Origin of the sequence: Frateuria sp. (assembly GCF_035943815.1) — a bacterium.
Lineage (GTDB): Bacteria > Pseudomonadota > Gammaproteobacteria > Xanthomonadales > Rhodanobacteraceae > Frateuria_A.
Genome location: NZ_DASZBU010000017.1, coordinates 57,672 through 115,181, shown reverse-complemented (window position 1 = coordinate 115,181; position 57,510 = coordinate 57,672). Strand labels below are relative to the sequence as shown.

Below are 57,510 nucleotides of genomic sequence, written 5' to 3'. Positions count from 1 at the left end.
CCGCGTGAGCATATGGCCCGAGATGGCTCGCTCGACCTCGATCGCCACCGCCTCGTGCGTGGCGTCGTCGACGATCGTCAGGCACTTGATCACCCGCCCTTCGGCCGTGCGGTCGAAGACGAAGTCCATGGACCAGACCTCGTTGGCCGCCAAGGGCCGCAACAGCGGCTGACGCTCGCCCACCGGCACCTTCTTGCGCTTGCGCCGCCGCACCTGCAGCTTCGCTTCCTGGTACAACCGTTCGACGCGCTTGTAGTTCACGAGCAATCCTTCCTGCCTGAGCTTGAGGTAGATCATCCCGACGCCGTAGCGCTTGTGCCGGTGCGCCAGCGCCAGGATGCGCTCGCGCAGCTCGACGTTGCGGTCCGGGCGCGGCGCATAGCGCAAGGCGCTGGCACTCATGCGCATGACGGCCAGAGAGCGCCGCTCGCTTAAGCCCCGATCCATCATGTGCCGCACCAGCCCGCGACGGGCTGGCGCGGTCACCACTTTTTTCGCAGGGCGTCCTTGATGACCTCGTTCTCGAGGACCTGCTCGGCCAGGAGCTTTTTCAGCCGGCCGTTCTCCGTCTCCAGCTCCTTCAGGCGCTTGGCGTCGGGCACGCTCATGCCGCCGAATTTGCTGCGCCACAGGTAGTAGGAGGCTTCGCTGAAGCCGTGCTTGCGGCACAGGTCCTTCACCGCCATGCCAGCTTCCGCCTCACGCAGGAAGCCGATGATCTGCTCTTCGGAAAAGCGCTTCTTCACGTCCAATCTCCTTCGGATGGGGGATTGGACTCCAAACCAGTGTGCTACTCAAAGGTGGGGGGACGTCGCCGGTCTGCGCGATCAACGCGAAAGCTCAGGTCATAGTCTAGGGCAGCTTGCGCAGCATCTAAGTAGACCCTCTCCGTTGAAGCGAGACCGCACTGCAAGAGGAAAAGCGCCACACCGCTCGCACCGTAGGCGAAGCCGAGGGACGTGATGCCTTCGTAGGACCAAGAGATGCCATCAGAAGTTGGGACCGACGCACCTACCAACCGCTCGGCTAGACCCAGGGCTTCATCGAGATACGTGGAGATGCCGGTTTCACGATAGAACGTCAGAGCGGCCGTTCCGATTCCCGCCAGGCCAGTGGTGAAGCCGTGCGGTATCGAGGCGGACTTACACTCACGCAACGCAATATCCATGACTGCAGACGCTTGCTCCCCACGCCCCGCATCGAGGAGAAAGCAAGCTACTCCCGCCAGGCCGCTATAGAGGCCGGGGGGGCAGTTCCGCGAACCCGTGCGTGAGACAATCCAGTCTAGGGTCGTGTCGTCTACGCGACCACGTGCGTTCAACAGGAAATAGGCGGTGCCAGCCGCCCCAAACTTGATACTCACGGGATTAGTGGTCCAGACCTCTGGTGAAGCAGGCCACAATCGATCTGGACGCTCGGGGCTGGCACTTGCCTCTAAGTACTCGCAGAGCCCGTCGAGCACCTCCCGGTACCTTAGCTCACCTGCTTCGGGTGAAGACCTAAGTAGAGTGGGGAACGGTGTCTGGTGCCAATCGCCTATCTCCATCCGTAAAAAGGCGTCGATGGCGTCTTGGATAGTCCAGCGTTTCCCCTTATCCTGATCTGTCAATCCTCTTACGATCTTTTCGACGCCACGCGGGAACCCCAGGTCCGCCAAATTCATTCGCAGGCGAGCAAGGATTCCTTCGCGATTCAGGTCATAGCCGCTCGCACTGAATGTCAGTAGATCTAGGATCAGGACCCCAAAGGCGTAATAGTCATCTTCAAAGCATGGCTTTGCATCAGCCCGTTGATCTTTTGATGCGTAACCCGAAGTCCAGCCGTTGACCCAGGCGCGACCCGAGCCAATGTCGTGTGCGAACTCAAAGTCGATGAAGCGGATGTTGCCGTCCGGACTCGCGAGGACATTTGTCTTCGTCAAGTCCCTAATTACAACGTGGTGGGAATGTATGCTTTTTATCGCTTCCGCGATGGAGAGGACTATTTTCAGAATGACGCTAAAAGTATCGGACGCGGTCTGTTTATCTCTCGTAAAGTAGAAATTCATGGCGGCGCCCCAGAGGGTTTCATAACCCTCCAAGCGTTCCTGAACTAGAAACCAGTGCGAGTCTTCTTCAAAGCAATCGACCAACTTAGGTGTGATGCCTGTATCTGCCAGCTTGGCTAGGACCCTGGCCTCCGTAACCATGGCGAACCCAGGAGGCAAGTCATCCACTCCCGCTAATCCTCCAAGGCCATCCCTGTGCTCTCGCACCACCACCGGCTTGTCAAGCAGTTCATCGTGCCCGAAGTACGTCCCGCCTTCCCCAGTGAATTTTATGACGCTTGCTATCCGGTAACGCCCGTGGAGAAGAACCGAGTCTGGCGCTGGTGGTTCCTGAATGTCGTCATCGAAATCTATCGGCAGCTCGAGGGGGTTATAGGCGCCAGGTGCGCGGATGTCGTCGACCCACTCTCCATTTTCCAGGGGAAAGCCGCCAATCCTATGGCCATTGTGCTCAAGCCTATAGTCAAAGCCGTAAGCTCCGTAGCGATAAAACAAGCACCTGCTGCTCCGATAGTTCCTATCAGAGAGAATATACGGCCCATTAAATTCACGGGTAACAGCATATAGCCGCTCTAGCGCTGACCGGAATAAATTTTCATTCCTTGGATACACGGTAATAAACTTGCCAATTTGCGTCCTTGGCCAATTTTTGTTGTGGGTGAGCTCATGCATTCGCCGGTCGGTACAGAACTTGAATGGTAGCCCCATGTCAACCAAGATGGGAAACGTCGCAAGGAGCATTGCTATAGCGTCCTTGGGTATAACGGAAAGATGTATTTTCCATCCACTCGGAGAAGAAGACGTGTCCATTGGGGGCAACGCCTCTGTCCAGACGCCCTGATGCTTTAATAACCATGTACTCGGTACGATCTGTTCCGCGACATCAAGGTATTCCCTAGAGGGCGCCCGCTTGTCGAGCGTCTCGAACTGAAAAGGGTCCGCTAGGGTGTACATCAAATACGGGTTATCCTGCATGGGTCTCTCGTGATCCTTGAAAGGCCGATATAAAGGCGAAGGTGGCTACCACCTTCGCCCGAAGTTACTTAAGCGCCGGAAGCGCCCTGGCCTTCGCTCTTGCCACTCTGGTTCGAGTTGCAGCTCTGCCAGGACAGGCAGGAGGGAGCCAAACTCGGCGCCTTCGAGTCCATCGCCAGTTTCTGAAGGTTGAGAGCGTTACTCATATTTCAGTCTCCATACAGTTATCGTAGATCCCCGCGACTGTCATTCGTCGGGGCAGTTATTGCGCCCACCCTGGGCGCAAAGCGAAGACTTAAGTTAGGAGGCAGGTAGCTCGCCAGCGCGGCGATGTCGCAGGGCGAGAACAGATTGAACCGGCTGCCCAGTCGGAGCGTGGGGAAAGTAAACCTGTTCCCCATCTACGCGAAAGAACTCGGCGGACTCATGCATCTCGAATTCAACGATAAGGCGCTTGGCAATCTCGAGGACAAAGGCGTCGTCCATCTCTGGGCAAAGAAATATGTGCCGGCTATTGTTGTACATTAGTCCGGCACCCTTTGAGTCTTCCATGAAAGTCTGGATCTGAATCCAAGCTTGCTGGTCCTCCTCACAGACAACAGCTCGCCAATCGCGATAGGTGATTTTTGCTACAAGGCACTGGAGAGAGCTGATACTTTGCTTATCAAAGAAAACTCGCGCAGGGTGGGGGTGAGCACAATCAAGTGCATGCTCGATAAGCAGGTGGTCAAGGCCCGAGCGCAAGGAAATGTACGGAGATTCCGACATCTTTAAGATCCCTGGTCTGTGTGTGCCAAGCAGGCTTTCAATCTGTGCGCCGCCGATTGAAGCTCGAGGTTTTTCACTATTTCAAACAGCAGATCGAGAATGAACTCGTCGCTCATCTCTTGACATACGTCGGTTTGCGCGACCATGCCGCAGCATTCCGGAGAAATATCGCTAGATCGGACCTGCAAGACTGGCCGGTCGGGCCTTGGCCTCTCCTGTAGGGAAATGCTCCAGCCTCTATAAGAGACCCGAGAGAGAAGGCTATGAATTTCAGTGATTCTACGGTCGTGGACACCGTCAGCTGCGTCGTGGCGTGTGCACTGAAGCTTGTGATTTCGTATAACCCGCGCTAGGTCGTGTAGCGGGGATGTTGCGTCTTGCTTAAGGGAGTCTACGTTTTTTGGCAAAGTTTCCAAAGGATCCTTCTCCTTAGCTTCCATTCTATTGGTCGCGCGCCCACGCATGACGTTGGGCGGAGTAGTGCGCGTGTCAACTCAAGTTCAAGACGCTACGATCCGCGAACTCACTGGTCTGTAGGCCTTTTCCCGCAACCCAGTCGGTTTTTGGCTCATCATTGTGAATTTCGTGACCAAGGATTTCATTCCGCGAGCGCCGTTGGGCGCACAGCTTGATCTTGGGCGACTATTGGTTTATGCGCGCTCTTAGCCTTGCTGCGGGCGTAAGCTTCCCCGCTAGGTAGATATCTCGAAAGTAGAACTTTCTGGCATCGTTCCCTAGCCAGGTGGTTCCATGAAGATGTCGAAGTTCACCGAGACGCAGATCGTCTCGATCCTCAAGCAGGCGGACGCTGGCGTCCCGACCAAGGACATTTGCCGGCAGGCAGGCATCAGCGTGCCGACCTACTACCAGTGGATGCGCAAATACGGCGGCATGGAGGTGTCCGACCTCAAGCGCGTCAAGGAACTCGAGGCGGAAAATGCGCGGCTGAAGCGGATGTACGCCGAGCTGGCGCTGGACATTCGACCACAAGGACACGCAGACGGTGGTTGCGCTGATCCAGAATGCACGCAAGCTGCCCACCGAGCTGTAGCGGACGCTGACGTGGGATCGTGGCAAGGAGCTGGCCGACCCCCGTCGCTTTACGCTGGCCACCGACATCCAGGTCTACTTCTGCGATCCGCAGCATCCGTGGCAGCGCGGCACGAACGAAAACACCAACGGAAAGGCATCGACCTATCAGGCTATTCCCAGGCCAGGCTGGATGAAGTGGCTAGGCAGCTCAACGAACGACCACGCAAGACCTTGGGCTTTGAGATACCGATCGAGCGATATCGACAAGCTGTTGCATCGACCGGTTGAAACCGCCGGGTCGAGTGGAGGCTGACCGCCCTTCGGCGAGACCAGTGTCAACTCAGCGCCCGCGTCGACGAAGGCGTAGTAAGGCGCTGCAAGCTTTCAGCCAGAAGCCCGTCTTTTCGCCGGTGTTGCCGAGCTTGTCATGCGAGGTGACGACCACAAGGATTTCATCGCGAGTTCCTCTTTTGATCAAGTAATCGAGCGTACTACGCCGCCATCGACGCGAACCGCTGCGCCCGTGGTGGCAGAGGCCTGCTCGGAGGCGAGATAGACCGATAGGTTCGCCACTTCCTCGACCGTCGCCAGTCGCTTGATAAGCGACGAGGGTCGATGAGTCTGGATGAAGTCACGCTCGACCTCTTCCAGTGGCACGCCCTGCTCGGCGGCGATCTTGGTGAAGAAGTCGCCCACGCCTTCGGAACGCGTGGGGCCAGGCAGGATCGCATTCACCGTGACGCCGGTGCCGGCCAGCGTTTCGGCCAAGCCGCGGGACACGGCGAGCTGCGCCGTCTTGGTCAGGCCGTAATGCACCATCTCCGGCGGAATCTGCACGCCCGATTCGCTGGACACGAACTGGATGCGGCCCCAGCCACGCTTGGCCATGCCTTGTGCGTAGTGGCGCGACAGGCGCACGCCGCTCATCACGTTGACCTCGAAGAAGCGTTGCCAGTCTTCGTCGGGAATGTCGAAGAAGCCCTTGGGCTCGAAGATCCCCAAGTTGTTGATGAGGATGTCCGCGTCGGGCACCTGCTGAACAAGATGCGCCGCGCCTTCGGGCGTGGCCAGATCGCCGGCCACCCCGCTCAGTGCGGCGTCGGGCACCTGCGCCTTCACTTCGGCAATGGCCTGGTCGACGCGTGCCTGCGTGCGGCCGGTGATGACGACGCGGGCGCCGGTGCGAGCGAGACCGATGGCAATGGCGAGGCCGATGCCTGCGGTGGATCCTGTGACGACGGCTGTGCGGTGAGTCAGAACGATCTGCATGGAAATGTCTCGGTGGTCCACGCGGTGAAAGCGGCAATGGTGTTGATTTAGTAATGGCAGCGTTGGCTATCAAGGTCCGTCGGCACTACTCCAGCTACTTTGCGCTCGTCGGTGACGTATGGACCGAGGGACGCGGTAGAGGCGGCTTATGCACGTGTCAAATGTCGTGAGCAGCGCCGTGAGGTCTTGCAGGCATGGGCCGATTATCTGGCTCAGCTCGGGACCGACCACCTGGATGAATTTGTCCCCGTCGATAAGGGGCGGGCAGAAGGCCGCCGTCGCACCAACTAGAGGCTCGGCAGGCCAGAACGCCGCTGTTCAGTGTGCGGCGATGGCTTCGAGGGCTTCCAGCGTTTTCCGGATGTGCAGGTCCGGGCTCAGGCTGGAATACACGTAGGTGATCGTGCCGGAGGGCGCGATGACGTACGAGGTGCGATCCGACCAGCCCGGCCGGAGAAGTAGCGTGGCGTCGTACTCCTTCGCGATCCTGGCGCCCTTGTCGGCGGCTACGGGAAATTTGCCGCTGCAGTACTTGGTCTCGCGCGAGAACACCGCCAGCTGGTCGAGGTGGCCGGCGGTGACGCCGATCACCGTGGCGTGCAGCGCCTTGAATTTGTCGATCGCCTGCGAGAACAGGTGTGCCTCGATGTTGCAGCCGGCCGTATGCGGCGCGGGGAAGAAGTACAGCACCACCGGACCCTGCTTCAGCGCATCGGCGAGGTTGAAGGTGAACGGCTTGCCGTCGAGATAGGCAGGCGCGCTGAAATCCGGCGCGCGGGTATCCGGCTTGAGCGTGGCATGGGCGCTGGCCGCGACGGCGAGCAGGCCGGCCAGGGCGATCGTCTGGAACGGTTTCATGGCGACTTGGACTCCATTGCTGGCTTGGAAAGGACGCCGCACCGGTGCGGCGGGTGGGTGTCGACGGTTCGATCCTGACCGCCCGGTGCGATCCCGGGCGAGCAACGACAACATCCGTGCTACCGCCGCCATGCCAATACGATCGCCAGCAGCGAGAGCAGCAGCGCTGCCGCGCCGACCGCCAGCGCCCGACGGGCGAGGCGCGCGGCATCGTCGCGATCGCGCCGTGACGGCGCTTCCGCGTGCAAGTCGGGCGCCGGGGGGCGGTGCTGCAGCAGCGCGACCATGGACGCGACCTGCATATCGTCGAAGTCGTAGGGGTCGAACCGTCGATGGCCGAACGAAGCCAGCAGCCGCCTTACCTCGTCTGCCGCGGCCACGTACTTCATCGACCACCCGCTGAAGCTCGGCTGCTCGATGCGCACGCGCGAGAGCACCGTCAGATCGTCGTGGCGCGGGTCTTTGCGTAGCGTGTCGAGCAGGGCATCGATTGCCGCAGCCTCACCCTCGAGCACCTGGAAGAAATGCCCGTCGCCGTAGTACAGCGCACCAACTAGTCCGCGTGTGGGATTGTTGCGGCGCGACTGCATCAGGATGCGGCCGATCTGCGGCTCGATCACGGGTCCGCGGTCGGCGTTGGCGAAAGTGGCCTTGCTGATGTAGACAATACGTTGCCAGAGTGACATCGAAACCTCGGCGGCAGGCGGCTGCGTAACGAGCTCTCTACGCACGCTGCGGCGGTTTGGATGCAGGTGCCCGCGCGGGGCGCGGGGCCCCGGATGCGATGCGGGCAATCCGCAGGTCGGGCGGTGGCAGCCGCCCGCTTCTGGCCGGCTTGCGAGACTCCCGTCATGTAGTACCTGGCAGACGGGTTCTACATGGAAGAGGCTTCATCCCTCGCATGAGCAGGATCACCGCCTGGCTTAAGCCGATTGCCCGCTCGGCATGGACTCTTCGCGTTCTTCGCGAACGCCACGCGTAGCTCGCGGCGTTCGTTTGAGGGTTCAATCCCTCAGGGCTTGGTGATGATCTGGCGGTGCATCGGCGCGAGTTTGGCCAACAGCTTGTTCTGTGCACGAAACGGGATGTCGTGCTTGCTCATGGCCTTCTGCAAGTCCTCGACCAGCGCGTTGAAGTCGGCGCGATTGACGTCCATGCCACGGTGCACCGAGGCCATGTCCTTGCCGGTGTAGGTACATGGGCCGTCCAGGATCACGCAGAACTGGTCCACAAGCTCCGCCTTGATGTGCTCGCGGTCGGCATTCTGGAAGAAGGGCCGGGTCACCGGATCGGCCATCAGGTTGTCCATGAAATCGTTCATCAGCGCGACGAGGCCTGGCTTGCCGCCGAATTGTTCGAATACCGGCTTGAGTGCAGGATCACGCGGCGCGGCAGGGTAGGCGTCGCCACTGGCGCCGGAACCGGCGGGCTGCATGGTGGTTTGCGCCGAGGCGGTGGCGCCGGCGAGAAGGCCGACAGCAAACAGCAGGATGCAAGGCGGAGTCTTGTACATGGTCGGAATCCTCATGGCGTGATCGGGTCAGAAGCCCACCTGCACGGACGCATACAGGCCGTGCTGGTTGTCCTTGATGACGACGTTGCCGAGGTTGGCGTAGGCCACCGTCAGCGAGACGTGCTTGGTCGGCGCCCAGGCGACGAAGGCGTCGTACCAGTCCTCTTCCTTGGCGATGCCGAGGTTGTTCGGCTTCTGGCGGTATTCCGCGCCGATGGCCAAGTTGCGGCTGAGCAGGTAGGCGGCCGAGCCTTCGAATTCGGCCTGGTAACTGTTGTGCTTGTCACCGCCGAAGCCGAGGATGCCGATCTGGTTGGCCTTGGTGAGGCGCAGCGTGGCGTTCAGCAGCAGGCTTTGCGACAGGACCAGCTTGGTCGCGCTGATGTAGTAGTCGGTGCCATGGTCGCTCTTGGCGCCGATCGCATGCAGGATCGTGCCCTGGTTGTTGCTCTTGTATTGCGCGCCCGCCGCTACCTGCGGCACCCAGCTGTCCTGATCGAGCACGGCGTCGCCGATCAGCCGCACCTTCACGCCGATCACGTTCTGCCGGAACGTGAAGCCGCGGCCCAGGCCCAGCGCAGCGCCGACGTCTTCGGTGTCGAAACGCTGCTGCGCAACCGAAAACTCGACGCGGTTGTCGATGCCCACTATCGCGCCCGCATCGTCGAGGTGGTAGTCCTGCACGTTGACTCGGGTGTAGAACGCGTTGGCGCCGAACTGGCCCTGCGTTCCGTAGCTGCCGATCACCGCCCACGGGGTCAGGCCGCCGCCGGCGGAGCCCTCGATCTGCGACACGCCGCCGGTGAGCAGCAGCTTGCCGCTGATGTTGTCGGCCGGACCCGCGGCGTCGGCGGCTGCCGCCTGCAGCGAAACCAGTCCGCCCGCCAGCGCCAAGGCGCCGACCAGCAGCATTTTTTGCCTGCGAAATTCGTGCATTGCCGTGCTCTCCCTCTTCGGCGCACCGCTTGCGCCCTGCGGGCTATACGGAGCAAGTGCGCCGAAGGATGCAGGCAAGGTGTTTCCTCAAAGGCTGTGCACATGAGGTGCCCACGGCTCGGGAGGAAAAGCAGCTCGCACGAACGGTGGTCGCCAGAATCGATGTTCGGCCTGACCGAAATCAGCCACTAGGTGACGAGCAGGGTGGGTTGCCATCGCACTATTTCATGTAACGAGATCCCTCAAGACGCGCACGCGCCTGAAACAAGCACGCGGGGTGCATGCATCCATGTTCGACCCTGTCGCGTAAGGGAGAGAGTTCGTGCAACCCGCACATCACGCTGGACAGGAGAGATCACATGAAAACTGGCTATAAGCTATGCGCATTGAAGTTGGGTCTGTCGCTGGCACTCCTCGCCTGCGCCGTGCCTGCGATGGCCCAGATGTCGGGCGGCATGAGCCCGGCGGGCTCCGATGGGACCGTGATGGTGGGTGGGGCGGCCATGTACCCCTCGCGCAACATCGTCCAGAACGCCATTCACTCCAAGGACCACACCACCCTGGTTGCTGCGGTCAAGGCGGCCGGCCTGGTGCAGACGCTGGAAGGCCCCGGCCCGTTCACCGTATTCGCCCCCACCAACGAAGCGTTCGATGCACTTCCCGCCGGTACCGTGACCAACCTGCTCAAGCCGGGCAACAAAGCCGAGCTGGCGAAGATCCTCACCTACCACGTGGTATCGGGCCGCCTGGATGCCAAGGCGCTCGACGCGAGGATTGCGGCTGGTGGAGGTCAGGCCAAACTGAAAACCGTGGAAGGCGATTCGCTGACGGTGAAAGGCAGCGGCACGCATCTGACAGTCACGGACGACAAGGGCAACGTTGCGGACGTGACCATTCCCGACGTGTACCAGTCAAACGGCGTGATCATGGTGGTCAACAAGGTCCTGATGCCCTGAGGCTGGCTTTACGGGTTGCGGTCCCCCCTCGCCGCAGCTCCTTGTCCCGGCCGCTTCCGCGGCCGGGACCTTTTAGCGATGAGCGACGACGTGCGCAGTCTCCGCAAGGCCGGCATGCGCTTCAGGGATAGGCCATGTGCGCAACCTGGCGGGTGCTTCCGGTACAGCACTTTTTTTTCTGAGTGAAAATCACTGTAGACAGTGCACCATTCCCGAGAGAAACCCAACCGCCGATGGCGGTTTTTTTTGGCCACCACTAGATCAACGCTTGCAAAGCGCGGAGCGGCCGCCTACTTTTCCTTAACCATTCCCAGGGAGGGCTTGAAGTGATCAATATCGTGCTTGTGGACGATCACGAATTGGTGCGCACGGGTTTCCGGATGATCCTGCAGCAACAGCCGGACGTGTGCATAAAGGGAGAGGCGGGGACCGCGGAGGAAGGGCTCAGGCTGATCCGCACGCAGGCGCCCGACGTGGCGCTGGTCGATGTGCACATGCCGGGGATGAGCGGCATCGAACTCACCGAACGGGTGGTCCGCGCCAAGCTAAACACGCACATCATCATCATCACCGTGGTCGACGATGCGCGCTTTCCGAAGCGGCTGCTGGATGCCGGCGCGCTCGGTTACCTCACCAAGGGTTGTTCGGCCGACGAACTGCTGGTCGCCGTGCGGCAGGTCGCCGGCGGGCGGCGGTATCTCGCGCCCGCGGTGGCGCAGCAACTGGCGTTGGCCACGCTCGACGGCCACAGTGGCTCGCCTTTCGATGCCTTGTCCAGCCGCGAGCTGGAGGTCGCCATGATGCTGGTGCGGGGCAAGCCGCTGACGGTGATCGGCGACCAGTTGAGCCTGAGCCCGAAGACCGTTTCCACCTACAAGCAGCGCCTGATGGAGAAGCTGCAGGTGGAGCACGTGATCGGCCTGGCCCATCTCATGACGGTGCACGGCCTGCTGGATGCACCCAACCAGGTGGGTTGATCCGGTCTGACGCAACAAAAAAGCCGGACTCAGGTCCGGCTTTTTTTGCGTCTGCGCCCTTCCGCCAGGCGGGAGGGCGCGGTTGGGTCAGCTCTGGGCCGGATCTTTCGGCGGAGGCGTGTCCGTCGGCGAAGCGCCCTGCGCAGGTCCGGCATGCTGGGTGGAGGCGGAAGCGAGCAGATCGCCCTGCTTGGGGCTTGGCGCCGGCGTGTCGGCGTGCTCGGTCCGTGCCGGCTCGTCCGCTACCACGGCAGGCGCCTCGAGTTCCGCTTCCGTCGGCTGCGTATCAACAGCCGTTACATGGGCGTCGACGTGCGTGCCGGGCGTGGGCTCCATCGTGTCCGCAGCCTCGGACCCGGCTTCACCCGGAAGGGTTCGCGCAGGGATCGGCGGTAGCGGGGGCAGGTTGAAGGTGGCGACCGGGGCAGGCTGCGCCGTTTCCGGCAACTCGGATGCATCATCGGGCGTGGCCTGGCGTGCGCTGGCCTGGTTCTGGGCGACAGCCATGCCGCCTGCCGCGACGGCAGCCGGAATCACCGCTCCGGCGGGCGCGGGCGCCTCGTTCCGGCGCGTTGCATCGGTATCGTCCCCGTCCTCGCGATCCTCGTCCTCAAGCTCCTCCAGCGGACCGCCCGTGGCGTCCTGGACCGGCGTGCCGTCCTCATGGCGACGGCGGCGGCGACCGCCCCGACGACCGCGACGGCGCCGCGGCTGGCCGCCTTCGGCTTCGGGTTTGTTTTCCGGCGCGGCGGTCGCAGCCTCAGGCTGCGCCATGGCGATCACCTCGACTTCCTTGACCGGCTCGCTTGCCGGAACGGAAGCCGTGACCGGCTGCTCTGCCTGTGGCGGGCGCGGTGCGCGTTCCTGTTTGGCCTGCGACTGCTTGCGCGGCTCCTGGTTGTCGTTGCCTGCGGCCGGTGCGGGAGCGGGCTTGGGCTGGCGTGGCGCCTGCTCCTTGGCCTGCTGCTGGGGCTGGCGCGAGCCGGCGCCGGCTTCGTTGCCGCGCTGGCGCGGGTTGGCAGCCTTGCCCGCGCCGCCCTTTGGCTGCTGCTGGGCCTGAGCCTGGTCGCGGCGCCCGGTACGCTGGCCGCCCTGTGCTTGCTGCTGCGGCCGGTTGCGCTCGTCGCGGCGCCCCTGGCGGGAGGCCGGTTGCGCAGGCTGGCTGCGTTCGCTGGGTTGCGCCGGGGCCGGCGTGGCGCTGCCGCGGAACCAGCCGAGCAGGCGCGAGATCACGCCGCCCTGCGGCGCTGGGGCGCTGGCCGGGCGCGGGCGCTGTGCTGCAGGCGCGGGAGCAGGGGCAGGTGCCTCCTCGCGCACCGGCGCGGGCGTAGCGGGCACGATGCCGCTGACCGCGGGCTGCTCGGAGCTGCCCAGGGTCTGGCCCATCTTGGGGATCGGCGCGGTTTCCACGGCGGTCAGGCGCTCGTAGCTGGGCTTGCTGTGCTCGCCCATGTCCGCTTCGCGGATGCGCTGGATCTCGATGTGCGGGGTCTCGAGCCGGTCGTCGGCGACGATGACCACGTGCACCCTGTTGCGCAGCTCGATCTCGACCACGCTGGCGCGCTTCTCGTTGAGCATGAAGTTGGCCACCGCGGGCGGGGCCTGCACCAGCACCTGGCCGGTGTTGTCCTTCATGGCGTGCTCTTCGATCAGGCGCAGGGTCGAGAGCGCCAGTGATTCTATGCCGCGGATGTGGCCATGGCCCTCGCAGCGCGGACAGACGATCTGGGTGGCCTCGCCCAGGCTCGGGCGCAGGCGCTGGCGCGACATCTCCAGCAGGCCGAAGCGGCTGATGCGGCCGACCTGCACGCGCGCACGGTCGAACTTGAGCGCGTCCTTGAGCTTCTCCTCGACCTCGCGCTGGTGGCGCGGGCTGTCCATGTCGATGAAGTCGATGACGATCAGGCCGCCGGCGTCGCGGATGCGCAGCTGGCGGGCGATTTCGACCGCCGCCTCGCAGTTGGTGTTGAACGCGGTGTCCTCGATGTCCGAGCCCTTGGTGGCCTTGGAGGAGTTGATGTCGATCGCGGTCAGCGCCTCGGTCTGGTCGATCACGATCGAGCCGCCCGACGGGAGGCGCACCTGGCGGTCGAACGCGCTCTCGATCTGCGTCTCGATCTGGTAGCGCGAGAACAGCGGGGTGTCGTCCTTGTACAGCTTGAGCTTGCGCAGGGCGTTGGGCATCACCTGCTGCATGAACTCGCGCGCGTCGTTGTAGAGCGATTCCTCGTCGATGAGGATCTCGCCGATGTCGTTGCGCAGGTAGTCGCGCAGGGCACGGATGAAGAGCTTGGATTCCTGGTAGATCAGGAACGGCGCCCTCTGCTTGGCCGCGGCCTCGGAGATCGAGCGCCACAGGGTCAGCAGGTAGTCCAGGTCCCACTGCAGCTCTTCGGCGTCGCGGCCCATGCCGGCGGTGCGCACGATCAGGCCGACGTCGTCGGGGACGTTCAGGTGCTCCAGCGCTTCCTTCAGCGCCTGCCGGTCCTCGCCCTCGATCCGGCGCGAAACGCCGCCGGCCTTCGGGTTGTTCGGCATCAGCACCATGTAGCGGCCGGCCAGGCTGATGAAGGTGGTCAGCGCCGCGCCCTTGTTGCCGCGTTCTTCCTTCTCGACCTGGACGACCAGTTCCTGGCCTTCCTTGAGCAGCTCGCGGATGCTGGCCTTGTTGGGGTTGAGGCCGGGGGTGAAGTACTGGTCGGAGATTTCCTTCAGCGGGAGGAAACCGTGGCGCTCGGCGCCGTAGTCGACGAAGCACGCTTCCAGGGATTGCTCGACGCGAGTGATGCGGCCCTTGTAGATATTGGCTTTTTTCTGCTCGCGGGAGGGGATTTCGATATCAAGGTCGTACAGCGTCTGGCCATCGACGATGGCCACGCGCAACTCTTCACGCTGAGTTGCGTTGATCAACATGCGCTTCATTGTAGTTTTTCCTTCGGCCTGGCCGCGCGTCGCGTGCCACGGTGGCGCCTAACTCAGGCAGCCTGCCGGGATCGCGCCGCAGCGGGTGGCGGCAAATAAAACCGGCATCAATCTCCGACACCGGGGTGATTCGTGGCACGCGCTTTTGCCGGCTCGCCACCCCCTGGCGGCGGACAACGGCATCCCGAACCGTTACGATGAAAGGGAGTTTACGGCCGGCTGCCTGGGTGGCCACCGGCGCAATCCTCGCCGACGTCGCGGACGGGCATCCCACCACAATCGAATCCGATGGGGGGACACAAAGCGCCTGCCGAGTATCCTATTACCCCAGGTTTTTTTCAATGCAGACGGCAACTTCCCACGACGCACCTCATGGTGTGCGTCAAGTCGACATCGGCCCCGAGCGCGACGGCCAGCGGATCGACAATGCCCTGGCGACCCTGCTCAAGGGCGTGCCCAAGAGCATGATCTACCGGCTCCTGCGGACCGGACAGGTGCGCGTGAACGGCAAGCGCGCCAAGCCCGATACCCGTCTCAACGCCGGTGATCGGTTGCGGATCCCGCCTGTGCGAACGGGCGAACGCCCGGTCGAGCAGGGGCCTGCGCCGGACATGGTCGCCGCGGTCGCCGAGGCGGTGATCTTCGAGGACAAGCACTTCCTGGTCATCGACAAGCCGTCGGGCATTGCCAGCCATGGTGGTTCGGGAGTGAGCCACGGCGCGATCGAGTTGCTGCGCGCCGCCCGCCCGGACCAGCACCTGGAACTGGTGCACCGGCTCGACCGCGACACCAGCGGGGTGTTGGTGTTCGCCAAGACGCGCGCCGGACTGATCGGGCTGCAGGCCGCTATCCGGGCGGGCCAGGTGACCAAGCAATACCTCTGCCTGATGGTCGGCCACCCGCCCAAGGCGCGCTTCGATGTCAATGCGCCACTCCTCAAGTCCGTGCTTCAGGGCGGAGAAAGAATGGTAAGAGTGTCCGATAACGGCAAGCCATCGCTCACTTTTTTCCGCGAGATGGAGCAGTACACCGGTGCCCGTCTGATGCAGGCGACGCTGGGCACCGGACGGACCCACCAGATCCGCGTGCATGCGGCGCATATCGGCCACCCGCTGGCCGGGGACGCCAAATACGGCGATCGTGAAGCCAACAAGCGCTTCCGGGAGAAGGGCTTGCAGCGGCTGTTCCTGCATGCCGCGCACATGGGCTTTGAGCTGGAAGGGCGCGCCTACGGGTTTTCCGCGCCGCTTCCAGATGACTTGAAGAACTTTCTCGATGTTCTTGGCAACAAAGGAAAAAGTAAGCGTTAATCTAGCTCAGCAGGGCTTCCGTGCGCGCCGCGCAGATGAAGTCGTTGAGCGACAAGCCACCCACGTCATGGGTGGACCAAAGCACCTGGCAATGGCCGTAGCCGGCTTCGAGGTCCGGATGATGATCCTCGCGGTTGGCCATGAAGCCGACGGCGTTGATGAAGCCCAGCGTGTGGTGGAAATCCTTGAAACGGAAGTCCTTCACGATGGCGGCGCCAGCCTGGCTCAGCTGCCAGCCCGGCAATGTCGCCAGCAGCTCCTGTACCTGGGAAGGTGCCAGTGCGTGTTCCTTACCCTTGCGTGGTTGGCAATGCTGACTGGAAAGTTCGCTGAGGTTCATCGGGATTCGCGACGAGTGGAGGAACGGCAAAGGGTCGAAGCTGCGTCCGGAAAAGTCAAAGCCGGACTTTTCCGTGAAACGGGACTAAAATGGTGCTGTTTCGCCGGCCCCGTCCCCCTCCGGCGCTCGAGAGTTTCCTGATGATCGACATTTCCGACCGCGCGCAGGCGCATTTTCGCCGCCTGCTGGCCCAGCAGGGCGAAGGTCTGGGCATCCTGCTGCGGGTCACCGCGCCCGGTACGCCGGCGGCCGACTGCGAACTGGAGTTCTGTGAGCCACGCGAACTCGGCGGTGGCGAATGGCTGGTCGAATGCGATGGATTCGACTTCTATCTCGAAGGCGACAGTGCGCGGTGGCTGGACGGTGCCAGCATCGACTACGAGCCCAACCCCACCGGCGGTCAGCTCAATATCCGCGCGCCCAGGATCAAGGGCGAGATTCCCGGTGCCGACGCGGGCCTGGTAGAGCGGGTGCGCTACGTGATCGAAGCGGAGATCAATCCGCGCATCGCCTCGCACGGCGGCCGCGTGAGCCTGCTGGAAATCAGCGCCGAGGGCGTGGTCGTGCTGCAGTTCGGCGGTGGCTGCCACGGCTGCAGCATGGTCGATATGACGCTCAAGAATGGCGTGGAGAAGACCTTGCGCGAGCGCGTGCCGGAAATCACGGCGGTGCGTGACGCCACGGACCACAGCGGCGGGCGCAATCCTTATTACAAGGAGAAGGCAGGCAGCTCGGCGATAGGGTGATGCTTCTGCTCCTCTCCCCTCCGTGGAGAGGCCTGGCCTTGAGGCGCGGAGCAGTAGCAGCGAGCGGTGCTCTGCCTGACCGATACGGGTGAAAGAGCGGAGATGATGGTGAGCGTGGTCCCTCGCCCCAAGCTTCTCCCCGGGGGGAGAACGAAAAAAAAAGGCCCGCTGGTGCGGGCCTTTTGCTTTTACCAAATCGGGACGGGGCTTACTTGTCGCCCTGGATGTGCCCATTCAGCGTGCTCAGCTTGGTCGGCAGGCTGGAGAAGTAGGCGGCGACGTCCTCGATGTCCTGGTCGGACAGCGTGGCGACGAATCCCTTCATGATGGGGTTGTTGCGGCGGCCGTCCTTGTACTCGTGCAGCACCTGCTGCAGGTAGAGGTTGTACTGGCCGGCCAGACGCGGGTACTGCGGATCGACCGCGTTGCCGTCCGCGCCATGGCAGGCGAAGCAGGCCGCGGCCTTGGTCTTGCCATTGGCGGCATTGCCTTCGGCCAGCAGCGTGGTGGACGACAACGCCAGCACGGCGCCGAGGATAAGCAGGGTGAGCGCACGCTTCATGCAGGGATCCTTCGAGGCTTACTTGGCGAGGCTGGAAAGGTAGGCGGCGATATCGTCGATGTCCTGGTCGGACAGGCTCTGCGCCTGCGCCATCATCGTCGGGTGGGTGCGCTCGCCGCTCTTGTAGCCGTGCAGGGCATTGATGATGTACTGCTCGTTCTGTCCGGCGATCTTCGGCACCGGGTAATCCGGATAGGCGTTGGTGTAGCCCGCCACGCCGTGGCAACCGTTGCAGGTGTAGACCAGCTTGCGGCCATTGGCCTTGTCGCCTGCGGCGTGCGCGCTGCCGGTGGCGAGGAGCGCTGCGGCCACAGTCAGGCCGAGCAGTTGCAGTCGAATCATCGAGATCATTCCCACGCTTGGGTCGGTAGGGTGCAAAGTCGCGGAAGTATAGTGTCTGCGTTGCGCGACGGACAACTTGATGCACCGCCTTGATGGAAATCAGGGGCCTGGGCGTCAGCTTCGGTCCTGCCAGGAAGTTCTCAGAACAGGCTCTTGAAGATCTGGATGCCGGCCGCGTACTCGCCGATCGCCGTGCCGACGCTGACCAGGATGAAGTTGAGCAGGGTGCGCGCCACCCGGTTCTTCCACCAGCCGGTCCACCGGCCGATGTCGTCGCGCAGGGTCTCGAAGTCGGCCACGCGCGGGCGGCGTACCCATGCCTCGGCCATGGCGCTGATGCCGCCGGCGGGGATGCCGGGGCGGAAGGGCTTGATGGGTGCGGCGACGAAGGCGGCCACGATGCTCAGCGGATGCCCGCCCGCCACCAGCGCGCCCAGCGCGGCGAAGCCTCCGGTGAAGAGCACCCAGTTGCGCAGCGCCTGCGCGCCCAGCGCCGGGTTCCGATGGAAGGCATACCCGATCGCCGCGAACACCAGCAGCGCCAGGCCCAGCGCCAGCCACTTGGGCCACGATGCCTTCGGCGGCAACTGCGCAAGCTTCGCGACGCGCTCGGCGGGTGGTTCCCGCTGTTCGCGGAGGTGGTCGCACAGACCTTTGAGGTGCCCGGCGCCAATCACCACCAGCACGCGGCGCACCTTCGGCGCGGCCAGCGCCTGCTCCCTCAGGCGCGCGGCCATGAAGGCGTCGCGCTCGCCGATCAGGCTGTCGTAGAGCGGCGCGGAACTCTGCGCGAACTCGCCGAAGGCGCTCTCCAGCAGGTCGCCTCCCTTGAGCTTCTCGATTTCCTTCTCGTCCACCTGCTCGCGCTCGAACACGCTGGCGATCAGCCCGCCGAGCAGGCCGAAGCGCGACCAGAGGCCGACACTGCGCCAGACGCGCTTGAGCGTGGTGCCGACCTCGCGGTCGATCAGCCACAGCGGTAGCCCGGCGCGCTCGGCGCCATCCATGGCCGCCTTCATCTCCGCGCCCGGCTGGATGCCATATTGGGCGGCCAGGCGCTGCTGGAAGGAGGAGAGCACCAGGCTCGCCGCGACCATGCCGACCTTGCCCTGGCGGATCACCTGGAAGAGGTCCATCTGCTTGAAGGCGTCCGGATTGCGCATGCCCTCGGCGCGGCTATGGCAAAGCTCGACCGCGATCGCGTCGAAGCCCTCGTTCGCCACCAGCGTCTCGACCGCCGCCACGCTGGCGCGCGAGACATGTGCCGTGCCGAGCACCACGTACTCCACGCCGTCGCGGGTAACGTGTTGCAGTGGCTCGCCGAGCAGGGCGTCGGGCGAGCTGGCGTCGGTCTGGGAAAGGCTCATGCGGGTACCGGGTCGGGTGTGCCAATGCCCTAGATGCGGGCGTTCCGTCGGGGCTCAATCGCGATAGCGCTTGAGCAGATCGCCGTAGGCATCGATGCGTCGGTCGCGCAGGAACGGCCAGATCCGCCGCACGTGCTCGCTGCGCGAAAGGTCAATGTCGACCAGCAGCAGCTCGCGCCCGTCGGTGCCGGCCTTGGCCAGGAACTCGCCCTGCGGCCCGGCTACGAAACTGGTGCCCCAGAACTGGATGCCTGCACCCACTTCAGAGGGGTCGGCCTCGTAGCCGGTGCGATTGCAGGCAAGCAGCGGCAGTCCGTTGGCCACGGCGTGGCCGCGCTGCACGGTCACCCAGGCCTCGCGCTGGCGGTCCCTCTCGTCCTGCGCGTCACCGGGATCCCAGCCGATCGCGGTGGGGTAGAGCAGCAGCTGCGCGCCGGCCAGCGCCATCAGTCGCGCGGCCTCCGGATACCACTGGTCCCAGCACACCAGCACGCCCAGCCGGCCGACCGAGGTATCGATCGGCTCGAAGCCCAGGTCGCCCGGCGTGAAATAGAACTTCTCGTAGAAGGCCGGGTCGTCCGGGATGTGCATCTTGCGGTACTTGCCGGCGATGGCCGCGGAACGGTCGAACACCACCGCCGTGTTGTGGTACAGGCCGGCTGCGCGCTTCTCGAAGATCGAGGCGACCACGACCAGCCGAAATTCCTCGGCCAGCCTGCCGATGCGCTCGGTACCCGCGCCGGGAATCGTCTCGGCCAGGTCGAACTCGTCCACGCATTCGCGCTGGCAGAAATACGGCCCGTTGTGCAGCTCCTGCAGAAGCACCAGTTGCGCGCCGGCGGCAGCGGCCTCGCGCAGACCCGCCTCGATCGCATCGAGGTTCGCGTCACGGCTGCCGCGGTTGGTTTCCTGCAGCAGCGCCACCTTGAGTGTCTTGCCGGTCATGCCCGTCTCTTGATCACTTGCGAGGAAACGCAGTTTAGCGGAGCGCGACGGGGTGGTTGTCGGCAAAGCGTTGCAGCGTGGCGGGCATTCAGCCCAGCAGGCCGGCAGGCAACTGCATGGTGATGCAGTGCAGGCTGCCGTTCTGCCAGATCAGCGGGCGGCAGGGCACCTGCACCACCTCGCGGCCGGGATAGGCCGCGCCGATGATGCGCGCGGCGTCGGCGTCGGCCGCGTCGCCATAGGCCGGCACCAGCACCGCGCCGTTGACGACCAGGTAGTTCGCGTACGAGGCCGCCAGGCGGCGGCCCCGGTCGAGGATCGGCTGCGCCCAGGGCAGGGGCGAGAGCCGGTAGGGCTCGCCTTCCGTCGTACGCAGCGCCGCCAGTTCGGCGGCCATGCGCGCAAGCTCCTCGTGGTGCGGGTCGGCCGGATCGTCGCAGGCCTGGAACACGATGCGGTTGCCGGGCGCGAAGCGGGCGAGGGTGTCGATGTGCGCGTCGGTGTCGTCGCCCTCGAGGTAACCGTGGTCCAGCCACAACACGCGCCGGGCATGCAGGTTCTCGCGCAGGATCGCGTCCATCGCCTCGCGCGACTGCTCCGGATGGCGCTGGTGCAGGCAGCGCCAGGTGGTGAGTACCGTGCTGCCGCCGTCGCTCTCGATGCCGCCGCCTTCCAGCGCCCAGTCCACGCGCTCGTGCGCCGCCGGGCCGAACACGCCGGTGGCGACCAGGCCGGCGACCAGCGCATCGTCCTGCTCGGCGCCGAACTTGCCGCCCCAGCCGGTGAAGCGGAAGTCGGTGAGCTGGAAGCCCTGCGCCGAGACCAGCGTGATGGGTCCCGAATCGCGCAGCCAGGTATCGTCGTAGGGCAGTTCCGCGAAGCGGATGCGTTCGAGGTCCACGCCCGCGCCGCGCAGCCCGCGCTCGGCGTCGGCGCGTACGCGCTCGTCGGCGACGATCACGACCAGCGGCTGGAAGCGCACGACGGCGGCGGCGAGGGCGACGTAGGTGGTTTCCACCTCGGACAGGCGCTCGGCCCAGTCAGTACCCTCGTGCGGCCACGCGATCAGCACCGCGTCCTGCGGTTCCCATTCGGCAGGCAGTCGCAGGTCAGGGGAGGAAGTCATCGCGTTGCTCGTGTCGGACGGAAAGGCGGCGCAGTTTAGTCGAGCCAGGCCGGCTTGGGCATGACCAAAAAAAGATCCCCGCTTTCGCGGGGATCCCTTTGTCTGGCGCCGGGGGCGAGGGCTCTTACTGCGCGCTCGCCGGATCGTGATTGTTTCCCGCCGGCGTGTTGAGTACCGAATGGATCACGTGATCGTGCTCGAAGTACACGATGAAGTTGCTGTAGTCCCAGCGGTTGATCACCGGATGCTTCCTGGTGTCGCCGCCGCGCGGTTGCAGCTTGCGCTGCGGGGCGCCGTAGCGCTTCTCGACCTGGGCCATGGTCATGCCGCGGGTGGGCAGGTTCATGCCCTGTTCCTGCTGCACGCGCTTGATCAGCAGATTGTCGCCGGCATGTGCCAGCGCCGGCGCCCCCAACGCGATCGCGGCCAGCATCGCCAGGCCGCCAGTGAACTTGACCATGATCCCCTCTCCGCAAAGGTGCATTGCGGCGCCGTTGTAACAGATGTGCGGCAGACGCGCCACGACGCTCCGCGGCGACTGCGATGGGCTCGGCATTCCAAGCCCGGGTATCATGTCGGGTCGCCCGTAGACGTTCCCTCCGATGATCGCGTTCCGCCATTTCGCCCTGCGCCGCGGCAGCCGCCTGCTGCTGTCCGATATCGACCTGACCATCCAGAGCGGATGGCGCCTGGGCGTGATCGGTCGCAACGGCTGCGGCAAGTCCAGCCTGTTCGCCACGCTGCAGGGCAGGCTCGAATCGGATGCGGGCGAACTGGACTTGCCGGCGAAACTGCGCCTGGCCTCGGTGGCGCAGGAGACGCCGGCGCTGCCGGACGCCGCGATCGACTACGTGCTCGGCGGCGACGAGGAGGTCGCGTCCGCCCTGCGCGAGGAAGCCCACGCCCAGGCCCGCGGCGACAGCGAGGCGATGGCACGCGCGCACCATCGCATCGAGGAGCTGCACGGCTACGACGCCCGCGCCCGCGCCGGCCGCCTGCTGCATGGCCTTGGCTTCGCGCCGGAGACCCACGAGCGGGCGGTGCAGGCATTCTCCGGCGGCTGGCGCGTGCGCCTGAACCTGGCCCGCGCGCTGATGGCACCGTCCGACCTCCTGCTGCTCGATGAGCCCACCAACCACCTGGACCTCGACGCCGTGCTGTGGCTGGAGGAATGGCTGCGCCGCTACCAGGGCACCTTGCTGGTGATCTCGCACGATCGCGAGTTCCTCGATGCGGTGACCTCGCACACGCTGCACCTCCACGAGGGCAGGGCGCGGCTCTACACCGGCAACTACAGCGCATTCGAACGCCTGCGCGCCGAGCAGCTGCGCCAGCAGCAGATCGCGCACGAGCGCGAGCAGGCCGAGCGCGCGCACCTGCAGTCCTTCGTCGACCGCTTCAAGGCCAAAGCCAGCAAGGCCAAGCAGGCGCAGTCGCGGATGAAGCGGCTGGAGAAGCTGGCCGGGACCGAGGCGGTGAGGGCGGAACGGCCCTTCCGCTTCCAGTTCGCAGTGCCGGAGCGCTTGCCCGATTCCATGCTGCAGTTGGAAGAGGTGTCCGCCGGTTATGTACTTTCCCCTCTCCCCCCGGGCGAGGGTACGGCCGAAGCGGAAGACGGCGGCTCGCCTCGAGCCCTCACTCCAATCCGGCTCCCGGAGGGAGAGGGGCTGGTCATCCTGCAGGATGTCCGCTTCCGTCTCGAAGCGGGCGAACGCATCGGCCTGCTCGGCCCCAACGGCGCCGGCAAGTCCACCCTGGTCAAGACCCTGGTGGGCGAACTGCCGACACTGGCCGGCGAGCGCAAGGCGCACAAGGACCTGAAGATCGGCTACTTCGCCCAGCACACGGTCGAAAGCCTGCGCGAAGGCGCGAGCCCCTTCGACCACCTGCAGGAGAAGGCGCCGGGCGTGGCGGCGCAGGTGCTGCGCGACTTCCTCGGCGGCTGGAACTTCGCCGGCGACCGCGCCTTCGAATCGGTCGACGGTTTCTCCGGCGGCGAGCGCGCGCGCCTGGCGCTGGCGCTGATCGCCTGGGACAAGCCCAACCTGCTTCTGCTGGACGAGCCGACCAACCACCTGGACCTGGACATGCGCGAGGCGCTGGCCGACGCGCTGGCCGACTTCGACGGCGCGCTGGTGCTGGTCTCGCACGACCGCCACCTGCTCGGCCTGGTTTGCGACAGCTTCTGGCGCGTGGCCGACGGCGCGGTGGAATCGTTCGACGGCGACCTCGATGACTACGCCCGCTGGCTGCGCTCGCGCACCGCGGCGACCAGGAAGCCGAACGAGCCGGCCGCGCCGGCCGAATCCGCAGCCGACCGGCGCCGTGCCGCCGCCGCGCAGCGCGAGCAGGACAAGGCCGCCAAGGCGCGCGTGAAGAAGATCGAGGCCCGCGTCGCGGCGATCGATGCCGACCTCGCCGCGCTGGATGCGAAGCTCGCCGATCCGGCCACCTACAACGGCCCCACCGCAGAGCTGATGAAGCTCGGCCAGCGCCAGGCCGACCTTCGCCGCGAGAAGGAAAATCTCGAAGCGCAATGGCTGGAGCTCTACGAACAACTGGAGGCCGCCAGCGCATGAGCGCGCCGCTGCAGGTGTGGCTGCCCGCGCTGGCGCGCTTCGAGCCTGCGCACCCGCTGCGCCGCCTGCTGACGCGGGCCGATCGCCAGGCTGACGGTTCGCAGGGCTACCTCGCCGGGCTCGCGGCCTGGTTCGATGCCCCGCAGCCGCTGCCCGCCGGTGCGCTCACCCGCGAGGCGCTCGCCGGGGATGCGGGCGACGCATCCTGGCTGTGCGCCGACCCGGCCTGGATCGAGCCGGACATGAGTGGCGTGCGTCTGCTCGCCTGTGGTCGGATGGGACTGTCTCAGGAAGAGGCCCAGGCGATCGCCCAAGCCCTCGTGCCCTTGTTCGAAGAGCAGGACATGCACCTGCAACTGACCACACCCGGCCGCTGGCACCTGCGCCTGCCGCCGGGCATGGCCGTGCCGGAATTTCCTGCACCGGAACAGGCGCTGGGCGAGAACCTGCTGCAGCACCTGCCCCAAGGGCCGCAGGGCCGCCGCTGGCGCATCTTGCAGAACGACCTGCAAGTGGCGTTGCACCAGCATCCGCTGAATGCGCGGCGCCGCGCCGCCGGCCAGCCGCCGGTCAACAGCCTGTGGCTGTGGGGCGCGGGGGCGCTACCTGCCCATGTGCGCACGCAGTTGCAGGGCGTGGTGAGCGACGATCCGCTGCTGCGTGCGCTGGCGGCGCGCGCCGGCGTTGGCCTGCGTTCGCATGCGGAAGACGCCTGGGGTCTGCCGCCCGGCTGGCTGCTCGACCTGCAGGACCTGCCTGCCGCGCAGATCGCCGGGACCTGGTGGCCGCGCATCGACGCGCTTGCCCGCCGGCACGTGCTCGGGCTGGACTTCGCCAGCGGCGAGCGCTGGCAGCATCGCCCGGGGCATCGTTGGCGCTTCTGGCGCAGGGCAGAGGCATGAGGACACCCTTGCTGCGCCGGCGCGCGCCGCAAGGCGCGCCGGAAGGCTGGAGCGATGCGGTGCACCCGGTACTGCGCCAGGTCTACGCCGCACGCGGCGTGCTGCACCCGGCGCAGGCCGAGCATCGCCTGCGCCACCTGCTCCCGCCGCGAGCGCTGGGTGGGCTGGAGCGCGCGGTCGCCTTGCTGACCGAAGCTATCGCCAATGACTGGTCCATCGTGGTCGCCGGCGACTACGACTGCGACGGCGCCACCGGCACCGCCTTGGCCATCCGCGGGCTGCGCCTGCTCGGCGCACGGCGGGTCGGCTACGCCATCCCCAACCGCTTCGTGCACGGTTATGGCTTGAGCCCCGCGCTGGTGGCCTCGCTGGAACCGACGCCACAACTCATCCTCACCGTGGACAACGGCGTGGCCAGTGTGGCCGGCGTGGCCGCCGCCAAGGCCCGCGGCATCCGCGTGATCGTCACCGACCATCACTTGCCGGGCGCGCAGTTGCCGGCCGCCGATGCGTTGGTCAACCCCAATGTGCTGGACGTGCGTGCCTGCGGGCACGGCGAGCCGGCGTGTGCGGCGTGCGCTGACGACGCGCGCATGAACCAGGCCTTCCCCAGCCGTGCGCTGGCGGGTGTGGGCGTGATGTTTTATCTGTTGCTGGCCGTGCGCGCGGGATTGCGCGGGCGGGGCGCATTCGACGGGTGCGTGGAGCCCGACCTCGGCCGGCTGCTCGACCTGGTCGCGCTCGGCACCGTCGCGGATCTGGTGCCACTGGACTTCAACAACCGCGTGCTGGTCGAGGCCGGGCTGCGGCGCATCCGCAGCGGCCAGGCCTGCGTTGGCATCAACGCCCTGGTGGAGGCCGGCAAGCGCAGCCTGTCGGGCATTTGCGCCAGCGACCTGGGCTACGCCGTCGGTCCGCGCCTGAACGCCGCCGGCCGGCTGGAGGACATGCGCCTGGGCGTCGAATGCCTGCTCACCGACGACCCGGTGCAGGCCCGCGCGCTCGCCGATCGGCTGAGCGCCATCAACCAGGAGCGGCGCGACCTGCAGGACGCCATGGTGGCCGAAGCCGAGGCGATGATCGGCACCCTCGGCCTGGACGGCATGGACCAGCGCACCGGCATCTCCTTGTACGAGCCCTCCTGGCATGCCGGCGTGGTCGGGCTGGTGGCCTCCAAGCTCAAGGAACGCCTGCACCGCCCGGTGATCGCCTTCGCTCCGGCCGATGAAGGTCGCCCCGAGGAGCTGCGCGGCTCCGCGCGCTCGATCGCCGGCTTCCACGTGCGCGATGCGCTGGCTGCCATCGACGCACGCATGCCCGGTCTCATCGAACGCTTCGGCGGCCATGCCATGGCCGCAGGCCTGAGCCTGAAGGCGCGTGACTATCCCCGCTTCGCCGAGGCGTTCGACGCCGTCGCCCGCGAATGGCTGGACGAGGAACGCCTGCAGGCGGTGCTCTATACCGACGGCGAGCTCCCACCGGGCAACTTCACCCTGGACCTCGCGCGCCAGCTGCGCGACGGTGGTCCCTGGGGACAGGGCTTTCCCGAGCCGCTGTTCGACAACCTGTTCGAATGCGCGCAATGGCGCGCGATGGGCGAGCGCCACTGGCGGCTGAGCCTGCGCGATCCGCGCGATGGCGGCCTGCACGAGGCGGTGATGTTCAACGTGGGCGCCCACGAGCCGCCGCCGCGCCTGCGCGCGGTGTTCGAGCTGTCGATCAATGACTGGCAGGGCCGCGAAAGCGCGCGCCTCTTGCTGCGACACATCGAACCCGCCTGACCGGCGCGGCCCGTCCGAACCCTTTCCCTGCGGAAGAGGGGCGACAGGCGGGTGGGGGTCCGGATGGGGGTGTGGCGTCCGACGTAGCGGAGCCTTCGTCCCACATCCGCCTCCGCGGCACAGGGGCCATAAGCCGATAGCGCCGGGGAGCTTTCACGCACCCAAGCTTGCATAGCCGTGCCTGCCGCGCTTGGATGGAGTTCCGACCACGTGGAGACACACCCCATGATCGAGCAGATGACCGACCTTCCCGCCGGCGCGCTGGGATTCACCGCGCGCGGCAAGGTGACCGCGGCCGACTACGAAAACGTGTTCGTGCCCGACGTGGAGGCCGCCTTCGCGCTCAATCGCAAGCTGCGGCTGCTCTATCACGTCGGCCACGAGTTCACCGGCTTCGAGCCGGGCGCGATGTGGGACGACACCAAGCTGGGCTTTCGCCACTGGAGCGGCTGGGATCGCATCGCGCTGGTGACCGACGTCAGCTGGCTGCGGCTGGTGGCGCGCACGATGGGCTTCACCGTGCCGGGCGAGTTTCGCCTGTACCGCAACGAGCAGTTGGTCGAGGCCAAGGCCTGGATCAGCGAGTCCTTCCGCGAGCATCACGCCTGAGCGCCCGTCGCACGCTTGCGCGCCCGCCGCAAAGCTGGTCCACTCGTCCCATGTCCACGCCGATCGCCCGCCCCGCTTTTTCCGCTGCGCCCAGCGCGGCGCGCGTGCGGCCGCGCGTGAACAATCGCCCGAACAATAACCGTCGCCTGCACAAGGGGGCCGGCGCGTAGCCGCACGTTCGAGCAACGACTACGCGACGAAGGCCCGCCACGTGCGGGCCTTCGTCGTTTCTGGGGCAACCAAACCACGAGGGAAACGACATCATGTGCGGCATCTTCGCCATGTTCGACCTGGCGCCGGGCGATGACCTGGGCGCGCTGCGCCGGCAGGCGCTGGAGCTTTCGCAACGCCAGCGCCACCGCGGGCCGGACTGGTCCGGCGTGTTCATCGATGCAGGAGCGATCCTGGTGCACGAGCGCTTGGCCATCGTCGACCCTGCCAGCGGCGCGCAGCCGCTGCGCTCGCGCGACGGCACCCTGGCGCTGGCGGTCAACGGCGAGATCTACAACCACGCCGAGCTGCGTCTGGGCAGCGGCTACGACTTCGCCACCGGTTCCGACTGCGAGGTCGTCAATGCGCTCTACCGCGAAGTCGGCGATCCGGGCGAATGGATGGCGCGCCTCAACGGCATCTTCGCCTTCGCGCTGTGGGACGGTGCCGCGCAACGCTACCTGGTCGCCCGAGACCCGCTGGGCGTGTGCCCGCTCTACTGGGGCCACGACACGGCCGGCCGGTTGTGCGTGGCCTCGGAGATGAAGGCGCTGGTGGGCGTGTGCCTCGATCTGGCGGCATTCCCGCCAGGTCACATCTACGACAGCGCCGATGGCGGGCTGCGCCCCTACTACCGGCGTCCCTGGCGCGACTACTCGGCGACGCAGGGCAGGGCGCCGGGCGATCTGCGCGCGGCGCTGGAACAGGCGGTACGACGCCAACTGATGACCGACGTGCCTTACGGCGTGCTGCTGTCCGGCGGGCTGGATTCCTCGCTGGTCGCCGCCTGCGTGGCGCGCTTCGCCCGCGAGCGCATCGAGGACGACGGCCGTAGCGAAGCCTGGTGGCCGCGCCTGCACTCCTTCGCGATCGGCATGGAAGGCTCGCCGGACCTGGCCGCCGCGCAGCTTGCCGCCGAGGCGCTGGGCACCGTGCACCACGGCTTCGTGTACACCTTCTGGGAGGGACTGGACGCGCTGCCGGAGGTGATCCGCCACATCGAGAGCTACGACGTCACCACCGTGCGCGCCTCCACGCCGATGTTCCTGCTGGCGCGGCGGATCAAGGCGATGGGCGTGAAGATGGTGCTCTCCGGCGAGGGTTCCGACGAGCTGTTCGGCGGTTACCTCTACTTCCACAAGGCGCCCTCGGCCGAGGCCTTCCACGAGGAGACCGTGCGCAAGCTCGACGCACTGCACGGCTACGACTGCCTGCGTGCGAACAAGATAAACATGCCGATCGGCGAACCCTTCTTCGCCGTCCGTCTCGGCATGCTCACCGACCGCTGCGGCGTGGCCTGGATGGTCACCTGCAACCGCGGAAGGCCGCCTCAGCCCAGGCCCATCCGCTGGCGGAACTTCTCCACCAGCGCGAGCAGTTCACGCGTGCCGTAGGGCTTGGCCAGATAAGCATCGTAGCCCGGGTGGCGGGGCAGGTGATCCTCGGCAATTGCAGTGGTGAGGATGACCGGCCGCGCATAGCCGGCCTCGCGCAGCGCCTGGATCATCTCCAGGCCGCTCAGGCGCGGCATCATGAAGTCGCTCACGATGAGCTCGGGCTGCTCCTGCATGGCTATGTCCAGGCCGTCGCGCCCATCGGAGGCGACGGTCACGTGGTAGCCGGCTTCCTCCAGCACCGTGGCCGCCACCAGCGCGACGTCGGGTTCGTCCTCGACCAGAAGCACGCGCAGCATGATCAGCCCGCTTTCCGGGGCAGGAGGATCTTCGCGTCTGGCCCGAAGACGATGCCGCTGTCGGTGATGTGGAACTCGTGCGTGCGCGGATCGAAGTCGCTGTCGCGCAGCTTGATCACCGACAGGTAGCGGCGGAGCGCCTGGTCGCGCCTGCCGGTGTTGAGCAGCAGCACGTTGTCGACCATGGCCGACAGCTCGTCGCTGGGCATCAGCGTTTCTTCCAGGCGCAGCTCCGGGATCTCCGAGGTGTACAGCGCGGTGGCGCCGAGCGCGGCCAGTTGCATGCTGAGCGCATTGATCACGTAGGGCATGCGGCGGGGGATCACCAGGCTGTCGCGGATCGCCACCAGGCCGTCGACGAACACGCGCTTGACCTGGCGTGCCCGCGCCCGGCGCACGATGTCGTGCACCAGCTCGTCGACGACGTTGTCCGCCGGCGGCAGCCACACCAGTTCCAGCGTGCCGGACTCGATCGGCGTGTCCAGGTCCAGGCCGACGCAGCGGGCCTTCTGGCGGAGGCGCGCGGGCGTCTCGTAGAAGCCAAGCATGAGACCCGGCTCCTGGACGCTGGAGCGCGCGAGGAAATGCATGCCGAGCGTCGTCTTGCCAGAACCGGTCGGGCCGACCAGCATGGCCGCCGACCCGGCGGGAAAGCCGCCCCGCAGCACGCCATCAAGCTCGTCCAGCCCGGAGGTGAGGCGATGCGCATCGGCGCGCGCCGGAGCCGCTACGCTCATCGAATCCTCCACCCGCGGGAACACCGCGATTCCTGCTTGGGTGATGCGGAAGCGGTGCCTGCCCGGCAGGATGGCCGCGCCTCGGTGCTTGCGGACCTGGATGGTGCGGTAGGCACGAAAGCCCTGCGTCTCGTCGCTGAGCTCGATCCAGCCGTCCACCATGGTGTGTTCCGGGCAACTGGCCCGGCGGTTCTGATGGGTAAGCATCACCAGCACGGCGTTGGCCACGCCGGCCACGCCCTGCAGGGCATGGATGAATGCGCGGAATTCCTGCTCGGACGCCACCGACTGGGCCACGAAGGTGCCATCGAGCACCATCGCCGTAGCGCGATGCCGCTTGATCTCGTGCTGCACCAGCTTGAGCAGGCCAGGCAGGCCTTCGCGTTCGAGCACGCCGTAGCCGCTGATGTACTGCATGGCATCGGGCAGCGCGCCGCCCTCGAAAAACCCCATCTGGCTGACGTAGCCCAACATGCGCGAACTCGATTCGGCCAGCAGCGTCATGTAGAGCGCGCGGCCGCCGGCGCGCACGTGCGCATAACAGAACTGGTTGGCCAGGATCGTCTTGCCCGCACCCGGCGGTCCCTGGACGATGTAAGCCGATCCGCGCAGGAAGCCACCATCGGTCAGCCGGTCCAGCCCCTCGATGCCCGTTGGAAATTTTTCGATCACGTTTTTCGCTGCTCCAGGAAACTGCCCGCGTGCTTCGACATGGCGTAATCGCAGCACTCGGGACCGCGCATCTTAGCCTGTAAGGCCGCGTACGCTTGAAGTGCCATTGGGTCCATGGCGCGAAGGGTTCTGATGGAACGCTGCAAGTGCGGGGGCGTGCCGACGCATGCGATGCGCTGCGCACCGTTGCATCCGCCAACGGCCGCGTTCGCCTTGCGCACGCATCCGACCAGCGCGAAGCGGTTGCATGCCAGCGAACGGCGCAGCACGGTCTTCGTCCTTGACCCACGCTTGACGCGGCCGCGGCTTAACTCCCGGTTATCAGAACGGGGGGATCCGACTGAAGGGAGTCCGGAGCAGGCGCAACGGCAGACGCGAGAGGAGTTCGCCTGCCGCACCGAATGCAGCATCCCGGAGTGCCAGCCACAGCATCATTGCACGTCGGTAGTCTCTCGCACTTGTTACGGATCGGGCGCAGGAGCGCGCCGCCCGCCGAGGCTGCCGTCAACGGAGGACATCATGATTTCCAGAAGGCGTTTTCTGCAGTCGTCACTATCCGTGGCGCTGGTCCCGCTGCTGCCGCGGGTCGCTCTTTCGACGGGTCTGCGCGTGCGGCAAAGCTGGGATGCCTTCTGCACCGGGCCGACCTATGCGTCGCTTTGCAACGCGGTCAGCCTGATGTGCGCGAACAAGAATTCCCGCGATCCCGCCAGCTGGTCGTACTGGCCAGCCGTGCACAACACTTACTGCCCGCATGGCAAGCCCTATTTCCTGGCCTGGCATCGCGGCTTCCTGTATCGCTTCGAAGGTTGGCTGCGCAAGGTATCGGGCGATCCCAACCTGGTGCTCCCGTACTGGAACTACTACGCCAACCCTCAGGTGCCGTCGCAGTTCCTCGACCCGACGACTCCGCTCTACCACAGTGGGCGCACCGGTTCGGACGTCAGCGGCGCGCTCAGCCTTGACCCGTTCGCCAACAACATCATCAATTTCCAGCGCGGCCTGACCGATGCCTTCGAGCCGCTGCTCGAAACGCGCCCTCACAACCCGGTGCACAACCTGATCGGCGGCATCATGTCGTCGGTTCACTACTCGCCCTGGGACCCGTTGTTCTGGGTGCACCACGCCAGCATCGACCGCCTGTGGGCGGCTTGGTCCGCGGCCGGCGGCGGACGCCAACAGCCCGCCCCGACCAACAGCTACTGGAACCTCAGCTTCCAGTACGGCGCCGCCATCAAGCCCGTGCCGGCCGTGTGGACCACCACCACGAGCCGTTACTTCGGCTACCAGTACGACGACGAGACCATGCCCACGTCGCTGCCCGCTCCGCCACCGCCGCCGCCCTCGTCCTCCGCGCTCGCGCCGACCTTCAGCCTGGCTGGCACGCTGCCGGCCAAGCCGGCCGCCGTCGCCGGACCGCCGCTGGGTTCGTCCGCGCCGTTGGCGCTGGACGAGCATTCGCTCAGCGTCGACGTGCCGCTCAGCGCGCAGGGCGCCAGCCGCGTGCGTTCGGCCATGCTCCAGCCGGCCGGTGCGAGTGCGGCGAACTCCGGCCCCGTGCGCGTGGTGCTCGACGACGTCCGCTTGACCGGTCTGGGCAAGAAGGGCGGATATTTCTACAAGGTCTACATCAACCTTCCCGACTCGTCCGCCAACGCGGGCCACGAGCGCAACTTCCTGCTGGGCATGGTCGGCCCGTTCGAGATCGAAGAGGCGCAGATGAAGGCGGCCATGCAGGGCAAGGGCATGCAGGGCATGCACGCCAGCGCCGGCAGCAAGGGCGCGCGGCTGGAGTTCCCGGCCACCGACGCCCTGCGGCGCATCTGGCCGATCCAGTTGGACAAGCTCAGCGTGTCCTTCGTGCGCGTCGATGGCAGCAAGCGGCCATCGAAGGGCCAGACCGTCCGTATCGGCGCCTTCAGCGTCCAGGCCGATCCCGTCAAGTAGGCAGCATGGCCCGGCGGCTCCTGCGCGGGCAGGGGCCGCCGGTGCTACGGCTCGATACGCACAACGAGCTTGCCGAAGTTGCTTCCGTGCAGCATGCCGATGAACGCCTGCGGCGCGTTCTCCAGGCCATCGACCACGTCTTCGCGGTACTTGATCCTGCCCTGCCGCACCCATTCGCCCATCGCCGCGAGGAATTCGCCGAAGCGCGGCCCGTAGTCATCGAAGATGATGAAACCCTGCATGCGGATGCGCTTGGTCAGCAGCGTGCGCATGAGCAGCCCCATGCGATCGGGCCCGGGAGGCAGCCGGGTGTCGTTGTACTGGGCGATCAGCCCGCACAGCGGAATACGTGCCTTGGCGTTGAGCAGCGGCAGCACCGCATCGAACACGGCGCCGCCCACGCTCTCGAAATAGACGTCGATGCCTTGCCGGCAGGCCGCTTCCAATTGTTGTGGGAAATCTTCGGCGTGGTGGTCGGCGCAGGCATCGAAGCCGAGTTCGTCCACCACGTAGCCGCATTTCTCGTTGCCGCCGGCGATGCCGACCACACGGCAGCCCTTGAGCCTGGCGATCTGCCCCACCACCGAGCCCACCGCGCCGCTGGCGGCCCCGACCACCACCGTCTCCCCGGCTCTGGGCTGGCCGATGTCCAGCAGGCCCATGTAGGCGGTGAAGCCCGGCATGCCCAGCACGCCCAGCGCGAGCGATGGGCGTCCCATCCGCGGATCGAGCCGGCTCAGCCCGCGCCCGTCCGACAGCGCGTAGTCCTGCCACCCGCCGTAGGCCAGCACCAGGTCGCCCTCGTGCCAGTCCGGATGCCGGGATGCCTCCACCCGCGCCACCGTGGCGCCGACCATCACGTCACCGACCGCCATCGGCTCGGCATAGGACTCCGCGTCGCTCATGCGCCCGCGCATGTACGGATCGAGCGAGAGATAGCGATTGCGCAGCAGCAGCTCGCCCTCGCCAGGCTCGGGCACCGGCCGCTCGACCAGCGCGAAATCGGCGGCGGTAGGCGCGCCGGCCGGGCGGGCGGCGAGGGTGATCTGGCGATTGACGTGCGGCATCGCGGTCATGGACGTACACCGGGCTGGGTTGAACGAGTGCGGCTGGAACATCGGGCGCGCCGCCCACCTTTGGTGATCCTCCGTAGCGGCGGCGTGCAGATCAAGCGGCGGTGCCCACGGGGGATGGCCGCACCGCCGGGATTGCCCGGGAGGCCCCGTTGGCGCGGGCGGGCTGGCCCTTGCGTGCCCTGGGAAGGGCCAGGACTCGCCTTCTCATCCGGCCGATGTCAGCTGTGGTAGGAAATACATTCAAAGGCAGCCAGAAAAGGAGGTTAAGCCTTGGAGGATCGAGTAATGGAACAGGCTTCGCTCGGCGTGACCGGGCTCGACGACGTACTCAACGGCGGCTTCTCGCGGGGAAGGTTGTTCCTGCTCGAAGGCAGCCCCGGCACCGGCAAGACCACCATCGGGCTGCAGTTCCTGCTGGCAGGCCGGGATGCGGGCGAGCGGGTGCTCTACGTGACGATGTCCGAGACCGAGGACGAGTTGCGCGGCACCGCCGCGGCGCATGGCTGGTCGCTGGATGGCTTGGACATATATGAACTGGTCCCGCCGGAAAACCTGCTGGACGAGGCGCAGCAACAGAGCCTGCTGTATTCCTCCGACCTGGAGCTGGGCGAAACCACCAGCCGCATCTTCGAGGCCGTCGAACGCATCGATCCGGACCGGGTGGTGCTGGACAGCCTCTCGGAGATCCGCCTGCTCGCGCAGAGTTCGTTGCGCTACCGCCGCCAGATCCTCGCCCTCAAACATTACTTCGCTCGCTCCGGCGTCACGGTATTGATGCTGGACGACCTGACCAGCGACACCAACGACAAGACCGTGCACAGCGTCGCCCACGGCGTGCTTCGCCTCGAGGAGCTGTCGCCCGACTACGGCGCCGAGCGCCGCCGCATGCGCGTGGTGAAGTACCGCGGCCGGCAGTTCCGCGGCGGTTACCACGATTTCGTGATCCGCCCCGGCGGAGTGCGGGTGTTTCCCCGGCTGGTGGCTGGCGAGCACGGCGAGCGCTATGAGCGTGACGTGCTTTCGTGCGAACAGGACGAACTCAACGCGCTGCTGGGCGGCGGCATCGAGCGCGGCTCGAGCGTGCTGGTGCTGGGTCCGGCCGGCACCGGCAAGTCGCTGCTGACGTTGATCTTTGTCGCCGGCGCGGTGGCGCGTGGGGAGCGCGCCGGGCTGTTCATCTTCGACGAGGAGCGGGGACTGCTGTTCCAGCGGGCGCTCGGGGTGGGCATGGACCTGCAGCGCATGGTCGACAGCGGCAATCTGGTGGTGGAACAGATCGATGCCGCGCAGATGACGCCAGGCGAGTTCTCCGCCCGCGTGCGCGAGCACGTGGAGGCAGGCGTGCGCACGGTGGTCATCGACAGCCTCAACGGATACCAGGCCGCGATGCCGGAAGAGCAGGCGCTGGTGCTGCACATCCACGAGTTGCTGCAGTTCCTGAACCGGCGCGGGGTCACCACGTTCCTGACGGTGGCGCAGCACGGGCTGGTCGGCGACATGAAGGCGCCGGTGGACGTTACCTACCTGGCCGACACGGTGGTGTTGCTGCGCTACTTCGAGGCGTCCGGCCAGGTGCGCCGCGCGATTTCGGTGGTCAAGAAGCGCACCAGTGCGCACGAGGACACCATCCGCGAGTACCGCATCGGCGCCCGAGGCTTCCAGCTCGGCGAGCCGCTGACGCAATTCCAGGGCGTGCTGCGGGGTGTACCGACGTTTGTCGGGGACGCAGAGCCACGCCTGCTGCGGGACAGACCGTGATCCCACATCTGTCCGAACGCATCCTCATCCTGGCGCCGCACGGCCGCGACGCGCAGGTGGCTGCCGCCATCCTGACGGAGGCCGGGTTGCGTTCGCACGTCTGCCCCTCGCTGGAGGCGCTGGTCGCGGGCGTGAGCGCCGGCGCCGGCACCGCCCTGGTGACCGAGGAAAGCCTGTCGCAGGCGGACCTGTATCCGCTGGCCGCGTGGCTGGGGGAGCAGCCGCAATGGTCGGACTTCCCCTTCATCCTGATCACCCGCCGCGGCGGCATCGAACGCAACCCCACCGCCAGCCGCCTGCTCGATGTGTTGGGCAACGTCACCTTCCTGGAACGGCCGTTCCACCCGACCACGCTGGTCAGCCTGGCGCAGGCCGCGCTGCGCGGGCGGCGCCGGCAATACGAGGCACGCGCGCGGCTGGAGGCGCTGCACGACAGCGAGCAACGTTTCCGCGCGGCGATCCGCGCGGTGCAGGGCGTGCTGTGGACCAACGATGCGGAGGGCATGATGCGGGGCGAGCAGCCCGGCTGGGCCGAGATGACCGGACAGGGCTTCGATGAATACCAGGGTCGGGGTTGGGCCTCGGCCCTGCACCCGGACGACGTGGAGCCGACGCTGCAGGCCTGGGAAGCGGCCCTGGCCAGGCGCAGCACCTTCCAGGTCGAGCACCGCCTGCGCACCGCCAGCGGTGAATGGCGCACCTTCAGCGTGCGTGCCATTCCCGCGTTCGACAGCAAGGGGAACGTGCGGGAGTGGGTCGGCGTACATACGGACGTCACCGAACAGCGCGCCACCGAGCAGTCCCTGCGCGAGCTCACCGCCACGCTGGAGCAGCGCGTGCGCGAGGAAACCGCCGCGCGCCAGGAGGCGCTGGCCAAGCTGCACGAAGCGCAGAAGCTGGAAACCATCGGCCAGCTCACCGGCGGCGTGGCGCACGATTTCAACAACCTGCTGATGCCGATCACCGGCGCGCTCGACATGCTGCATCGGCGCTACAGCGACATCGACGCACGCGCCGGCCGGCTGATCGACGGCGCGCTGCAATCGGCCGAGCGCGCCAAGATCCTGGTCCAGCGGCTGCTGGGCTTCGCCCGCCGCCAGACCCTGGAGACGCAGGCGGTGGACATGGTGGCGTTGCTCGATGGCATGCGCGACCTGATCAAGAGTTCGGTCGGTGCGACCATCGAACTGCACGCCGAGTATCCGGCCAGCCTGCCGCATGCGCTGGCCGACCCGAACCAGCTGGAACTGGCGCTGCTGAACCTTTGCGTCAATGCCCGCGATGCCATGCCCAGGGGCGGCGCGCTCACCATCACGGCGGACGTGGTGGCGCCGGGCCGGGCCCAGCCCGAACTGCCCCGGCGCGACTATGTGCGCGTGTGCGTGGCCGACACCGGCACGGGCATGGACCAGAGCACCCTGGCGCGCGCGATCGAGCCGTTCTTCTCCACCAAGGAGACCGGTCGCGGCACCGGGCTGGGCCTGTCCATGGTGCATGGCCTGGCCGGCCAGCTCGGCGGCCACTTCGCGATTGCCAGCAAGCCTGGCAAGGGCACGCGGGTGGAGTTGTGGTTGCCGCTCGCCCCCGCCGCGACCGTATCGCACCGGCGCGAGCTGAACCCGGATCGCCCCCGTGCCGCCGGTCGTCCGCTGGACGTGTTGCTGGTCGACGACGAGCAACTGGTGCGCGACGGCACCGCCGCGATGCTGCGCGAACTGGGCCATCGCGTGGTCGAAGCCGGCGGCGGCAGCGAAGCGCTGGAAAAGCTCCAGGACGGGCTGCAAGTCGACGTGGTGGTGACCGACTACAAGATGCCGCGCATGGACGGCGCGGAGCTGGCGCGACGCCTGCACCGGTCGTCGCCGCGGCTGCCGGTGTTGCTGATCACCGGCTACAGCGGTCATGCGGAGGACACCCAGGGATTGGCCCGCCTGGCCAAGCCGTTCCGCCAGGCGGACATCGCCGCGGCACTGGACGAGCTGGTGCCTGCGATGAATGTGCGCGGGGGGTGGGTGTACGACGCCAGGGCCTGAGCTCGCGTGCCGCAACGGCGTTTTCTTTTTTTGTCTGGCGACCCATCGCGCTTGCGACGCGGCCCTCTATGATCTGCATGACGGGCGCCACCGGCGCCCGTCGCCAACGATCCCCGTTGCCCAGCCCAGCCCAGGTCATCGATGCCGTCCCAGCCGCGCCCGCCCGGCCGTGCCCTCGAAGTGGGCCTGGCCTTTCTCAAGCTGGGGCTTACCTCCTTCGGTGGACCGATCGCCCATCTGGGCTACTTCCATCGGGAGTTCGTGCAGCGCCGGCGCTGGCTGGACGAAGAACACTTCGGCCAGTTGCTGGGGCTGTGCCAGTTGCTGCCCGGGCCGGCGAGCAGCCAGCTCGGCTTCTCGCTCGGCCTGCTGCGCGGGGGCTGGTTGGGCGGGCTGGCGGCGTTCGTCGGATTCACCCTGCCGTCGGCGCTGCTGCTGTTCGTCTTCGCCACGCTAAGCGGCCAGCTTGCGGGACCTTGGGGACAGCAGGCGATCCATGGACTCAAGCTGGTAGCGGTGGCCGTCGTCGCGCAGGGTGTCACCGCCATGGCGCAGCGGCTCACGCCGGATGCGCCGCGCGCGCTGCTGGCCGCGGCGGCGGTCGTGCTGCTGGCGATCAGCCCGGCGGCGTGGACCCAGTTGCTGGTGGTGGCCGGGGGCGGCGTGGCGGGGCTGTGGCTGTGCCGGTCGGTGCATGCCCGGCCAGGCGAGAGCTTCGCTGTCGGCTACGGGCGCCGTACGGGCCGACTGCTGCTGCTCACCTTCGCCCTCCTGCTTGCGGCCGCCCTGCTGGCCGGCCCGCACCTGCCTGCACTGGGGCAGGCCGCCGCCGCCTTCTATCGCGCCGGCTCGCTGGTGTTCGGCGGCGGCCATGTGGTGCTGCCCCTGTTGAGGGAGGCGGTGGTGCAGCCGGGATGGCTCGACGACAACACCTTCCTGGCCGGTTACGGCGCCGCGCAGGCGATCCCCGGACCGATGTTCACGCTGGCCGCGTTCCTCGGCGAACGCCTGCACGGCGGGGCGGGCGGGGCCGCGGGAGCGGCGGTGGGCCTGCTGGCCATTTTCCTGCCGGGGCTGTTGCTGGTATCCGGCGCGTTGCCGTTCTGGCAGGCATTCGGTCGCCGCGACCTCACCGCGCGAATGCTCGCAGGCACCAACGCGGCCGTGGTCGGCCTGCTGGCCACGGCGCTTTACAACCCGGTTTGGGTGAGCGCCGTCCATGACGCCACCGACTTCGCCATCGCGCTGGTCGGCTTCGTGCTGCTGGTGGCCGTGCGCTGGCCAGCCTGGGCGGTGGTCGTCTGGTGCGTGGCCGCGGCGATGGCCAGGGCGCTGGTCTGAGCGGGCGCTTGCGCGCCGGCGTCACTTGCCCAGCGACTCCAGCACGGCGTCGAGCGACTGCTCCAGCGAGTCGATGCCTTCCCAGGGGTCCTTGCGCAACCGCTTCAGGCGCTCCGGCGTGCTGCGGATGTCGAACGCCGAACCGCTGCCGATCCTGCCCAGCTCCTCCCAGCGCAACGGCACCGCCACCGGCGCGCCGGGCCGGCCGCGCAGCGAGTAGCTCGCCACCGCCGTTGCGCCCCGGCCGTTGCGCAGGTAGTCGACGAAGATCTTTCTGTTGCGGATCGACTTGGTCGACACCGCCACGAAGTCCACCGGGTGCGCGCCGGCCAGCGCCGAAGCGAAGCCCTGCGCGAACTGCTTGACCGTGTCCCAGTCCGACGCGGGCCTGAGCGGCACCACCACGTGCAATCCCTTGCCGCCGGTGGTGCGCAGGAACGATTCCAGTCCCATGTCCCTGAGCAGCTTGCGGGTCAGCCGGGCGGCGGACACCACGCGCTCCCACGGCACGTCCGGTCCGGGGTCCAGGTCGAAGACCACGCGGTCGGCCAGGTCCGGCGTGTCCACGTGGCTGCCCCAGGGATGGAACTCCAGCGTGTTGTACTGCACCAGCTCGATGATCGAGTCGGCGTCCCTGGGATAGAGGTAGACCGCCGAGGCGCCGGTTTCCTCCTTCAGCCGCGCCGAGCCTACGTAGTGCAGCCCGCCCGAGGGAATGTGCTTCTGGAAGAAGGAAGGGTGGCCGATGCCCTCGGGGAAGCGGATCAGCGAGGTGGGGCGGCCGACCACGCCGGGCAGGAACCAGTCCATCACCGCGCGGTAGTAGTCCACCACGTCCTGCTTGGTGTAGCCGTCGTCGGGGTAGAGCACCTTGTCGGGGTGAGTAATGCGGATCGCTGGCGCGTCCTCGGTCGGCGTACCCTTGCCGCGCTTCCTGGCCGGCGCGTTCCGGGGCGCGGTTGCCTTGGGTGCGCGGTCGCTGTCGCGCAGGTCCTCGGGCGTCTTGTCCGGCCGCATCGCCTTCAGGCTCGCCTGGCGCAGCAGGTTCTGGTTGCCGATGCCGCGGTAGTAGACCTCGGCCACCGCGGCGGGCCGGATCCATTTCGATTCGCGCGGCGCGCCTTCGACATGCGCGATGCTGGGCTTGCCGCTGCCGCCCTTGGCCAGCGTCTTCGCCAGCGCGCGCAACTGCTCGTTGCTGAAACCGGTGCCGACCCGGCCCACGAAGGTCCAGTCGCCGTCCGGGGCGGGGCGCGCCAGGAGCAGCGAGCCGAAACCCTCGCGCCCGCCCTTGGCCGGCGTATAGCCGACCACCGCGAACTCGTCGGCCTCCAGCCGCTTGATCTTCAGCCAATCGTCGCCGCGACCGCCGCGGTAGGGGCTGTCGGCGCGCTTGGACATGATGCCCTCGAGCTTCTGCTCGGCCGCCGCAGCGAACACCTGTGCGCCGTTGCCCATCACGTGAGAGCTGTAGGACAGGTGCGCCGGTGGGTTCTGCAACAGCGCCTCCAGCACCGCCTTGCGCTCGATGAGCGGTGTGCGCGAGAGATCCCAGCCTTCCAGGTAGGGCACGTCGAAGAGCATGTAGGCCAGCGGTGCGTTGGCCTCGCCCGAGAGCGTCTTCTGCAAGCCGTTGAAGTCGGGCTGGCCGTTGGCGTCCAGCGCGATCAGCTCGCCGTCCAGCCGCGCCGAGTTCAGGCCCAGCGCTTGCACCGCTTGCAGGATGTCGGGGATCTTGTCGTCCCAGGGCAGGGCGTTGCGCGACCACAGGTGCACCTCGCCGTCCGCGATCGCGGCGAGGATGCGGTAGCCATCCCACTTGACCTCGTGCAGCCAGCCCTCGCCGGTGGGCGGATCGTCCTTCAGCCGCGCCGTTTCCGGTTCGAAGAACTCCGCGTCGATCCCGGCCTTGCGCGCGCCCTTCGCGTTCGCGGCCAGTTCCACGGCTTTGCCGTGGCGGTGCGCCTTGGCCTTGGGCGGCGCCCTGCGGCGTGTACGGGCGAGCTTCTCGGCCACTTCCTTGGCGCCGCCGCTCTTGCCCGCGGCAGCCTTGGTGCTGGCGACCATGCGTGCATCGAGCAGGTCGTCCGCCTCGAGCTTGCCGGCGAACTGGTCCTTGTCGTGGAACAGGAACCAGGTCGGCTGGCGCGAGGGCTTGCCGCTGCGCACCAGGTGCCAGGCGCCCTTGAGCCGATCGCCATAGAGCTCGAACTGCAGGTGACCCTTCTCCAGTTGCGCCTCCGGGTCGTAGGGCGTGGACCAGTAGCCGCGGTCGAAGGTATCCACGTGGCCGGCGCCATAGCCCTCGGGGATGTCGCCCTGGAAGTCGGCATAACTGACCGGGTGATCCTCCACCTCCACCGCCAGGCGCTTGACCTTGGGGTCGTAGGAGGGGCCCTTGGGCACGGACCAGGACTTGAGCGCATCGCCCACCTGCAGCCGGAAATCGTAATGCCGGCGGCTGGCATGGTGCAGCTGCACCACGAAGATCGGACGCGCGCCGCTGCGGGCGGAGCTCTCGGCCGAAGGTTCCGGGGTGCGGTCGAAGCGCCGCTTGCGCTTGTATTCCTGAAGGCTCACGCGGGGGCTCCGCTCGGGTGTCACGCAAGCTGTCGCACTTCGGCCGTGAATGGGCAGTCGAACCGCGTGTGGCATCGTGCCCATGCCGTCGGTCAGGCAATGCGCGCGGGCAGGGGCAGGCCACCCCGGGGGGAGGGGAAACCCTCAGCCATTCCCCCGCGTCACCCCGCCTGCCAGCGATCCAATCCATGCGCTGACCTGGCGGTGCCACTCCTGGATCGCCGCGGCATCCTCGTCGTCCACTTCCACCGGTGCGAACGATGCCTGCGCCCCGCTTGCCTGCAGCCACGCATGCAGGCGCCGCCCGAAGGCGCAGAACTGGCGGTAGCAACTGTCACCGAGCGACAACAGGCCGTACCGCAGTCCCTCCAGCGGCGCCGGCTCATGCATGCAGGTGTCGCAAAAGGCATCGGCGGTGTCCGGCGCCTCGCCGTCGTAGGTGGTGCTGACCACCAGCAGCATGCGCGGAACCGACGCCAGCAGTTCGATCGACAGCACATCGAACTCGACCAGCCGCACTGCCACGCCCATACGCTGCAAGCGTGCCGCGGTGTCGCGCGCGTGGTACTCGGCCACGCCGGTTTGCGTGGCATACGCAAGCAGCAGCGCCGGCTCAGCTTCGGACCTGGCGGCCGGCGGAGGCGCCAGCGCCCGTAGCCAGGAGGGCACGAGGGCCGCGCTGCCGGCGGCCACGCTCGGGCCGATGCGAGAGATCCAACCCATGCCTCCAAGGCTAGGCCGGCGAGCGATCCGGCGCGCTGACCTGGGTCATTCGCCGTGCGGCGGAACGCTTCGCCTCAGCCAGCAGGGTGGGCTTCGGCCTCCCGGCGCGGTGGTCAGGGAGACCCGCGCATGCTGCCGGTATCGAGATAACGTTGGTGCCACGACAAGGCTTCGGTGAGCAGCGAAGGCGACTGCTGCCCGTAGGAACTCGCGCGGGCCCGGTCGAAGTAATCCTGCAGCGCGGGGCGGTAATCCGGGTGCGCGCAACGCTCGATGATCAGCCGCGCGCGCTGCTTGGGCGACAGTCCGCGCAAGTCCGCCAGGCCCTGCTCGGTGACGATCACCTGCACGTCCTGCGGAATGTGGTCGACATGGCTGGCTTGAGGCACGATGGTGGAGATGCGCCCGTGCTTGGCGGTCGATGGCGTCATGAAGATCGAGATGTAGGCGTTGCGCGCGAAGTCGCCCGAGCCGCCGATGCCGTTCTGGATGCGCGAGCCCATCACGTGGGTGGAGTTGACCGCGCCGTAGATGTCCGCCTCGATCATGCCGTTCATCGCCAGGCAGCCGAGCCGGCGGATCACCTCAGGGTGGTTGCTGATCTCCTGCGGCCGTAGAAGGATGCGGTCGCGGTAGCGCGCCGCGTCGGCATTGAACGCAGCGGCGGCGTCGGGGCTGAGCGAGAAGCCAGTGGCCGAGATGACCCCCAGCCGGTCGGCGGCGAGCAGGTCGAGCATGCCGTCCTGGATCACCTCGGTGTAGGAGCTCATGCGCTCGAAAGGGCTGTCCAGCAGGCCGCCCAGTACCGCGTTGGGGATGTTGCCCACGCCCGACTGGATCGGCAGCAGCGCCGCCGGCAGGCGGCCGACCTTCACCTCGTGGCGGAAGAACTCCAGCAGGTGGCCGGCGATGGCGCGAGCGGCATCGTCCGGGGCGCGGAAGGGCTGGTTGCGGTCGGGCGCGTCGGTTTCCACCACCGCCACCACTTTGTCCGGGTCGCAACGCAGGTTCGGCTCGCCTATGCGGTCCCCCGGTCGCACGATCGGGATGGGCACGCGGTGCGGCGGCAGCGCGGTGCCGTAGTAGATGTCGTGCATGCCTTCCAGATCGGCGCTCTGCCAGCGGTTGACCTCCACGATCACCTGGCGCGCCTGGTCGATCCAGGTCTTGTTGTTGCCCACCGACGAGGACGGAATCAACGCGCCGTCCGGCATGATCCCGCTGACCTCGATGACGGCGGTATCCAGCGGGCCGAGGAAGCCCTGCCAGGCCATCGGCGCCACCTGGCTCAGATGCAGGTCGAAGTACTCCATGCGACCTGAGTTGATCTGCTCGCGCACCAGCGGATCGGAGTTGTAGGGCAGACGGAATTCGATGCCCTGCGCCCGCGCCAGCGCGCCGTCCAGCTCCGGCCCCGTCGAGGCCCCCGTCCACACCCGCACGCGGAACGGCCTTCCCGCCGCATGCTCGGCCTCGATCCGCGCCGCCAGCGCCATCGGCACCGCCTTGGGGTAGCCGGAGCCGGTGAAGCCGCTCATCCCTACCGTGCTGCCCGGCGTGATGAAGCGCGCCGCCTCGTCCGCCTCCATCACCTTGCTGCGCAGGCGCGCGCACTGGATCCGCTGGCCGTCGTTCACTAGGGCGTCCTCGTGCTCGGGTGCGGACCCAAACTACGCTCTCGTGTGCAGCGAAGGTGTGGGCAGATCGACGCAGGTTCGGCTGCAGCCGCGCTGCACACGGAAACAGGACATCTCACGTCGAGGTCTTGCGCCCGCCGAGCCACGGCCATTGTTATTGGATGGCCGCGCTGCCGACGACGGAAACCTGGGCAATCGTCTCGCCTGGCGTCGCCGGCAGGCGAGGGCAGGCCGTACGCGGGTCGCCTGCGCAGCAGCTCGCCGATGCAACGAGCGCGGCACCGCCGGCACAGGCCCGGCAGGCCAAGGACAAGCAAACCCGCTCGCCCGCTACTGTCGCCGCCGGCGCCCCCGCAGCCAACGGCGGCTGCTGCACACGGGCGGACGGGCCGGCGCCACCGGGGCCGGAGGAGGGGACCACCCCAGCGGTACCTGCGGCCACCACGACGGGTGCAGCGGTGGCCTTGGCGGAAACGCGGGTCGCACGGTCAGTGCGCCTGCTGCACCGGCCGGTGCTCTGCCTGTACGGGGCCACGGAAGCCACTGGTGACGGCAGCGGCCCGGGTGAAGGCATCCACCATCTGCGGACCGGGAATCGCCATCACCGTCTTGAGGTCGGTCACCCCGCCAGCCGCGGCGGCGGCAATGGTGGAAACCGCCACGCCCTCGTCCGGCCCCTCGGAAATCACCAGGAAGTCGTACTCGCCGAAGGTCATGTAGTACCCCAGCAGTTTGCCTCCGGTGGCCTTGAACAGCTTCTCCACCTCCTTGGAGCGGTCCTGCGGATGGCTCACCATGCTGCGGATGGCGTCCGGCGTATAGCGGCCCTGGGTGATGAAGGTAGGCATGGTCGTGTCCCTCGATTCGGGTGGGGGAGGCCGGATGCTCCCACGGGCCGAGCGAGGGGCTTTGATACAGATCAACATCCGTCGCTGCGTGCCCCGCATCGCGAGCAGGCCCCTGGCAGATGCAGGGCGCACGGTCTGCTGGCCGCGCCGCAGAGCTGAGGGGGCGCGCGGGCATGCCGGCCCAGGAGCGTGCGTGATCGACGCAGGTCGCCCGGCCGCAGGCGTTCCCTTTTTGCCTGCGTGGGCATAGCTTTACGGTACTGGCCTCGCGTCCACAAGGATGCCGGGTATGGAAAGCCTGATCATCGCCGTCCTTTCCAGAAAGCGGCCCCCGGCCGCCTTGGGTTACGCCGTGGCCCTGGGCATGGTGCTGGCGCTGCGGGCGCTCCAGCTCCTCTACCGGCCGCTGCCGCACCGTTACATGGTGTTCCTGCCGCTGGTCTTCGTGGCCGCGCTGTTGTTCGGACGCAAGGCGGGCGTGTTCGCCACGCTGCTCAGTGCCGTGGCCGTCGACGGCCTCTTCCTCGCCGGCAGCGGTTCCTCGCCGGTGTGGCCGGGGATTTTTTTCCTGGTGGTCTTCCTCGCCCTGGGAGTCGCCATGTCGGTCGTGATCGAGGCGCTGCACGAGGCCGTGTGCAAATTGCTGGACAAGGAGGCCGAAACGGCCCTGCTGCTGGACGAACTGACCCACCGCTCCCGCAACGACCTGATGATGATCGCCTCCGTGCTCGGCCTGCAGGCACGCAGGCAGCGCGATCCGGAGGCCCGCGCCGCGCTCGAGTCGGCGGTGTCGCGGGTACGCGTGATCACGCAGGCACAGGATCGCCTGCGAACCTCGGGCAAGCGCGGCTGCGTGGAGCTGGCCACCTACCTTCAGGCGATGGGCCATGGCCTGGGCGACCTCATGCGGGACGTGCGGCCCATTGCCGTGCGCGTGCACGCGGCACCCATGATGGTGCAGGCGTCCGTGGCCATCTCCGTCGGGTTGATCGCCAACGAACTGGTGACCAATGCATTCAAGTACGCCTTTCCAGGGGAGCGGGGCGGCACCGTCACGATCAGCCTCGATCTCGGAGACGACGGCGCGGTAGTGCTGGTCGTGGAGGACGACGGCGTCGGCCTCCCGCCTTCGCAGATGGAAGGCCTGGGCAGCCGCCTGGTCCGCCTGCTCGCTTCGCACCTGGGCGGCACCGTGGAACGCGAGCCGGTGCCACGTGGCCATCGCGTGCGCGTGAGCCTGCCCATCGAGCACGACCATCCCGAGGCGGCCGGAAACCGGGTTTGAGCCGCTGCGGGGTGCCCCAGCCAGGCAAGCCGCCTGAGCCGAGCCGGGTGACCGGAAATGGGCTTGGGTAAGTTCACGCGCAGCCATGCAGGGACGACCGGGACTCCGCAAGCGGCGGAGCCGGCGACCGCCTGAGCCCGCAACCACGGCTCCCAACGAAAGAGCCCCGCGCAAGCGGGGCTCTTTTTGCCCGCGGGAAACCGCAGGCGAGCCAGTTAGCTGATCGGGCCGCGCGTCGCGCGAACGGTGGCCACCCACGCCCCCGGCCGCACCCGCACCCCTCAATCAATAGGCCGAGGCCCTGCGCGGCGCCGACGCCGCGCTTCACGCCGGCACATAGACCGCCCCCACCGCGCCGCCGCCGAATGGCGTCGCGCTGACCAGGCGCAGGTCGGCCGGGCCGGAGAGGCCGGCGAACAGCGGCTGGCCCTGGCCCAGCACCACCGGATGGATCGCCAGCCGGTACTCGTCGACCAGGCCGCTGGCCACCAGGCTGCGGGCGAACCGCACCCCGCCATGCGCCAGCAGCAGGCCGCCCGGCTGTGCCTTGCGCCGGCGGACTTCCTCGGCCAGGTCGCCACGCGCCACCTCCGGCTCGGCCCACGACCTCAGGGCTTCCGCGCCCGGCGTGATGCCCGCGCGTCCCCCGGTGAGCGCCGCGTCCGCATCGGCGGTGCGGTCCACCCGGGTGCCGTCCTCGATCCCGCTCCGCGAAAAGACCAGCTTGGGAATCGCATTCATCGGCTCCGCGAAGGGCGTGTCCGAATACGGCCAGAACGCCGCCATCTCGCGGTAGCTGCCGCTGCCGATCAGGTGCATGCCCGCCTCGCGCAACGTCCCGAGCACCCACGCCCTGGAGTCCGGGCTCGAGGAGCGAAACACCCAGTCGAGTTCACCGTGGGGACCGGCGACGAAGCCGTCGAGCGAGATGGACATCTTCAGGACGAGCTTGCGCTCTGGCGTGTTGGAACGGGTCATGGGGTTTCCTTGGGCTTAGGTGCGGGTTGGTGGGGACGCGCTGGGAGGCGGATCGACAGGGCGACGAAGGGTAGGACGGCCGGCGGCACGAGCGATGCGCCTGCGACGATGACCGTGCCACCGTCCGCGGGCGTCTGTCTCTTCAATGCCAACTCAGCCGTGCGGCGGCAGGGCGTTGGGGTCCATCCACATCACCTCCCAGATGTGCCCGTCCGGATCCTCGAAGCTGCGGCCGTACATGAAGCCGTAGTCCTGCACGGGCGTGGGGTCGGCCGTACCGCCGCCGCCCACGGCCCGCTCGACCAGGCCGGACACCGCGTCGCGGCTCTCGGCCGACAGGCACAGCAGCACCTGCGCATCGGTGCGCGCATCGACGATCCGCTTGCTGGTGAACTGCCGCCACTTGGCGTGCGTGAGCAGCATCACGTGGATGGTCTCGGAGACCACCATGCACGCGGCGGTGGCGTCGCTGAAGGCGGGATTGTTGGTCGCGCCCACGGCCTCGTAGAAGGCCCTGGAACGCTTGAGGTCGGTCACCGGAAGGTTGATGAAGATCAGTGGGCTCATCGAAAGGTTTTCATGGATGGGAACAGGATGGCGTCTCGTGGAAGGCGACGAGCGGGCAGGGGAGAAATCGACAAGGCGGCGCGATGGGATGGCCGGCAGGCGCCGAGCCACGCCTGCCGCCGCCATCCCAAGGACGAAGTGCAGCCAGCATGGCCGCCAGGCGCCTCCGCGCCCAGGCGTCCGCTCTATCCGCTGGGCTACAAGGAGACCTAAGGGGTGTTCTCGTGATGCATGGCGCCTTGCTGGATCTTTTCTATGGTTAGGCCATAGAACGATTCTGTCTCAACTTCCTTGTTCCACACTTCCTTGAACGGATGCCTGCGTAGATACCAGAGCATGCCTCGGCACCATGCAGTCCACACGTCCGGGTGGATGTAGCCCTGCTTGTAAAACAGGTATTCCTCGGCACACAAATTGAAGTAATCAACCACGACCTTCCTGGCGCCTGCCGAGGTGTCCTGCTGGTCTGCGATGTCTGCAAGCTTGCCGTTCAGATCGTCATAGCGGCGATTGAAGGACGAAAACAAGCGCTCAAACAATGTCGTTTCGGCTAGCTTCTGCTGTTGCACGAAGTAGCAGAAGCCGAGAATGGCCGCTGCCGCAGGCGCGAGCACGGAAAGCCAAGCGTCACTCCGCAACGCGCAAGTAAGCACGACCGCCGCCGCTATGGCGGCAACCCATCCGTACCACCGGAAAAGCCAGGATCGCATCATCGGTGCAGGCCTCCAGCCGCCAACCTTAAGCATGCCCGTCTGATTTCGATGGGTCGAGAGGGCCGCACCCTGTCTACAGCGTTGTCGCCTGTCTCGACGCGACTATTCACGGCTGTGGATTCGCGAAGCCGTTGCCAAGCTCGACAAGGCAAAGCCGCTGCCATAGGTCGCCGGGAGCGACCTGTTTGCGTACGATGCAGGCACGCGTTGGACCACAGGGGGTCTTCGTGATGCACGGGTCAGCTGCACTGTCGGCTGTGACGTTGCGTGCCTCGGGAGCCCTCTTTTGTCCGTACTGGCTGCATAGCGGAGCGGCGTGCGCTCCACGAAGGAAGTTTCGCCCAGCATGAACCAGACCTCTCTTTCCGCCCTCATCTGGTCGGTCGCCGATCTGCTACGCGGCGACTACAAGCAATCCGAATATGGCCGCGTGATCCTGCCGTTCACCGTGTTGCGCCGCCTGGACTGCGTGCTGGAGGCCAGCAAGACCAAGGTGCTGGCGGAGAAGAAGAAGCGTGAGGTCGCCGGACTCGACCCTGACAAGTTCCTTCGTCGCGTGTCAGGCGTGAAGTTCTACAACGCCTCCGAGCTGGACCTGCCCAGGCTCATGGGCGACCAGGACCACATCGAGTCCAACCTCACCAGCTACGTGCAGGGCTTCTCGCCCGAGGTGCGCGAGATCTTCGAGCGCTTCGACTTCGCCACCCAGGTCAACCGGCTGGCCAAGGCCGACCTGCTGTACCTGGTCACCGAGAAGTTCGCCAAGGTCGACCTGCACCCGGACCGCGTGGACAACGTGCAGATGGGCCTGGTGTTCGAGGAGCTGATCCGCAAGTTCGCCGAACTCTCCAACGAAACCGCCGGTGAGCACTTCACCCCGCGCGAAGTCATCCGGCTCATGGTCAACCTCATCTTCATCGAGGACGACGAAGTGCTCAGCCCTGGCAGCAACGTGGTGCGCACCATCTACGACCCGACGGCAGGGACGGGCGGGATGCTCTCGGTGGCCGCCGAGTTCCTGCGCGACCACAACCCGGACGCGCGCCTGTCGCTGTACGGCCAGGAGCTCAACGACGAGTCCTACGCCATCTGCAAGGCGGACATGCTGATCCGCGGGCAGGAGGTCACCAACCTGGTGCCAGGCAACACGCTCAGCGACGACGGCCACGCCGCGCGCAGGTTCGACTACATGCTGTCCAACCCGCCGTTCGGCGTGGAGTGGAAAAAGGTCGAGAAGGCCATCCGCAAGGAGCACGAGGAAAAGGGCTTCGACGGCCGCTTCGGCCCCGGCCTGCCGCGCGTGTCCGACGGCTCCATGCTGTTCCTGCTGCATCTGGTGTCCAAGATGCGCCCGGCGGTGGACGGCGGCAGCCGCTTCGGCATCGTGCTCAACGGCTCGCCGCTGTTCACCGGCGGCGCCGGCAGCGGCGAGAGCGAGATCCGCCGCTACCTGCTGGAGAACGACCTGGTGGAGGCCATCGTCGCCCTGCCCACCGACATGTTCTACAACACCGGCATCGCCACCTACGTGTGGGTCGTCTCCAACAAGAAGGAGCACGACCGCAGGGGCTACGTGCAGCTCATCGACGCCGGCAGCTTCTGGCAGAAGATGCGCAAGAGCCTCGGCTCCAAACGCAAGGAAATGAGTGACGCGCACATCGACGCCGTCACCAAACTGTTCGGCGAGTTCCAGGAGGCAGAACTGGCCACCGTGTTCGACGCCGACGGCAAGGAAGTGGAGCGCACCGTCATCGTCGCCGCCGAATTCGCCCCCGAGCCGCCGCCCGGCGGCAAGGTGAAGGTGGCCCCGCTAGCGCGCATCTTCCGCAACGAGGAGTTCGGCTACACCACCATCACCGTCGAGCGCCCGCTGCGCGACGAGCAGGGCAAGGTGGTGCTGGGCCAGAAGGGCAAACAAAAAGGCCAACCGCAGCCGGACAGCAGCCTGCGCGACACCGAAAACGTGCCGCTGGGTGAGGACATCCAGACCTCCTTCGAGCGCGAAGTGCTGCCGCACGCCCCGGACGCCTGGATCGACGAAGCCAAGAGCAAAGTCGGCTACGAGATCCCCTTCAACCGCCACTTCTACGTGTTCGAACCACCGCGCCCACTTCATGACATTGACGAGGAACTGAAGGCCGTGTCGACGCGGATCATGGCCATGCTGGGAGCGCTGGCCGAATGACCGCGCAACCCATTCAGCCCCAGCCCCACCGCGCCTACCCGCACCCCCACGCCCAGTCCGCCATCCCCCTCACCGTCCTGCCAGCGCACGCTGGCATCCAGCGTCTTGGCTTTTGCGGGGTGCGGTCGTGAGCTTGCCGCGTTATCCGGAATACAAGGACAGCGGCATACCGTTGCTAGGAAGCATTCCCGCCCACTGGAGTGCTGCGCGGCTCAAGGAGGTGATCCGGTCTATCGAATCCGGTGTGAGCGTCAACGCCACGGACGTGCCGGCTGCCGAAGATGCCATCGGCGTGCTCAAGACCAGTTGCGTCTACGACGGTACGTTCCGGTGCAAGGAGAACAAGGCGGTCGTAGAGGAAGATCTCAGCCGCGTCTCCTGCCCCGTCGCAGAAGGCACACTGATCGTCAGTCGGATGAATACGCCACCGCTGGTAGGGGCCGCTGGTCTCGTGACGCAGAGCCACCCGAATATCTACCTCCCCGATCGCCTCTGGCAGGTGAGCTTGAGAAATAGCTCGCCGAACTTCGTGCATTACTGGACGCTCAGCGGCGAATATCGCGCGCAGGTCGAGGTTGCATGCTCAGGTACCAGTTCGAGCATGCAGAACCTCGGGCAAGACCAGTTCAGGAATTTCCAGATTGCGCTGCCGCTGGAGGATGAACAACACGCCATCGCCACCTTCCTCGACCGCGAAACCGCCAAGATCGACGCCCTGATCGCCGAGCAGGAAAAGCTGCTGGCGCTGCTGGCCGAAAAGCGCCAGGCCACCATCTCCCACGCCGTCACCCGCGGCCTCAACCCCAACGCCTCCATGAGGGACTCCGGCATCCCCTGGCTGGGCGAAGTGCCGGCGCACTGGCTGATCGGGGGCCTAACCAAGTTCATTGGACCGGTCGTGGACTATCGCGGGCGCACGCCAGCCAAGGGCGATGCGGGTACTTTCTTGGTCACCGCAAAAAATGTTCGTAACGGAGCCATTGACTACGCAGCATCCGAGGAATACGTCGACCCCGTCGAGGCAAACGCATTGCTCTCTCGTGGCCGCCCCGAGGTTGGCGATGTGCTGTTTACCACTGAAGCACCGCTAGGGCAGGTGGCACAGATCGACCGCACGGACATTGCTCTCGCGCAGCGGATCGTGAAGTTCCGCGGTCTTGAGGGAGTCCTTATCAATCGATTCCTGATGTATTGGTTGATGGGCAGCGCGTGCCAGTCTCAACTTGAAACGCTTGCAACCGGGTCGACAGCCCTCGGTATCAAAGCAAGCAAGTTGGGCATGATCGAGTGTCTCGTGCCTCCGATTCCCGAGCAGCAAAAGATCGTCGGACATATCGACCGGCAGTTGAGCCAATTCATCGATCTTGAGGTCGAAGCGGTGCGAGGGATCGATCTATTGCGAGAGCGGCGAAGCGCGCTTATCTCCGCTGCCGTCACCGGCAAGATCGACGTACGTGGTGCAGTCTGAATGGGTCCGAGGACCATCGTGCTTCGTTGGGGAGAGTCGACGCAAGCACATTCAGATTGGAACGCTCCCGACGACGTCGCTGTCTGGATATCCGTGTCAAAGCTCGATGAAGCGTGGAGGCTCGATCACGAGTACTACGTCGGTGCTGGCGGGGACGGGGCGGTTATAGATGACAGATATGAGCGCTTCGGCGAGTGGCTGACTTCCACCCACGGCTGTGTCGAATTGCCCGACGTGGCGATTAACGATGGAGTCGTATCGTTTAGCGACGGTCGACACCGCTTTGCATGGCTTAGGGACCACGGGGTGCAAGCCATGCCCGTGCAGGTTTCACCCGAGCAAGCTCAGGAATTTCGGGAGAGGTTTGGGGTGGCCGAGCGGGTATCCATCGCTACTTGGTGACGTTGCGCCACCGTCTGGTTGAATCTGGATATGTCGCGGATGCGAAGGGGAAGCACAGGATGCAGCAACAAAACGTTTCGATAGCCACGCTGGTAGATATGTACAAGCGCGGAGAACTCCGCCTGCCAGAAATCCAACGCCATTACGTCTGGCAAGCGACTCGTGTACGCGATCTTCTGGACTCGCTTTATCGCGGATATCCCAGCGGCTCCATTCTGATGTGGGAAACCGACGAGCCGGTGCCGACGCGTGACTCTGCAATCGCACAGAACACCAGTGCATTCGTTGGTCGCAAGCTCCTCTTGGACGGCCAGCAGCGATTGACCTCGCTCACGGCCGTTATCAATGGTGAGCCGGTGCACGTGCGTGGGCGCAAGCGACCCATTGAGATCCTGTTCAATCTGGAACACCCAGACGGCCCTCCGTCCGACGTCACCGAAGTTGAGGGTGATGAGACCTCGCCCATCCGGTCGGATGATGAGGACGAAAGCGAGGGGGAGAGCGAGGAGGAGGAGGCTGGTAATGAGGGCTTCCAGCAGCGTCTCGGACGACGCACGTTTGTGGTCGGGAGCAAAGCGCTTCTGGCTCAGTCCAATTGGATTCGTGTCAGTGAGGTGTTCGCCAACGCCAACGATGGACAGCTGCTGCAAAAGGCGGGCGTGCAGTCGTTCGATGATCCACGGTTTCACCGCTATTCCGACCGCCTGAAGAAGCTCCGGGCGATTCGTGACTACAGCTACGTGGTTCACGTGCTTGAGCGCGCCATGAGCTACGAAGAAGTCACCGAGATCTTCGTGCGCGTCAATTCGCTGGGTGCCAAGCTGCGCTCATCCGACCTGGCGCTGGCACAGATGACCTCGCGCTGGCCCAACCTGCTCAAGCAGTTGGAGGAGTTTCAGGACGAGTGCGAGCAGAGCTGGTTCACGATCGATCTGGGTCAGCTGGTACGCGCCATTGTGGTGTTTGCCACTCAGCAATGCTTGTTCCGCAGCGTCGCCAGCACCCCGGTGGAAAGACTCAAGCAGGGTTGGGAGGAGGCCAAGGAAGGACTTCGCTTTGCCATCAACTTTCTTCGTAGCAACGCTGGGATCGAGGACGAATCATTGCTTTCCTCGCCCATGTTCATTCATGCGCTGGCTGCGGTGAGCCGCGTCAAGGACAACAAGTTGACGGCTGACGAGCAGCGCGCCCTGCTGCATTGGTTGCTGGTGGCAAACTCTCGCGGTCGCTACTCCCGCGGCTCCACCGAAACGCTGCTCAACGAGGATCTAGCCATCATCTTTCGTGGCGGCGATTTGGCTGCGCTTATCGAACCGGTTCGCCGACAGTTTGGCCGCCTGCATGTTGAGCCGGGGGATCTCGCTGGACGAGGTGCCAATAGTCCCTTGTTCTCGCTGGCTTACCTCGCGTTGAAGGACGCCGGAGCGCGCGATTGGTACAGCGGGCTTGGCCTGTCGCTGACCCATCAAGGCAAGCTGCACTTCATCCAGTGGCACCACATCATTCCGAAGTCCCTGCTCAAGAACCGCTACGAAACCGGCGAGATCAACGAGATCGCCAACATGGCCTTCATCACCGGGCAGACCAATCGACGGATCAGCAACAAGGACGCGACCGGCTACTTGGCTGAGATTGTTGTCAAGCAAGGCGAGCAGGCGTTGATGAGTCAGTGCGTTCCGCTGGACGCCTCACTCTGGGACACGGATCGCTATCGCGATTTCCTCAAGGCAAGGCGGGAGGCCTTGGCCGAGAGGATGAATCGCTTCGTCAGCGAGAAAGCAGGGCTGCCCGTCGCCGGCGCTGCGGTGTCCTAGAGGACCATGCTCGCGATCCGAGCGTTGCGAATCGGGTTAATTTCAGATAAAAGCCCAAATGAAATTAACGGGCGCCGCTAATTTCACTTCGCACTGGGGATCGCCATGCATCGTCCGCCGCCGGGGGAGTACCGCACCGTGTCCACGGCGGGCGAGCCGTTTCGCGCGTTCGTGCCGGCGGCTTTGCCGCCGCTTCCGCCCATCGACTGGAATCCCGCGCTGCGCCGCCGCTTCGATGATGCGCTGGTTGCGCTGGGGCGGCTGGATGCGGTGTCGACGCTGCTGCCGAATGCGGCGCTGGTGCTGTACAGCTTTATCCGCAAGGAGGCGGTGCTGTCCTCGCAGATCGAGGGTACGCAGTCCTCGCTGGCGGACCTGCTGCTGTACGAGATCGACGAGCAGCCGGGCGTGCCGGTGGAGGATGCGCAGGAGGTCAGCCGCTACGTCGCTGCCTTGGAACACGGGCTCACGCGCCTGCGCGGCGGTTTTCCGCTCAGTCTGCGGCTGATCGGCGAGATGCATGCCGTGCTGCTGGATCACCCGCAGGGCCGAGGCAAGACGCCGGGCGAGTTCCGGCGCAGCCAGGTCTGGCTCGGCGGCACGCGTCCCGGCAACGCGGTGTTCGTGCCACCGCCTGCCGATGCGGTGGCGGATTGCCTGGCGGACCTGGAGCGTTTTCTCAACGACCTGCCGCAGTCGACGCCGCCGCTGATCAAGGCCGCGCTGGCCCACGTGCAGTTCGAGACGATCCATCCGTTCCTGGACGGCAATGGGCGCATGGGACGACTGCTGATCGTGCTGCAACTGGTCCACGACGGCCTGCTGCGCGAGCCGCTGCTGTACCCCAGTCTGTTCTTCAAGAAGCACCGGCCGCTGTACTACGAACTGCTCAATGCGGTGCGTCTGCAGGGCGATTGGGAGCGCTGGCTGGACTACTTTGCCGAGGGTATCGAGCAGAGCGCGACGCAAGCCGTCGCGACGGCAAAGCAACTGCTGGCACTGGTCGGACAGGATCGCGACCGCATCGCGACCATGGGACGCAGCGCGACGTCGGCACTCGCTGTGCTGCAGGCGCTGCAGCGTCAGCCGGTGACGAGTGCTGCGGCGTTGGTAAAGGCCACCGGCCTGGCGCTGGCGACGGTGAACCGCGTTCTGGTGCAACTGGTGGACGCGGGCATCGTATCCGAGCTGACCCAGCGCCAGCGCGACCGCATCTTCAGTTATCGCGCTTACGTGGACGCCCTCAATGCGGAGCTCTGACGGCGGCGTCCGTTTTCAATTCCGGGGAAAGGGCGCATGAACCTGCACAGGGAAGTCCATTTCGAGACGGCGATCTGCAATCACCTCGCCGCCCACGGCTGGTACTGCGCCGAGGGTGACGCCCAGCACTACGACCGCGCCTATGGCCTGTATCTGCCCGATCTGCTCACGTGGATCGAAGCGACCCAGCCAGAGAGCTGGGAACGGCTGACCAAGTCACACGGCCCCGCCACGGCGGGGCGCCTCGCCGAGCGCGTGCGCAAGAACCTGGACGAGCGCGGCACGCTGGAGGTGCTGCGCCGGGGCGTGGAGATGATCGGGCTGAAGGCGCCCTTGGTGCTGGTGCAGTTCAAGCCGGCGCTGGCGATGAACCCCGAACTGGAGCAGCGTTACGCCGCCAACCGCCTGCGCGTGGTGCGTCAGGTGAAGCATTCGCCAAACAACGCGCACGACGCGCTGGATTTGGTGCTGTTCGTCAACGGCATTGCAGTGGCGACGGCGGAGTTGAAGTCCGATTTCACACAGAGCGTGGGCGACGCGGTGGACCAGTACCGCTTCGACCGGCATCCGCATCCGAAGGGCGGCGTGGCCGAGCCGCTGCTGTCCTTTCCGGGTGGCGCGCTGGTGCATTTCGCGGCGAGCCAGGCCGAAGTGATGATGACCACGCGATTGGAGGGGGCGGCCACGCGCTTCCTGCCGTTCAACCTGGGGCACGACGGCGGCGCCGGCAACCCGCCGAACCCGGACGGCTTCGCCACCGCCTACCTGTGGGAGCAGGTGTGGGCGCGCGATAGCTGGTTGGAGATCCTGGGCCGCTATCTGATCGGCAAGCGTGACGACAAGAAGCGCCTCACGCAGGTGATCTTTCCCCGTTACCACCAGTTGGATGCGACTAGGAAGCTGCTTGCCGACGTGCGCGCGAACGGAACTGGGCAGCGCTATCTGATCCAGCACTCGGCCGGTTCCGGCAAGACCAACTCGATCGCGTGGACCGCGCACTTTCTGGCCGACCTGCATGACGAGGCGCACACCAAGCTGTTCGACAGCGTGCTGGTGGTGTCCGACCGCAACGTGCTGGACGCGCAACTGCAGGAGGCGATCTTCGACTTCAAGCGCACCGCGGGCGTGGTGGAGACGATCACCAGCGAGCGCGGCAGCAAGAGCGCCCAGCTCGGGCAAGCGCTGAAGGATGGCAAGAAGATCATCGTCTGCACGATCCAGACGTTCCCGTTTGCACTGCAGGCGGTGCAGGAACTGGCGGCCACCGAGGGCAAGCGCTTCGCGGTGATCGCGGATGAGGCACACAGCTCGCAGACGGGCGAAGCGGCGTCCAAGTTGAAGCAGCTGCTGAGTGCCGAAGAATGGGCTGAGTTGCAGGACGGCGGTGAGATCGACACTGAGACGCTATTGGCCGCCAACATGGTTGCGCGTGCGGGCGCCAAAGGCCTGACTTATGTTGCCTTCACGGCCACGCCCAAGCAGAAGACCCTGGAATTGTTCGGCCGCCCTGGGCCGGACGGGTTGCCCCAGCCCTTCCACGTCTATTCCATGCGCCAGGCGATCGAGGAGGGTTTCATTCTCGACGTTCTGAGGAACTACACGCCGTACAAGCTGGCCTTCCGGCTGGCCCACGAGGGCCGGGAATACGACCGTGCCGAGGTCGAGCGCAGCGCTGCGATGAAGGGGATCATGCAGTGGGTGCGCCTGCATCCCCACAACATCGCCTCCAAGGTGCAGGTGGTGGTCGAGCACTACCGCGAGAATGTGCTGCCGCTGCTTGGGGGAAGGGCGAAAGCGATGGTCGTGGTGGCAAGCCGCAAGGAGGCGGTGCGCTGGCAGAAGACCATTCGTGCGTACATCGAGCGCCAGGGATATCCCTTGGGGGTGTTGGTCGCGTTCTCCGGCGAGGTCAGCGATGCCGAGAGTTACCCGCAGCCGGTCACCGAGGCGAGTTCCGACCTCAACCCAGGTTTGCGCGGACGGGGCATCCGGGACGCCTTTGCCGATCCCGGCTTTCATCTGTTGCTGGTAGCGAACAAGTTCCAGACCGGCTTCGACCAGCCGCTTCTGTGCGGCATGTACGTCGACAAGAAGCTGGGCGGTATCCAGGCGGTGCAGACGCTGTCCCGTTTGAATCGCGCTCATCCGGGCAAGGACACCACCTACATCCTCGACTTCGTCAACGATGCGGCCGAGATCCTCAAGGCGTTCAAGACCTACTACGAGACGGCGGAGCTGGAAGCCACTACCGATCCGCACCTGGTCTTCGATCTGCGCGCCAAGCTCGATGCGTCCGGCAACTATGATCAGTTCGAGGTCGAACGCGTCGCGGTGGTCGAAACCGATCCGCGTGGCACCCAAGCGCAATTGTCGGCGGCTCTTACGCCGGTGGCCGATCGCCTGCTCAAGCGCTATCGCTCTGCCCAGCAGGGTAGGGCAGCGGCGCTCGATCAGGGGGACGAGGCTGCGGCCGAGAACCACAAGGGGGTCATGGAGGCGTTGCTGCAGTTCCGCAACGACATGGGCGCCTTCGTGCGCCTCTACAGCTTCCTCTCCCAGCTGTTCGACTACGCGAATACCGACATCGAAAAGCGCTTCATCTTCTACAAGCGCCTGATCCCTTTGCTGGAGTTCGGCCGCGAACGGGAGGAGGTCGATCTTTCCAAGGTGGTGCTCACCCATTACTCAGTACGCAGTGCGGGCCGCCAACCGATCAATCTG

44 protein-coding genes and 5 pseudogenes (1 of these 49 cut by a window edge) are annotated in these 57,510 nt (G+C 66.2%); 22 read left to right on the top strand and 27 right to left on the bottom strand.

Translation table 11 applies throughout. The annotated features are described in order from the left end of the window. Positions 1-686, bottom strand: a pseudogene (locus VGU65_RS13360) (transposase); the annotation flags it as partial. A gap of 104 nt (positions 687-790) precedes the next feature. Then, on the bottom strand, positions 791-3,022 hold the full coding sequence (locus VGU65_RS13355) for a class III lanthionine synthetase LanKC N-terminal domain-containing protein (protein WP_327476478.1): 2,232 nt from the start codon (positions 3,020-3,022) through the stop codon (positions 791-793). A gap of 1,518 nt (positions 3,023-4,540) precedes the next feature. On the opposite strand from VGU65_RS13355, the pseudogene VGU65_RS13350 reads away from it, so the two are divergent. Both VGU65_RS13350 and VGU65_RS13345 read left to right on the top strand, forming a co-directional pair. Then, positions 4,541-4,768: pseudogene (locus tag VGU65_RS13350) on the top strand (transposase); the annotation flags it as partial. 4 nt (positions 4,769-4,772) lie between these two features. Beyond that, positions 4,773-5,110: pseudogene (locus VGU65_RS13345) on the top strand (IS30 family transposase); the annotation flags it as partial. Between the two features lie 6 nt (positions 5,111-5,116). On the opposite strand, the pseudogene VGU65_RS13340 reads toward VGU65_RS13345, so the two are convergent. From VGU65_RS13340 to VGU65_RS13315, 6 genes and pseudogenes are all read right to left on the bottom strand, one after another. Continuing rightward, positions 5,117-5,297, bottom strand: a pseudogene (locus VGU65_RS13340) (type 1 glutamine amidotransferase domain-containing protein); the annotation flags it as partial. Beyond that, a complete protein-coding gene (locus VGU65_RS13335; RefSeq protein ID WP_327476476.1) occupies positions 5,297-6,091 on the bottom strand; it encodes an SDR family NAD(P)-dependent oxidoreductase in 795 nt (264 codons plus the stop codon). The pseudogene VGU65_RS13340 and the gene VGU65_RS13335, both read right to left, overlap by 1 nt. A gap of 318 nt (positions 6,092-6,409) precedes the next feature. Further along, positions 6,410-6,949: a peroxiredoxin gene (locus tag VGU65_RS13330; protein ID WP_327476474.1), complete on the bottom strand. Its 540-nt coding sequence runs from the start codon at positions 6,947-6,949 to the stop codon at positions 6,410-6,412. 119 nt (positions 6,950-7,068) lie between these two features. Further along, positions 7,069-7,635 carry a BLUF domain-containing protein gene (locus tag VGU65_RS13325; protein ID WP_327476472.1) on the bottom strand — a complete coding sequence of 189 codons (567 nt, stop codon included), beginning with the start codon at positions 7,633-7,635 and terminating at the stop codon, positions 7,069-7,071. Positions 7,636-7,961: 326 nt separating this feature from the next. Next, positions 7,962-8,462 (bottom strand): group I truncated hemoglobin, encoded by a 501-nt coding sequence (locus VGU65_RS13320; protein WP_327476470.1) that lies wholly within the window; start codon positions 8,460-8,462, stop codon positions 7,962-7,964. 27 nt (positions 8,463-8,489) lie between these two features. After that, entirely contained in the window at positions 8,490-9,374 is an 885-nt protein-coding gene (locus VGU65_RS13315) for a DUF3034 family protein (protein ID WP_414655826.1), read from the bottom strand. A 422-nt stretch (positions 9,375-9,796) separates the two neighbouring features. On the opposite strand from VGU65_RS13315, the gene VGU65_RS13310 reads away from it, so the two are divergent. Both VGU65_RS13310 and VGU65_RS13305 read left to right on the top strand, forming a co-directional pair. Next, a complete protein-coding gene (locus tag VGU65_RS13310; protein WP_414655825.1) occupies positions 9,797-10,354 on the top strand; it encodes a fasciclin domain-containing protein in 558 nt (185 codons plus the stop codon). A 326-nt stretch (positions 10,355-10,680) separates the two neighbouring features. Further along, positions 10,681-11,331: a response regulator gene (locus tag VGU65_RS13305; protein WP_327476466.1), complete on the top strand. Its 651-nt coding sequence runs from the start codon at positions 10,681-10,683 to the stop codon at positions 11,329-11,331. Positions 11,332-11,418: 87 nt separating this feature from the next. Here the strand turns inward: VGU65_RS13305 and VGU65_RS13300 are convergent, their stop codons facing one another. Further along, positions 11,419-14,253 (bottom strand): Rne/Rng family ribonuclease, encoded by a 2,835-nt coding sequence (locus tag VGU65_RS13300; RefSeq protein ID WP_327476464.1) that lies wholly within the window; start codon positions 14,251-14,253, stop codon positions 11,419-11,421. 341 nt (positions 14,254-14,594) lie between these two features. Between VGU65_RS13300 and VGU65_RS13295 the strand changes: the two genes are divergently transcribed. Continuing rightward, positions 14,595-15,563 (top strand): RluA family pseudouridine synthase, encoded by a 969-nt coding sequence (locus tag VGU65_RS13295; RefSeq protein ID WP_327476462.1) that lies wholly within the window; start codon positions 14,595-14,597, stop codon positions 15,561-15,563. 1 nt (position 15,564) lies between these two features. Here VGU65_RS13295 and VGU65_RS13290 read toward each other — a convergent pair whose 3' ends face one another. Next, on the bottom strand, positions 15,565-15,903 hold the full coding sequence (locus VGU65_RS13290; RefSeq protein ID WP_327476460.1) for a 4a-hydroxytetrahydrobiopterin dehydratase: 339 nt from the start codon (positions 15,901-15,903) through the stop codon (positions 15,565-15,567). A gap of 140 nt (positions 15,904-16,043) precedes the next feature. Here VGU65_RS13290 and VGU65_RS13285 point away from each other — a divergent pair, with 140 nt between their 5' ends. After that, entirely contained in the window at positions 16,044-16,649 is a 606-nt protein-coding gene (locus VGU65_RS13285) for an NfuA family Fe-S biogenesis protein (protein WP_327476458.1), read from the top strand. A gap of 208 nt (positions 16,650-16,857) precedes the next feature. On the opposite strand, the gene VGU65_RS13280 is transcribed toward VGU65_RS13285, so the two are convergent. The 6 genes from VGU65_RS13280 to VGU65_RS13255 all read right to left on the bottom strand — a co-directional run bounded on the left by VGU65_RS13280 (position 16,858) and on the right by VGU65_RS13255 (position 21,451). Then, on the bottom strand, positions 16,858-17,211 hold the full coding sequence (locus tag VGU65_RS13280; RefSeq protein ID WP_327476456.1) for a c-type cytochrome: 354 nt from the start codon (positions 17,209-17,211) through the stop codon (positions 16,858-16,860). A gap of 18 nt (positions 17,212-17,229) precedes the next feature. After that, positions 17,230-17,553: a c-type cytochrome gene (locus VGU65_RS13275; RefSeq protein ID WP_327476454.1), complete on the bottom strand. Its 324-nt coding sequence runs from the start codon at positions 17,551-17,553 to the stop codon at positions 17,230-17,232. A 140-nt stretch (positions 17,554-17,693) separates the two neighbouring features. Next, on the bottom strand, positions 17,694-18,920 hold the full coding sequence (locus VGU65_RS13270) for a TraB/GumN family protein (RefSeq protein WP_327476452.1): 1,227 nt from the start codon (positions 18,918-18,920) through the stop codon (positions 17,694-17,696). A 54-nt stretch (positions 18,921-18,974) separates the two neighbouring features. Next, positions 18,975-19,865 carry a carbon-nitrogen hydrolase gene (locus tag VGU65_RS13265; protein WP_327476450.1) on the bottom strand — a complete coding sequence of 297 codons (891 nt, stop codon included), beginning with the start codon at positions 19,863-19,865 and terminating at the stop codon, positions 18,975-18,977. Positions 19,866-19,953: 88 nt separating this feature from the next. After that, positions 19,954-20,991, bottom strand: a complete 1,038-nt coding sequence (locus VGU65_RS13260) for an agmatine deiminase family protein (RefSeq protein ID WP_327476448.1) — start codon at positions 20,989-20,991, stop codon at positions 19,954-19,956. Between the two features lie 124 nt (positions 20,992-21,115). After that, positions 21,116-21,451, bottom strand: a complete 336-nt coding sequence (locus VGU65_RS13255; protein ID WP_327476446.1) for a hypothetical protein — start codon at positions 21,449-21,451, stop codon at positions 21,116-21,118. A 142-nt stretch (positions 21,452-21,593) separates the two neighbouring features. On the opposite strand from VGU65_RS13255, the gene abc-f reads away from it, so the two are divergent. The 5 genes and pseudogenes from abc-f to asnB form a co-directional block, all read left to right on the top strand. Beyond that, positions 21,594-23,570 carry a ribosomal protection-like ABC-F family protein gene (gene abc-f / locus VGU65_RS13250; protein ID WP_327476445.1) on the top strand — a complete coding sequence of 659 codons (1,977 nt, stop codon included), beginning with the start codon at positions 21,594-21,596 and terminating at the stop codon, positions 23,568-23,570. Then, complete coding sequence (locus tag VGU65_RS13245; protein WP_327476444.1) at positions 23,567-24,472, top strand: phosphoglycerate mutase; 906 nt, start codon at positions 23,567-23,569, stop codon at positions 24,470-24,472. The genes abc-f and VGU65_RS13245 overlap by 4 nt, the downstream gene beginning before the upstream one ends. Further along, positions 24,469-26,253, top strand: coding sequence for a DHH family phosphoesterase (locus tag VGU65_RS13240; RefSeq protein WP_327476443.1), 1,785 nt, complete (start codon positions 24,469-24,471; stop codon positions 26,251-26,253). The genes VGU65_RS13245 and VGU65_RS13240 overlap by 4 nt, the downstream gene beginning before the upstream one ends. A gap of 225 nt (positions 26,254-26,478) precedes the next feature. After that, on the top strand, positions 26,479-26,862 hold the full coding sequence (locus VGU65_RS13235; RefSeq protein ID WP_327476482.1) for a SpoIIAA family protein: 384 nt from the start codon (positions 26,479-26,481) through the stop codon (positions 26,860-26,862). Positions 26,863-27,125: 263 nt separating this feature from the next. Next, a pseudogene (gene asnB, locus VGU65_RS13230) lies at positions 27,126-28,308 on the top strand (asparagine synthase B); the annotation flags it as partial. 94 nt (positions 28,309-28,402) lie between these two features. Here asnB and VGU65_RS13225 read toward each other — a convergent pair. From VGU65_RS13225 to VGU65_RS13215, 3 genes are read right to left on the bottom strand one after another with little or no spacing between them, the layout of a single operon-like run. Then, positions 28,403-28,765, bottom strand: a complete 363-nt coding sequence (locus tag VGU65_RS13225; protein WP_327476442.1) for a response regulator transcription factor — start codon at positions 28,763-28,765, stop codon at positions 28,403-28,405. A gap of 2 nt (positions 28,766-28,767) precedes the next feature. Beyond that, on the bottom strand, positions 28,768-30,174 hold the full coding sequence (locus VGU65_RS13220) for an RAD55 family ATPase (protein ID WP_327476441.1): 1,407 nt from the start codon (positions 30,172-30,174) through the stop codon (positions 28,768-28,770). Next, positions 30,171-30,443, bottom strand: coding sequence for a hypothetical protein (locus VGU65_RS13215; RefSeq protein ID WP_327476440.1), 273 nt, complete (start codon positions 30,441-30,443; stop codon positions 30,171-30,173). The genes VGU65_RS13220 and VGU65_RS13215 overlap by 4 nt, the downstream gene beginning before the upstream one ends. 250 nt (positions 30,444-30,693) lie before the next feature. Between VGU65_RS13215 and VGU65_RS13210 the strand changes: the two genes are divergently transcribed. Further along, a complete protein-coding gene (locus VGU65_RS13210) occupies positions 30,694-32,121 on the top strand; it encodes a tyrosinase family protein (RefSeq protein ID WP_327476439.1) in 1,428 nt (475 codons plus the stop codon). 44 nt (positions 32,122-32,165) lie between these two features. Here the strand turns inward: VGU65_RS13210 and curA are convergent, their stop codons facing one another. Next, positions 32,166-33,197 (bottom strand): NADPH-dependent curcumin/dihydrocurcumin reductase, encoded by a 1,032-nt coding sequence (gene curA, locus VGU65_RS13205; protein ID WP_327476438.1) that lies wholly within the window; start codon positions 33,195-33,197, stop codon positions 32,166-32,168. A 285-nt stretch (positions 33,198-33,482) separates the two neighbouring features. Between curA and VGU65_RS13200 the strand changes: the two genes are divergently transcribed. The 3 genes from VGU65_RS13200 to chrA all read left to right on the top strand — a co-directional run bounded on the left by VGU65_RS13200 (position 33,483) and on the right by chrA (position 38,329). After that, positions 33,483-34,955: an ATPase domain-containing protein gene (locus VGU65_RS13200; RefSeq protein WP_327476437.1), complete on the top strand. Its 1,473-nt coding sequence runs from the start codon at positions 33,483-33,485 to the stop codon at positions 34,953-34,955. Next, positions 34,952-36,988, top strand: coding sequence for an ATP-binding protein (locus VGU65_RS13195; protein ID WP_327476436.1), 2,037 nt, complete (start codon positions 34,952-34,954; stop codon positions 36,986-36,988). The genes VGU65_RS13200 and VGU65_RS13195 overlap by 4 nt, the downstream gene beginning before the upstream one ends. A gap of 141 nt (positions 36,989-37,129) precedes the next feature. Next, positions 37,130-38,329, top strand: a complete 1,200-nt coding sequence (gene chrA, locus VGU65_RS13190) for a chromate efflux transporter (protein WP_327476435.1) — start codon at positions 37,130-37,132, stop codon at positions 38,327-38,329. A gap of 21 nt (positions 38,330-38,350) precedes the next feature. Here the strand turns inward: chrA and ligD are convergent, their stop codons facing one another. The 4 genes from ligD to VGU65_RS13170 form a co-directional block, all read right to left on the bottom strand. Further along, positions 38,351-40,909, bottom strand: a complete 2,559-nt coding sequence (ligD, locus tag VGU65_RS13185; RefSeq protein ID WP_327476434.1) for a DNA ligase D — start codon at positions 40,907-40,909, stop codon at positions 38,351-38,353. Between the two features lie 144 nt (positions 40,910-41,053). Continuing rightward, complete coding sequence (locus VGU65_RS13180) at positions 41,054-41,632, bottom strand: flavodoxin domain-containing protein (RefSeq protein ID WP_327476433.1); 579 nt, start codon at positions 41,630-41,632, stop codon at positions 41,054-41,056. Positions 41,633-41,745: 113 nt separating this feature from the next. Then, positions 41,746-43,269 carry a succinyl-CoA:acetate CoA-transferase ScpC gene (scpC, locus tag VGU65_RS13175; protein ID WP_327476432.1) on the bottom strand — a complete coding sequence of 508 codons (1,524 nt, stop codon included), beginning with the start codon at positions 43,267-43,269 and terminating at the stop codon, positions 41,746-41,748. Between the two features lie 488 nt (positions 43,270-43,757). Beyond that, positions 43,758-44,117 (bottom strand): GYD domain-containing protein, encoded by a 360-nt coding sequence (locus VGU65_RS13170; RefSeq protein WP_327476431.1) that lies wholly within the window; start codon positions 44,115-44,117, stop codon positions 43,758-43,760. Positions 44,118-44,406: 289 nt separating this feature from the next. Here VGU65_RS13170 and VGU65_RS13165 point away from each other — a divergent pair, with 289 nt between their 5' ends. Continuing rightward, positions 44,407-45,402 (top strand): sensor histidine kinase, encoded by a 996-nt coding sequence (locus VGU65_RS13165; protein ID WP_327476430.1) that lies wholly within the window; start codon positions 44,407-44,409, stop codon positions 45,400-45,402. Between the two features lie 324 nt (positions 45,403-45,726). On the opposite strand, the gene VGU65_RS13160 is transcribed toward VGU65_RS13165, so the two are convergent. From VGU65_RS13160 to VGU65_RS13150, 3 genes are all read right to left on the bottom strand, one after another. Then, the gene (locus VGU65_RS13160) at positions 45,727-46,380 is read right to left on the bottom strand and encodes a dihydrofolate reductase family protein (RefSeq protein WP_327476428.1); all 654 of its coding nucleotides are present in this window, start codon (positions 46,378-46,380) and stop codon (positions 45,727-45,729) included. Positions 46,381-46,533: 153 nt separating this feature from the next. Continuing rightward, positions 46,534-46,947: a VOC family protein gene (locus tag VGU65_RS13155; RefSeq protein ID WP_327476427.1), complete on the bottom strand. Its 414-nt coding sequence runs from the start codon at positions 46,945-46,947 to the stop codon at positions 46,534-46,536. 209 nt (positions 46,948-47,156) lie between these two features. Next, positions 47,157-47,660 (bottom strand): hypothetical protein, encoded by a 504-nt coding sequence (locus VGU65_RS13150; protein WP_327476426.1) that lies wholly within the window; start codon positions 47,658-47,660, stop codon positions 47,157-47,159. 346 nt (positions 47,661-48,006) lie between these two features. On the opposite strand from VGU65_RS13150, the gene VGU65_RS13145 reads away from it, so the two are divergent. From VGU65_RS13145 to VGU65_RS13125, 6 genes are all read left to right on the top strand, one after another. Further along, positions 48,007-49,845 (top strand): type I restriction-modification system subunit M, encoded by a 1,839-nt coding sequence (locus VGU65_RS13145; RefSeq protein WP_327476425.1) that lies wholly within the window; start codon positions 48,007-48,009, stop codon positions 49,843-49,845. Between the two features lie 127 nt (positions 49,846-49,972). After that, on the top strand, positions 49,973-51,313 hold the full coding sequence (locus tag VGU65_RS13140; protein WP_327476424.1) for a restriction endonuclease subunit S: 1,341 nt from the start codon (positions 49,973-49,975) through the stop codon (positions 51,311-51,313). Next, positions 51,314-51,715 carry a plasmid fertility inhibition factor family protein gene (locus VGU65_RS15680; RefSeq protein WP_414655824.1) on the top strand — a complete coding sequence of 134 codons (402 nt, stop codon included), beginning with the start codon at positions 51,314-51,316 and terminating at the stop codon, positions 51,713-51,715. A 59-nt stretch (positions 51,716-51,774) separates the two neighbouring features. After that, positions 51,775-53,529, top strand: a complete 1,755-nt coding sequence (locus tag VGU65_RS13135) for a GmrSD restriction endonuclease domain-containing protein (protein ID WP_327476422.1) — start codon at positions 51,775-51,777, stop codon at positions 53,527-53,529. Positions 53,530-53,634: 105 nt separating this feature from the next. Next, positions 53,635-54,789 (top strand): Fic family protein, encoded by a 1,155-nt coding sequence (locus VGU65_RS13130; protein ID WP_327476421.1) that lies wholly within the window; start codon positions 53,635-53,637, stop codon positions 54,787-54,789. Between the two features lie 36 nt (positions 54,790-54,825). After that, positions 54,826-57,510, top strand: partial view of a type I restriction endonuclease subunit R gene (locus VGU65_RS13125; RefSeq protein ID WP_327476420.1) — the 5' portion only. 426 nt of this gene lie beyond the right edge of the window; 2,685 of the gene's 3,111 nt are visible here — the first part of the coding sequence; it begins with the start codon at positions 54,826-54,828; its stop codon lies off the right edge, out of view.

Excerpts from the sequence above, each read along its gene's own strand:
- VGU65_RS13355 (WP_327476478.1), bottom strand. The coding sequence starts at position 3,022 with ATGCAGGATAACCCGTATTTGATGTACACCCTAGCGGACCCTTTTCAG.
- VGU65_RS13335 (WP_327476476.1), bottom strand. The coding sequence starts at position 6,091 with ATGCAGATCGTTCTGACTCACCGCACAGCCGTCGTCACAGGATCCACC.
- VGU65_RS13330 (WP_327476474.1), bottom strand. The coding sequence starts at position 6,949 with ATGAAACCGTTCCAGACGATCGCCCTGGCCGGCCTGCTCGCCGTCGCG.
- VGU65_RS13325 (WP_327476472.1), bottom strand. The coding sequence starts at position 7,635 with ATGTCACTCTGGCAACGTATTGTCTACATCAGCAAGGCCACTTTCGCC.
- VGU65_RS13320 (WP_327476470.1), bottom strand. The coding sequence starts at position 8,462 with ATGTACAAGACTCCGCCTTGCATCCTGCTGTTTGCTGTCGGCCTTCTC.
- VGU65_RS13315 (WP_414655826.1), bottom strand. The coding sequence starts at position 9,374 with ATGCTGCTGGTCGGCGCCTTGGCGCTGGCGGGCGGACTGGTTTCGCTG.
- VGU65_RS13300 (WP_327476464.1), bottom strand. The coding sequence starts at position 14,253 with ATGAAGCGCATGTTGATCAACGCAACTCAGCGTGAAGAGTTGCGCGTG.
- VGU65_RS13295 (WP_327476462.1), top strand. The coding sequence starts at position 14,595 with ATGCAGACGGCAACTTCCCACGACGCACCTCATGGTGTGCGTCAAGTC.
- VGU65_RS13290 (WP_327476460.1), bottom strand. The coding sequence starts at position 15,903 with ATGAACCTCAGCGAACTTTCCAGTCAGCATTGCCAACCACGCAAGGGT.
- VGU65_RS13285 (WP_327476458.1), top strand. The coding sequence starts at position 16,044 with ATGATCGACATTTCCGACCGCGCGCAGGCGCATTTTCGCCGCCTGCTG.
- VGU65_RS13280 (WP_327476456.1), bottom strand. The coding sequence starts at position 17,211 with ATGAAGCGTGCGCTCACCCTGCTTATCCTCGGCGCCGTGCTGGCGTTG.
- VGU65_RS13275 (WP_327476454.1), bottom strand. The coding sequence starts at position 17,553 with ATGATTCGACTGCAACTGCTCGGCCTGACTGTGGCCGCAGCGCTCCTC.
- VGU65_RS13270 (WP_327476452.1), bottom strand. The coding sequence starts at position 18,920 with ATGAGCCTTTCCCAGACCGACGCCAGCTCGCCCGACGCCCTGCTCGGC.
- VGU65_RS13265 (WP_327476450.1), bottom strand. The coding sequence starts at position 19,865 with ATGACCGGCAAGACACTCAAGGTGGCGCTGCTGCAGGAAACCAACCGC.
- VGU65_RS13260 (WP_327476448.1), bottom strand. The coding sequence starts at position 20,991 with ATGACTTCCTCCCCTGACCTGCGACTGCCTGCCGAATGGGAACCGCAG.
- VGU65_RS13255 (WP_327476446.1), bottom strand. The coding sequence starts at position 21,451 with ATGGTCAAGTTCACTGGCGGCCTGGCGATGCTGGCCGCGATCGCGTTG.
- abc-f (WP_327476445.1), top strand. The coding sequence starts at position 21,594 with ATGATCGCGTTCCGCCATTTCGCCCTGCGCCGCGGCAGCCGCCTGCTG.
- VGU65_RS13245 (WP_327476444.1), top strand. The coding sequence starts at position 23,567 with ATGAGCGCGCCGCTGCAGGTGTGGCTGCCCGCGCTGGCGCGCTTCGAG.
- VGU65_RS13240 (WP_327476443.1), top strand. The coding sequence starts at position 24,469 with ATGAGGACACCCTTGCTGCGCCGGCGCGCGCCGCAAGGCGCGCCGGAA.
- VGU65_RS13235 (WP_327476482.1), top strand. The coding sequence starts at position 26,479 with ATGATCGAGCAGATGACCGACCTTCCCGCCGGCGCGCTGGGATTCACC.
- VGU65_RS13225 (WP_327476442.1), bottom strand. The coding sequence starts at position 28,765 with ATGCTGCGCGTGCTTCTGGTCGAGGACGAACCCGACGTCGCGCTGGTG.
- VGU65_RS13210 (WP_327476439.1), top strand. The coding sequence starts at position 30,694 with ATGATTTCCAGAAGGCGTTTTCTGCAGTCGTCACTATCCGTGGCGCTG.
- curA (WP_327476438.1), bottom strand. The coding sequence starts at position 33,197 with ATGACCGCGATGCCGCACGTCAATCGCCAGATCACCCTCGCCGCCCGC.
- VGU65_RS13200 (WP_327476437.1), top strand. The coding sequence starts at position 33,483 with ATGGAACAGGCTTCGCTCGGCGTGACCGGGCTCGACGACGTACTCAAC.
- chrA (WP_327476435.1), top strand. The coding sequence starts at position 37,130 with ATGCCGTCCCAGCCGCGCCCGCCCGGCCGTGCCCTCGAAGTGGGCCTG.
- VGU65_RS13180 (WP_327476433.1), bottom strand. The coding sequence starts at position 41,632 with ATGGGTTGGATCTCTCGCATCGGCCCGAGCGTGGCCGCCGGCAGCGCG.
- VGU65_RS13170 (WP_327476431.1), bottom strand. The coding sequence starts at position 44,117 with ATGCCTACCTTCATCACCCAGGGCCGCTATACGCCGGACGCCATCCGC.
- VGU65_RS13165 (WP_327476430.1), top strand. The coding sequence starts at position 44,407 with ATGGAAAGCCTGATCATCGCCGTCCTTTCCAGAAAGCGGCCCCCGGCC.
- VGU65_RS13160 (WP_327476428.1), bottom strand. The coding sequence starts at position 46,380 with ATGACCCGTTCCAACACGCCAGAGCGCAAGCTCGTCCTGAAGATGTCC.
- VGU65_RS13155 (WP_327476427.1), bottom strand. The coding sequence starts at position 46,947 with ATGAGCCCACTGATCTTCATCAACCTTCCGGTGACCGACCTCAAGCGT.
- VGU65_RS13150 (WP_327476426.1), bottom strand. The coding sequence starts at position 47,660 with ATGATGCGATCCTGGCTTTTCCGGTGGTACGGATGGGTTGCCGCCATA.
- VGU65_RS13145 (WP_327476425.1), top strand. The coding sequence starts at position 48,007 with ATGAACCAGACCTCTCTTTCCGCCCTCATCTGGTCGGTCGCCGATCTG.
- VGU65_RS15680 (WP_414655824.1), top strand. The coding sequence starts at position 51,314 with ATGGGTCCGAGGACCATCGTGCTTCGTTGGGGAGAGTCGACGCAAGCA.
- VGU65_RS13135 (WP_327476422.1), top strand. The coding sequence starts at position 51,775 with ATGCAGCAACAAAACGTTTCGATAGCCACGCTGGTAGATATGTACAAG.
- VGU65_RS13130 (WP_327476421.1), top strand. The coding sequence starts at position 53,635 with ATGCATCGTCCGCCGCCGGGGGAGTACCGCACCGTGTCCACGGCGGGC.